Origin of the sequence: Paenibacillus sp. HGH0039 (assembly GCF_000411255.1) — a bacterium.
Classification (GTDB): Bacteria; Bacillota; Bacilli; order Paenibacillales; family NBRC-103111; genus Paenibacillus_F.
This window is the reverse complement of sequence record NZ_KE150413.1, coordinates 276,473-334,143: the sequence shown is the minus strand read 5'-3', so window position 1 is coordinate 334,143 and position 57,671 is coordinate 276,473. Positions and strand designations below refer to the sequence as shown.

Annotated in this window: 50 protein-coding genes, 1 tRNA gene and 3 riboswitches (1 of these 54 cut by a window edge); of the genes, 17 read left to right on the top strand and 34 right to left on the bottom strand. The window is 56.5% G+C overall.

What is annotated here, in order from left to right; all coding sequences use genetic code 11:
- The first annotated feature begins 77 nt into the window (after nt 1–77).
- From HMPREF1207_RS15790 to HMPREF1207_RS15770, 5 genes are all read left to right on the top strand, one after another.
- Nucleotides 78–1,184 carry an MGDG synthase family glycosyltransferase gene (locus tag HMPREF1207_RS15790; RefSeq protein WP_009674686.1) on the top strand — a complete coding sequence of 369 codons (1,107 nt, stop codon included), beginning with the start codon at nt 78–80 and terminating at the stop codon, nt 1,182–1,184.
- Between the two features lie 248 nt (nt 1,185–1,432).
- On the top strand, nt 1,433–2,416 hold the full coding sequence (locus HMPREF1207_RS15785; protein WP_009674689.1) for a M23 family metallopeptidase: 984 nt from the start codon (nt 1,433–1,435) through the stop codon (nt 2,414–2,416).
- 1 nt (nt 2,417) lies between these two features.
- Nucleotides 2,418–2,858 carry a bactofilin family protein gene (locus tag HMPREF1207_RS15780; protein WP_009674722.1) on the top strand — a complete coding sequence of 147 codons (441 nt, stop codon included), beginning with the start codon at nt 2,418–2,420 and terminating at the stop codon, nt 2,856–2,858.
- 84 nt (nt 2,859–2,942) lie between these two features.
- Entirely contained in the window at nt 2,943–3,821 is an 879-nt protein-coding gene (locus HMPREF1207_RS15775; protein WP_009674653.1) for a DUF2935 domain-containing protein, read from the top strand.
- 84 nt (nt 3,822–3,905) lie between these two features.
- Entirely contained in the window at nt 3,906–5,255 is a 1,350-nt protein-coding gene (locus HMPREF1207_RS15770; protein WP_009674657.1) for a hydroxysqualene dehydroxylase, read from the top strand.
- A 386-nt stretch (nt 5,256–5,641) separates the two neighbouring features.
- Here HMPREF1207_RS15770 and HMPREF1207_RS15765 read toward each other — a convergent pair whose 3' ends face one another.
- The 9 genes from HMPREF1207_RS15765 to HMPREF1207_RS15730 form a co-directional block, all read right to left on the bottom strand.
- Nucleotides 5,642–6,691, bottom strand: a complete 1,050-nt coding sequence (locus tag HMPREF1207_RS15765) for an ABC transporter substrate-binding protein (RefSeq protein ID WP_009674723.1) — start codon at nt 6,689–6,691, stop codon at nt 5,642–5,644.
- A 36-nt stretch (nt 6,692–6,727) separates the two neighbouring features.
- Complete coding sequence (locus tag HMPREF1207_RS15760) at nt 6,728–7,492, bottom strand: ABC transporter permease (protein WP_231392098.1); 765 nt, start codon at nt 7,490–7,492, stop codon at nt 6,728–6,730.
- Nucleotides 7,425–8,264, bottom strand: coding sequence for an ABC transporter ATP-binding protein (locus HMPREF1207_RS15755; RefSeq protein WP_009674680.1), 840 nt, complete (start codon nt 8,262–8,264; stop codon nt 7,425–7,427). Before HMPREF1207_RS15755 ends, HMPREF1207_RS15760 begins: the two co-directional genes overlap by 68 nt.
- A gap of 352 nt (nt 8,265–8,616) precedes the next feature.
- On the bottom strand, nt 8,617–10,971 hold the full coding sequence (locus HMPREF1207_RS15750; RefSeq protein WP_009674692.1) for a histidine kinase: 2,355 nt from the start codon (nt 10,969–10,971) through the stop codon (nt 8,617–8,619).
- A gap of 326 nt (nt 10,972–11,297) precedes the next feature.
- Nucleotides 11,298–11,915 carry a potassium-transporting ATPase subunit KdpC gene (gene kdpC, locus HMPREF1207_RS15745; protein WP_009674708.1) on the bottom strand — a complete coding sequence of 206 codons (618 nt, stop codon included), beginning with the start codon at nt 11,913–11,915 and terminating at the stop codon, nt 11,298–11,300.
- A gap of 135 nt (nt 11,916–12,050) precedes the next feature.
- The gene (kdpB, locus tag HMPREF1207_RS15740; RefSeq protein WP_009674665.1) at nt 12,051–14,096 is read right to left on the bottom strand and encodes a potassium-transporting ATPase subunit KdpB; all 2,046 of its coding nucleotides are present in this window, start codon (nt 14,094–14,096) and stop codon (nt 12,051–12,053) included.
- A gap of 20 nt (nt 14,097–14,116) precedes the next feature.
- Nucleotides 14,117–15,796, bottom strand: coding sequence for a potassium-transporting ATPase subunit KdpA (gene kdpA, locus HMPREF1207_RS15735; RefSeq protein WP_009674726.1), 1,680 nt, complete (start codon nt 15,794–15,796; stop codon nt 14,117–14,119).
- A gap of 60 nt (nt 15,797–15,856) precedes the next feature.
- Nucleotides 15,857–15,931, bottom strand: coding sequence for a K(+)-transporting ATPase subunit F (gene kdpF / locus HMPREF1207_RS30790; protein WP_009674691.1), 75 nt, complete (start codon nt 15,929–15,931; stop codon nt 15,857–15,859).
- A 190-nt stretch (nt 15,932–16,121) separates the two neighbouring features.
- Nucleotides 16,122–16,562, bottom strand: a complete 441-nt coding sequence (locus tag HMPREF1207_RS15730; RefSeq protein WP_009674676.1) for a hypothetical protein — start codon at nt 16,560–16,562, stop codon at nt 16,122–16,124.
- Nucleotides 16,563–16,679: 117 nt separating this feature from the next.
- Nucleotides 16,680–16,858, bottom strand: a riboswitch (cyclic di-AMP (ydaO/yuaA leader).
- A gap of 108 nt (nt 16,859–16,966) precedes the next feature.
- Nucleotides 16,967–17,160, bottom strand: a riboswitch (cyclic di-AMP (ydaO/yuaA leader).
- 262 nt (nt 17,161–17,422) lie between these two features.
- Here HMPREF1207_RS15730 and HMPREF1207_RS15725 point away from each other — a divergent pair.
- Together HMPREF1207_RS15725 and HMPREF1207_RS15720 are read left to right on the top strand one after the other, a co-directional pair.
- Complete coding sequence (locus HMPREF1207_RS15725) at nt 17,423–19,513, top strand: carbon starvation CstA family protein (RefSeq protein WP_009674706.1); 2,091 nt, start codon at nt 17,423–17,425, stop codon at nt 19,511–19,513.
- Nucleotides 19,506–19,709: a YbdD/YjiX family protein gene (locus HMPREF1207_RS15720; protein WP_009674709.1), complete on the top strand. Its 204-nt coding sequence runs from the start codon at nt 19,506–19,508 to the stop codon at nt 19,707–19,709. Before HMPREF1207_RS15725 ends, HMPREF1207_RS15720 begins: the two co-directional genes overlap by 8 nt.
- Nucleotides 19,710–19,824: 115 nt before the next feature.
- On the opposite strand, the gene HMPREF1207_RS15715 is transcribed toward HMPREF1207_RS15720, so the two are convergent.
- From HMPREF1207_RS15715 to HMPREF1207_RS15630, 17 genes are all read right to left on the bottom strand, one after another.
- The gene (locus HMPREF1207_RS15715; RefSeq protein WP_231392149.1) at nt 19,825–20,652 is read right to left on the bottom strand and encodes a YitT family protein; all 828 of its coding nucleotides are present in this window, start codon (nt 20,650–20,652) and stop codon (nt 19,825–19,827) included.
- A gap of 389 nt (nt 20,653–21,041) precedes the next feature.
- Entirely contained in the window at nt 21,042–21,431 is a 390-nt protein-coding gene (locus HMPREF1207_RS15710) for an MmcQ/YjbR family DNA-binding protein (protein WP_009674684.1), read from the bottom strand.
- A 222-nt stretch (nt 21,432–21,653) separates the two neighbouring features.
- The gene (ptsP, locus tag HMPREF1207_RS15705) at nt 21,654–23,372 is read right to left on the bottom strand and encodes a phosphoenolpyruvate--protein phosphotransferase (protein ID WP_009674714.1); all 1,719 of its coding nucleotides are present in this window, start codon (nt 23,370–23,372) and stop codon (nt 21,654–21,656) included.
- Nucleotides 23,365–23,637, bottom strand: a complete 273-nt coding sequence (locus HMPREF1207_RS15700; RefSeq protein ID WP_009674656.1) for a phosphocarrier protein HPr — start codon at nt 23,635–23,637, stop codon at nt 23,365–23,367. Before HMPREF1207_RS15700 ends, ptsP begins: the two co-directional genes overlap by 8 nt.
- Before the next feature lie 95 nt (nt 23,638–23,732).
- A complete protein-coding gene (gene ptsG, locus HMPREF1207_RS15695; RefSeq protein WP_009674712.1) occupies nt 23,733–25,793 on the bottom strand; it encodes a glucose-specific PTS transporter subunit IIBC in 2,061 nt (686 codons plus the stop codon).
- Between the two features lie 603 nt (nt 25,794–26,396).
- A complete protein-coding gene (locus HMPREF1207_RS15690) occupies nt 26,397–26,798 on the bottom strand; it encodes a 4Fe-4S dicluster domain-containing protein (RefSeq protein WP_009674669.1) in 402 nt (133 codons plus the stop codon).
- Nucleotides 26,795–28,492, bottom strand: coding sequence for an FAD-dependent oxidoreductase (locus tag HMPREF1207_RS15685; protein WP_009674660.1), 1,698 nt, complete (start codon nt 28,490–28,492; stop codon nt 26,795–26,797). Before HMPREF1207_RS15685 ends, HMPREF1207_RS15690 begins: the two co-directional genes overlap by 4 nt.
- Before the next feature lie 56 nt (nt 28,493–28,548).
- Nucleotides 28,549–29,565: an ABC transporter substrate-binding protein gene (locus HMPREF1207_RS15680; RefSeq protein WP_009674713.1), complete on the bottom strand. Its 1,017-nt coding sequence runs from the start codon at nt 29,563–29,565 to the stop codon at nt 28,549–28,551.
- A 78-nt stretch (nt 29,566–29,643) separates the two neighbouring features.
- On the bottom strand, nt 29,644–30,495 hold the full coding sequence (locus HMPREF1207_RS15675) for an ABC transporter permease (RefSeq protein WP_009674664.1): 852 nt from the start codon (nt 30,493–30,495) through the stop codon (nt 29,644–29,646).
- 15 nt (nt 30,496–30,510) lie between these two features.
- Complete coding sequence (locus HMPREF1207_RS15670; RefSeq protein ID WP_009674678.1) at nt 30,511–31,383, bottom strand: ABC transporter permease; 873 nt, start codon at nt 31,381–31,383, stop codon at nt 30,511–30,513.
- Between the two features lie 18 nt (nt 31,384–31,401).
- Nucleotides 31,402–32,178 (bottom strand): ABC transporter ATP-binding protein, encoded by a 777-nt coding sequence (locus HMPREF1207_RS15665; protein ID WP_009674667.1) that lies wholly within the window; start codon nt 32,176–32,178, stop codon nt 31,402–31,404.
- 304 nt (nt 32,179–32,482) lie between these two features.
- A complete protein-coding gene (gene glcT / locus HMPREF1207_RS15660; RefSeq protein WP_009674674.1) occupies nt 32,483–33,385 on the bottom strand; it encodes a glucose PTS transporter transcription antiterminator GlcT in 903 nt (300 codons plus the stop codon).
- An 88-nt stretch (nt 33,386–33,473) separates the two neighbouring features.
- On the bottom strand, nt 33,474–35,150 hold the full coding sequence (locus HMPREF1207_RS29860) for a polysaccharide deacetylase family protein (protein ID WP_016423803.1): 1,677 nt from the start codon (nt 35,148–35,150) through the stop codon (nt 33,474–33,476).
- Nucleotides 35,143–36,357 (bottom strand): MFS transporter, encoded by a 1,215-nt coding sequence (locus HMPREF1207_RS15645; RefSeq protein ID WP_009674704.1) that lies wholly within the window; start codon nt 36,355–36,357, stop codon nt 35,143–35,145. Before HMPREF1207_RS15645 ends, HMPREF1207_RS29860 begins: the two co-directional genes overlap by 8 nt.
- A gap of 5 nt (nt 36,358–36,362) precedes the next feature.
- On the bottom strand, nt 36,363–37,511 hold the full coding sequence (locus HMPREF1207_RS15640; protein WP_009674675.1) for an MGDG synthase family glycosyltransferase: 1,149 nt from the start codon (nt 37,509–37,511) through the stop codon (nt 36,363–36,365).
- A 64-nt stretch (nt 37,512–37,575) separates the two neighbouring features.
- A complete protein-coding gene (locus tag HMPREF1207_RS15635; RefSeq protein WP_009674679.1) occupies nt 37,576–38,745 on the bottom strand; it encodes an MGDG synthase family glycosyltransferase in 1,170 nt (389 codons plus the stop codon).
- A 293-nt stretch (nt 38,746–39,038) separates the two neighbouring features.
- Nucleotides 39,039–39,896, bottom strand: a complete 858-nt coding sequence (locus HMPREF1207_RS15630) for a glycosyltransferase family 2 protein (RefSeq protein WP_009674672.1) — start codon at nt 39,894–39,896, stop codon at nt 39,039–39,041.
- A gap of 338 nt (nt 39,897–40,234) precedes the next feature.
- Between HMPREF1207_RS15630 and HMPREF1207_RS15625 the strand changes: the two genes are divergently transcribed.
- Nucleotides 40,235–40,933: a response regulator transcription factor gene (locus tag HMPREF1207_RS15625; protein WP_009674697.1), complete on the top strand. Its 699-nt coding sequence runs from the start codon at nt 40,235–40,237 to the stop codon at nt 40,931–40,933.
- Between the two features lie 113 nt (nt 40,934–41,046).
- On the opposite strand, the gene HMPREF1207_RS15620 is transcribed toward HMPREF1207_RS15625, so the two are convergent.
- A complete protein-coding gene (locus tag HMPREF1207_RS15620) occupies nt 41,047–42,897 on the bottom strand; it encodes an ATP-binding protein (RefSeq protein WP_009674700.1) in 1,851 nt (616 codons plus the stop codon).
- A 234-nt stretch (nt 42,898–43,131) separates the two neighbouring features.
- On the opposite strand from HMPREF1207_RS15620, the gene HMPREF1207_RS15615 reads away from it, so the two are divergent.
- On the top strand, nt 43,132–43,371 hold the full coding sequence (locus HMPREF1207_RS15615; RefSeq protein ID WP_009674659.1) for a hypothetical protein: 240 nt from the start codon (nt 43,132–43,134) through the stop codon (nt 43,369–43,371).
- A gap of 357 nt (nt 43,372–43,728) precedes the next feature.
- The gene (locus HMPREF1207_RS15610; protein ID WP_009674716.1) at nt 43,729–44,388 is read left to right on the top strand and encodes a thiamine diphosphokinase; all 660 of its coding nucleotides are present in this window, start codon (nt 43,729–43,731) and stop codon (nt 44,386–44,388) included.
- A 323-nt stretch (nt 44,389–44,711) separates the two neighbouring features.
- Here HMPREF1207_RS15610 and HMPREF1207_RS15605 read toward each other — a convergent pair whose 3' ends face one another.
- Entirely contained in the window at nt 44,712–45,242 is a 531-nt protein-coding gene (locus HMPREF1207_RS15605) for a YfiT family bacillithiol transferase (protein WP_009674694.1), read from the bottom strand.
- Nucleotides 45,243–45,475: 233 nt separating this feature from the next.
- A riboswitch (purine riboswitch) is annotated at nt 45,476–45,576 on the top strand.
- Nucleotides 45,577–45,761: 185 nt separating this feature from the next.
- Between HMPREF1207_RS15605 and HMPREF1207_RS15600 the strand changes: the two genes are divergently transcribed.
- The 3 genes from HMPREF1207_RS15600 to HMPREF1207_RS15590 all read left to right on the top strand — a co-directional run bounded on the left by HMPREF1207_RS15600 (nt 45,762) and on the right by HMPREF1207_RS15590 (nt 49,622).
- Nucleotides 45,762–46,373, top strand: coding sequence for a xanthine phosphoribosyltransferase (locus tag HMPREF1207_RS15600; protein WP_009674690.1), 612 nt, complete (start codon nt 45,762–45,764; stop codon nt 46,371–46,373).
- Complete coding sequence (locus tag HMPREF1207_RS15595; RefSeq protein WP_009674725.1) at nt 46,357–47,691, top strand: nucleobase:cation symporter-2 family protein; 1,335 nt, start codon at nt 46,357–46,359, stop codon at nt 47,689–47,691. The genes HMPREF1207_RS15600 and HMPREF1207_RS15595 overlap by 17 nt, the downstream gene beginning before the upstream one ends.
- A gap of 347 nt (nt 47,692–48,038) precedes the next feature.
- Nucleotides 48,039–49,622 (top strand): S-layer homology domain-containing protein, encoded by a 1,584-nt coding sequence (locus HMPREF1207_RS15590; protein WP_016423802.1) that lies wholly within the window; start codon nt 48,039–48,041, stop codon nt 49,620–49,622.
- Between the two features lie 249 nt (nt 49,623–49,871).
- On the opposite strand, the gene HMPREF1207_RS15585 is transcribed toward HMPREF1207_RS15590, so the two are convergent.
- The 4 genes from HMPREF1207_RS15585 to HMPREF1207_RS15570 all read right to left on the bottom strand — a co-directional run bounded on the left by HMPREF1207_RS15585 (nt 49,872) and on the right by HMPREF1207_RS15570 (nt 52,472).
- A complete protein-coding gene (locus HMPREF1207_RS15585; protein WP_009674685.1) occupies nt 49,872–50,327 on the bottom strand; it encodes a MarR family winged helix-turn-helix transcriptional regulator in 456 nt (151 codons plus the stop codon).
- 22 nt (nt 50,328–50,349) lie between these two features.
- On the bottom strand, nt 50,350–50,829 hold the full coding sequence (locus HMPREF1207_RS15580; RefSeq protein ID WP_009674655.1) for a glutathione peroxidase: 480 nt from the start codon (nt 50,827–50,829) through the stop codon (nt 50,350–50,352).
- 252 nt (nt 50,830–51,081) lie between these two features.
- On the bottom strand, nt 51,082–51,819 hold the full coding sequence (pyrH, locus tag HMPREF1207_RS15575) for a UMP kinase (protein WP_009674687.1): 738 nt from the start codon (nt 51,817–51,819) through the stop codon (nt 51,082–51,084).
- Between the two features lie 209 nt (nt 51,820–52,028).
- Nucleotides 52,029–52,472 carry an Lrp/AsnC family transcriptional regulator gene (locus HMPREF1207_RS15570; protein ID WP_009674688.1) on the bottom strand — a complete coding sequence of 148 codons (444 nt, stop codon included), beginning with the start codon at nt 52,470–52,472 and terminating at the stop codon, nt 52,029–52,031.
- 153 nt (nt 52,473–52,625) lie between these two features.
- On the opposite strand from HMPREF1207_RS15570, the gene HMPREF1207_RS15565 reads away from it, so the two are divergent.
- The gene (locus tag HMPREF1207_RS15565) at nt 52,626–53,186 is read left to right on the top strand and encodes a cysteine hydrolase family protein (RefSeq protein ID WP_009674721.1); all 561 of its coding nucleotides are present in this window, start codon (nt 52,626–52,628) and stop codon (nt 53,184–53,186) included.
- Nucleotides 53,187–53,395: 209 nt separating this feature from the next.
- Nucleotides 53,396–53,863, top strand: coding sequence for a DUF2691 family protein (locus HMPREF1207_RS15560; RefSeq protein ID WP_009674699.1), 468 nt, complete (start codon nt 53,396–53,398; stop codon nt 53,861–53,863).
- 131 nt (nt 53,864–53,994) lie between these two features.
- On the opposite strand, the gene HMPREF1207_RS15555 is transcribed toward HMPREF1207_RS15560, so the two are convergent.
- Together HMPREF1207_RS15555 and HMPREF1207_RS15550 are read right to left on the bottom strand one after the other, a co-directional pair.
- The gene (locus tag HMPREF1207_RS15555; protein WP_009674662.1) at nt 53,995–55,191 is read right to left on the bottom strand and encodes an MFS transporter; all 1,197 of its coding nucleotides are present in this window, start codon (nt 55,189–55,191) and stop codon (nt 53,995–53,997) included.
- 145 nt (nt 55,192–55,336) lie between these two features.
- A tRNA-Thr gene (locus HMPREF1207_RS15550) sits at nt 55,337–55,408 on the bottom strand.
- Nucleotides 55,409–55,657: 249 nt separating this feature from the next.
- On the opposite strand from HMPREF1207_RS15550, the gene HMPREF1207_RS15545 reads away from it, so the two are divergent.
- Together HMPREF1207_RS15545 and HMPREF1207_RS15540 are read left to right on the top strand one after the other, a co-directional pair.
- Nucleotides 55,658–56,884 carry an SPL family radical SAM protein gene (locus tag HMPREF1207_RS15545; RefSeq protein WP_009674696.1) on the top strand — a complete coding sequence of 409 codons (1,227 nt, stop codon included), beginning with the start codon at nt 55,658–55,660 and terminating at the stop codon, nt 56,882–56,884.
- Nucleotides 56,885–57,026: 142 nt separating this feature from the next.
- On the top strand, nt 57,027–57,671 hold the 5' portion of the coding sequence (locus HMPREF1207_RS15540) for an NUDIX hydrolase (RefSeq protein ID WP_009674670.1). The gene runs 18 nt beyond the window's last position; 645 of the gene's 663 nt are visible here — the first part of the coding sequence; its start codon is at nt 57,027–57,029; its stop codon lies beyond the right edge, outside the window.

Sequence of the window (57,671 nt, the reverse complement as noted above, 5' to 3'; positions counted from 1 at the left end):
CCAGACCTCCATCCAGAATTCAGAGCCTGCACGCGCGCTTCCCGGCTATTTTGTCGATTAAGGAAAGGTGAGGTTTCTTGAGAAAAAAACGAATTCTGCTCCTTTCGGAGGGATTCGGATCCGGACATACCCAGGCGGCTCACGCATTAGCGTCCGCTCTGCGCAGGACGAATCCCGGGCTGATCATCCGCGTGCTGGAACTCGGTGCGTTTCTTCATCCGACGATAGCACCTTGGATCTTTACAGCTTATCGCAAAACAGTCGTTTCCCAGCCGAAGCTATACGGGAAGCTTTACCGCTCCCAATCGAAAAAGCCGCTGAACGGTTTTTTGCAGCATGCCTTGCACCGGATTTTCTACCGTAAGGCGGAAGCCGTGATCGAACAGCTGCGGCCGGACATTATTATCTGTACCCATCCTTTTCCGAACCTGATCGTGTCGCGCCTGAAAAAAAAGCTTGGGCTTAATATCCCGCTCTGCACGCTGTTGACGGACTATGATGCACACGGGTCGTGGATCAACGATGAAGTGGACAGGTATTTCGTCTCGGCCCCCGACGTCAAACGCAGACTTGTGGCGAAAGGCGTCTCTTCCCGCAGAATCAAAGTGACGGGCCTGCCCGTTCACCCCAGTATCAGCGAGCAGTACTCGGTCGATGAGATTTACCTGGAGTTCGGACTCCGGGATATGCCGACCGTGATGCTGATGGGCGGCGGCTGGGGGCTGCTCGACGAGAAGCTGCTGAAGCGCATCGTGCAGTGGCGCGACCGCGTTCAGCTGCTCTTCTGCCTCGGCACGAACGAGAAGGCGCGCCAGCAGCTTCAGTCGAGCGAGCTGTACCGGCATCCGAACATTCATCTGTTCGGATACACCCGGGAGATCGGCAAGCTCATGGAGGTGTCGGACCTCCTGATCACCAAGCCGGGCGGCATGACCTGCACGGAGGCCATGATCAAAGGCGTGCCGATGCTCTTCTATAATCCGATTCCGGGCCAGGAGGAAGAGAACTGCCAATACTTCACGGAGCACGGCTACGGGGAGGAATTGACTTCTTTGAGTGAGCTGGACGGCTATTTTACCCGCTTTATGGAAAATAGACGCGATAAAAATAAAAACACCCGTAAAGGCAGCAGTCGACGCCTGTCCAGCCTGTTCGCCAAAAGTGTCATGCAGATGCTGCGCTGACGTACTTCTGTCTTGGAATTCACACTATACTCACATCATATGGAAGAGCTATGACCACTCCTTCAAAAAGGAGAAGTCAGGCTCTTTTTTCGTTTATCTTCCTTTTTTTCAGGTTCTGTTTCTAGCGTAAGAACAGGCATTTCCGTCTCTTTGCCCGTTATTTGTCCGAATTTATGCGGCATGTACGCCAAAAGTCCTGAATACAATTCGTTAGGGGTTCGGTTTCGCGCGAAAGGAAGGTTCATCGCATGAAGACCAAAGAGGACAAGAAAGAACTGACGCTTATGTTCATTCCCGGCGCCGACAAGCGGGTCGTCCGTTTCAGGATCCCCCGCATCAGCCTGTATGCCGTTCCATCCGCCGCCGCCCTTGTCATCCTCGGCTTCTCCCTGACCATCTACGTCCAGAACACCAGCCACCGGAGCACAACGGAGCAGCTTACCGAAACGTTTACCGGTCAGGAAAAGCAGCTTACCGAACAGTTGATGCTGAAAGATACGGAGCTTGAAAAGCTGCAGATCGAACTGATCGATTTATCGAAGCAGGCCGAGCAGTTCAAAAGCAAGCTGGAGGAAATCCGCAAGTTGGAGAATAAGATAAGTCCGGGTACTGCGGCTTCTTCCGGAAAAGGCACCGCTCCCCCGCCTTCGCTCGCCCCCGATGTCGGCGGCACGGAAGCGCCGGCCGGTACCCGCGAAATGAATGAGCTGGCGGCGCAAACGCGGTCCAGCCTCTCCGGAATGATCGGCGATATCGACGGTCTGCTTGTCCAACTGACGGAGAGCGAGCGAAAGCTGCAGGAGGCACGCCGGCTGAAACGAATCACCCCCACCATCTGGCCGTCGGATTCCCGCACGGTCACCTCGGCTTTCGGGGTGAGACAGGATCCTTTCACCGGGAAGCCCAATGTGCACACCGGCCTCGACATCGACGGCGAGCTGAACGATCCCGTCTATGCCGCCGCCGACGGCACGGTCACTGCGGCCGGTTACGATTCCCAGCACGGGAATCATATCCGCATCGACCATACGAGAGGCATCGAAACCGAATACCTCCATCTGAACAAAATGGAGGTACAGGCGGGCAGCACCGTCCGCAAGGGCCAAATTATCGGACGCGTCGGAACGACCGGACGAAGCACGGGAACTCATCTGCATTACGAAGTCCACAAAAACGGCACGAAAATCAACCCCTCTCCTTACCTTATTTCCGATCGAAAGGATGATAACTGACATGGTATTCGATAAAAAACGGAATACGGACAACAAAACGACCGACACGATCATCGGAGAAAGCACGGTCTGCGAAGGAAAGATTCTTTCGGAAGCCAGTCTTCGTATCGAAGGACAGGTACTGGGAGACATCGAATGCGCAGGCGATATCGTCATCGGGGAAAATGCGGTCGTTCACTCGTCCATCCAGGCGAGAGATGTCACGATCGCGGGCAAAGTGAACGGTAATGTAGCGACCAAAGGCAAGCTGACCGTGATGAGCACCGGAGAGCTGATCGGAAACATCCAGGTCCGGGCTTTCATCATGCAGGAAGGCGGCGTTTTCCAGGGAACGAGCACAATGACGGCTTCCGGGCAGGACGACAAAGCGCCGAGCCCGATCTCCAGCGCCCCTTCGGCCAAGAACCGCAAAGATGAGCAGTCCCTCGCCAGCGCCAACTAATAGAAGAACTGCATCTCAAGCGCACCGTCGCGCGCGGACCCTGCGATTACCGATCAGGCATACCAAAGAACGGGAGGTTTTACGGTGGCCCCAACACCCAAGCTCAGCGTATGGACGGAGCACCGTTTCTGGCTAGGCATTCTTTATGATCATGCGACCTTCGTATGGCAGGCCCTCGCACCGAGCGAGCAGCCCCTTATTCAGACGGCAAACGGATTCCGTCAGGCTTTCGCCGCCCTTGTCAAACAAGTCGAGCTGACTCCGCAGGATCTGCCGGTATCTTCACCGGTAATGATCAAACTGGCCCAAGATATCCTTCCGGCCGCAAGCGGCTACTATCAGTTCGAAGGACATATCCAAAGCCTGCGGATAAGCAACAAAATCGTACTGGAGCTGACCCCCTCCTACTTTAACGGAACGTTAATCGAGAACGAGGAATATCTCCGGTTACTGTCGTTCTGGACCCGGGGCGTCGAGGCGGAAGAATTGACGCTGTACGGACTGCTGGATATGTGGCTGGAGGATCAGCTAGGCCATGCCGTTCTGCTCTGGGACCACCTGGACCCCGTAGAAATCGAATTGTCGGAGCAAGCCCGCCGATATTCCAATACCTTTCAGGCATATATGGTCAAAAATCGCGCCATGGGCGGCTATCTCCGCTTCACCCCTCCGGGTTTCCCGGCCCAGCGCCGATTTGCGGCGGATGTGGCGGTAGCCATTATCAATTTCTATGACTTTGTCGTGAAAGTCATCGACATGTATGTCGATGAAGAACTTCTCAGCCGCCTGACGCTGCGGTTCCTGGACCACCATCTGCCGGAAAGCTGCTATTTCCTTAATAAACTGGCCGTCTATGAACCTAATCTGAAGATTCCGGGCAACTGCTTTCTCTACAAGCCGTTAGCTCCCAACGAAAATATCCCGTATCCGGAGCTTACGCCTCCACAGCCCCGGGAGGATTAATCCGCGCTTCCCCGGGGTAAAGGGGTATAGGTGCGGGTTTGGCAGCGTCCCCCGCTTATTTAGAGAAAAGAGGCGGTGGAAATAGTGAACGATTCACAATTCGATACGCTTATTGTCGGCTCGGGCCTGGCGGGCCTCAGCTGCGCATTTGAGCTCGCCGAACAAGGACAACGCGTACATATTATAGAAGCGGCGCCTTTCGCCGGAGGCCGCACATCGAACTGGTCGGATGCCGGCATGGAAGTCGAATCGGGCTTTCATAAATTTATCGGATTTTATGAAGCGCTCCCGAATTTGCTGAAAAGAGCAAGGATTAAACCGAACAGCATGCTGACTTGGGAAAAAACGTTCGAAATCCGGCTCCCCGACGGGGAAACGGCCGGAGAATTCGGAATCGCCCCTTTGAAATCCCCCATTAAAACGATTGCGGGAGCTTTCACCAACAACGATATTATTTCTCCGGCCGACAAAGCTTCCCTGATGCCCTTTGTGGCAGAGGGCCTCAAGCTGCTGTCGGAGAACCGGATGGAGCTGGATACGTACAGCGTAGCCGAATTCGCCCGCAAGCACGGCGTCAAGGACGAGGCGCTGCGTCATGTGCTGGGGCCGCTTACGTCCGGCGTGTTGTTCCTCCCGCCGGAGGACTATTCTGCGCTCGTCTTCTTCGGGCTTTTTGCGCCGGGGGTGCCGAAGTTTTACAAGATGCAGATCGGCGGGTTTAACGGCGGTATGACCGACGTGATGATCAACCCTCTGCTCGCGGCGCTTGAAAAAAGAGGCTGCCGGATCAGCCTGAGCACTCCGGCCGAGGGACTCAGCCTTGAAGACGGCCGGGTCACGGGCGTCTCCCTGCAGGAAGGCGGGACCCTGAGCGCCGCTCACGTCGTCATCGCCACGGAAATCTCGGCGGCCAAGCGGCTGCTCCAGCCGCCGTTCGGAGGAGAGGCATGGTATCAGCCTCTCCGCGAACTGCCGACGATGCCCGACGTGACGATTCAGTTGGAGCTCAGCGAGCCGCTTCTTCCGCAGGACCGGGTAACCTTCGGTCCCGGCACGTGCATCGGCAGCTTCAGCGAACAGTCGCGCACGACGTTCCCGCACGTACCCGGCCGCGTCTCCATGATCCTCGCACCCCCGGACGAATTCATCGGCATGCCGGATGATCTCGTTTTCGAGCGGGTGTGCGCGGATGCGGACAAGCTCGGCCTCGACCTGCGCGCGAAGGCCAAGGATTACCGGGTGATCCGCAGACCGGATCACTTCTATTCCGTCCGGCCCGGAAGCGAGAAGCTCCGCCCCGAGCAGCGCACGCCTGTGCCGGGCCTCGCCCTTGCCGGCGACTATACGCGCCAGCCGATGTTCGCGACGATGGAAGGCGCGGTCCTGTCGGGCCGCAAGGCGGCCGAAGCCGTGCTGGGCCGGGAGCTGGGCTGAGTCGGCTTTAGCAACGCGGTGCCGTACGCTTCACGGTTCCGCACTTCGTGATGCTGCGCTTGGCTGAACTTCGCGACGCCGCACTTCATGTGCTGTGTTTGGCGGTGCTGCACTTCGCGGTGCTGTCATTAAGCTTTGCCAGGCCGAACTTTGCCGCAGTCATTTCCTGCACGTGCGTGATCGAACCCGGCTATCGTTGTCAGCTTTACTGCTCTGTGCAGAACTTGACTGGATCGTCTTATTCCGTGATGTACTGTATCTGTGCTGTGTTGAGCTTGGCCGAGCCAAGGGGCAGGCCCGGCGTCGCGGAGCGGACTTCGCCTTCTAACCAAAAAAGGACAGCCGATTAACCGGCTGTCCTTTTTCCAAACTCTTTTTCACAAGAATTATTTTTTCTCTTTTTTCACTTCATCCAGAAGCGACAGATCCAGGAACTTGCTCAGATCCAGTTCTTCTTTCTTCACGTTCTTGATGAAGCCGGCATCGATCGACACTTTTGCCATTTCTTCAATCGCTTCCTTGTTCACATCCGCCGTCAGATTGAGGCGGGAGAGCGCCGCTTTGATCAGCTCGTTATCCAGACCTTTGCCGCTCAGTTTTTTAAGCTGATTGTTGATCAGGTCGTATGACTTATCGGGACTGCTTTTGATGAAGTTAATGGCATCGATATTCGCCTGGATCGCGCCTTTGGCCATATCGCGGTGATCTTTCAAGAATTTATCGCTCGCGACCAGGATCGTCAGCGGGTAGTTGCCGTTGTTCGGCGGGATTTTGTCCCAATCCACGAGAATCTGACCGATGCCTTCCTTCTCCATCTGGGTTCCCCACGGTTCCGGGATAAGCGTAGCGTCGACTTCCTTCTGGCGCATCGCAACCAGCGTATCCGCCGGAGCGCGGGCGATAATTTCCACGCCGGATTTATCCGTCGTCACTTTCAGCCCTTCCTGCTGGAGAAGCAAGCGCAGCGAAATTTCGTTCGTGCTGCCGCGTGTCGGGATGGCGACGGTTTTGCCTACAAGATCTTTTACGCTTGAGATCCCCGCGTCTTTACGGACAGCCAGTACGGCGCCGCCGTTGTTGGAACCGGAAATCACTTTGAAGTTTTTGCTTTTCAGGTATTGGTTGGTGGATGGCCCGGGACCGACGAAGCCAAGGTCAATCTGATCCGTAGCCAGAGCGGTCGAAAAGTCCGAGCCGTTATCGAAAGCCGTGACTTCCACTTTGACGCCCTCGCCCCAATATTTCTCGAAATATTTATTTTCGAGCGCCACATAACCGGCGGCATGCGTAACGTTTTTGAAAATACCGACGCGGACTGTTTCCGGCTTCTTGCCGTCGCCGCTTCCGCCGGAGCTTTTGGAATCCCCGCCGCCGCATGCGGTGAGCACCGTACCGACCAGCAGAATGAGTGCAAGCAGCCAAGCTGTTTTTTTCATCGTAAACTCCCCTTTATCTGTTCGTCTGTTTCTTGCTTATTTACCGCTTGAGGCAAGACCGTAGCGGAGCAGGATTTTATCCTCGAGCTTTTTGAAGCAGAGATGGTCGGAAATCGTGCCGAGCACCGCAATGATAATGACGATGCAAAGCATAAGAGCCGTATCCGCAATATCGCGGCCCTGCTGAAGCAATTGGCCCAAACCGACGCCTTTGGCGATCAGTTCCCCGGCTACCAGCGCCCGCCAGGCGAACGCCCAGGCTACCCGCACCCCGTTGATGAGATGAGGGAAGGCCGCCGGCACCATGATCTGCCAGAACATCCGCAGCCCGTTGCCCGTGCCCATTGTCTGGGCCGCTTTCAGATAGATCGGCGGAATGTTCATAATGCCCGTGCGGCTCGACATAGCCATCGTCCAGGTGGCCCCGAGCGCCGTAATGAAAATAACGGAGGTGTCCGTCAATCCGAACCAGATGATCGCGAACGGCAGCCAGGCGATGCTCGGAACCGTCTGCAAGGCAACGACGACAAAACCGAGCGTATCGTCCAGAAACCGGAAGCGGGCAAAAAGAAAACCGAGCAGAGTCCCTACAACGAGGGAAATACAGAAGCCGGTCAGCAGCCGTCCGAGCGATCTCAGCGTCGCTTCCACAAGCTGCCCGTCCGTCAAACCGAGGCGGAAAGCATCCAGGGTCTGGAACAGAGACGGGAATTTCCATCCCCAGTCGAAGATTCTATATCCCGCCTCCCACGCTATCAGCAGAATCACGAGAAAAATCGTTCTTCTTAAGGCTGTACTCATCGCCCATCTCCTCCTTTACCACTTTCTCGAGCTCCTCGGCAAGAACGTCCATGATCGCACTCTCGACATGATGGATAACGGAGTCGGCATTATCGCGCGGGCGCGCGGCTTGTACGGCGAATTCCTTTTTGATGGTTCCCGGACGGGTCGACATCACGACGACGCGGTCGGACAGGATAACGGCTTCACGGATGTTATGGGTAATAAACAAGATCGTTTTGCCGGTTTTCATCCAGATTTCTTCGAGTTCTTTATGCAAAATGAGACGAGTCTGCTCATCGAGCGCCGCGAAGGGCTCGTCCATGAGAAGAATTTCCGGGTCCATGGCAAGCGCACGTGCAATAGCGGCACGCTGCTTCATGCCTCCGGACAGCTCGTGCGGATAACGGTCCGCAAATTTGCTGAGGTGGACCGTCTTGATCTGCTCCATCGCTTTCTCGTACCGTTCTTTCTTCGGAATGCCCTTCTGCTTAAGGCCGAAGGCGACATTGTCGAGCACGGTCAGCCACGGAAACAGCGCATGCTCCTGAAAAACGACGACGCGGTCGGAGCCCGGTCCGGTCACTTTCGTCCCGTTCACTTCAATCGTACCTTCATCATAGCCTTCCAACCCGGCCACCATGTTGAGCACCGTCGACTTGCCGCAGCCCGAGGGGCCGAGCAGAGATACGAACTCGCCTTTTCTGATGGTCAGCGAAACATCGTCAATAGCGGTAAATGATCCGCTGCTGCGCTGCTTGAAGGTTTTGCGAACATGCTTGATTTGTATCATCGCTTGATCTCTCCTTCAGGCTCGGACGAAAGCAGAAGCTTCGTATATTCCGTTCCTATTCTTATACCAACTTATTTTATCGGAATTATGTTATTTGTCAACCTTTAATTGCATAAAATTCTAATAAAAAAAAGCCCTTGTGAAGGGCTTTCGGGCTGATATAAAAGGTATAGGCCGGTTCGCGTGGTGCCCCGGAACTGTCCGTGTCAGTTCGGCGGGATTTCGATGGAGCAGCCGTGACGACGCCAGACAACCTGAGCGCCGGGCCTACAAAGTTGAACGCGGCTCCGGATGCGGGCCCCGGCAGATGCGCTTACCCGCGTGCTTGCCGCCCCCGCCATCGGGACTGCGCTCACCCGCGTGACTGGCGGCCTCGCCGTACTCGGGCGGACTCGGACTCCGCCACGACGAGCACGTCCATGCTGCGCGCTCCGCGCATGATCCGTTTCACGATGGACCCGTGAAACAGCCGCTCCCACAGCGACTCGCGCGCCTGGCCGATGATGAGCTGCGTAGCGCTCAGCTCCAAGGCCCGCGCGAGCAGCCCGTCCGCGGTGCGCCTCCGCCCCGCGGCGCCCAGCACTTCGAAGCGGCCGCCGAGCCGCTCCGTCAAGGTCTGCAGCGCGGCGATCCGCGCTTCCTCATCGCCGACGGCCGAGCCGCTGCGGATGTAAGCGACGTGCCAGCGCGCCTTCAGCCGGTAAGCGATGCGGAAGCCGCGGCGGATGATGCGCTCCGCGTGCTGGTTCAGCTTCACGCAGACGAAGATCACTTCCTCGCGCCGCCAGGGGCCGCGCAGGGAGCCGACGCGTTCCCACGCCTCCAGGCGTTCGTCCACGTCGTCGGCGATTTCGCGCAGCGCAAGTTCCCGCAGGGCAATCAGATTAACGGTTTTGAAAAAGTGGCCGAGCGCCTGGTCCACTTTGTCCATCCCGTAAATCTTGCCCTCCTTCATGCGCTGCCGCAGCGTTTGCGGCGTGACGTCGATGAGCTCCACCTCATCGGCCAGCCGCAGGATGCTGTCCGGGACCGTTTCCCGGACCCGCACGCCCGTCAGCTGCTCGACGGAATCGTTCAAGCTCTCGAGATGCTGGACGTTCACGGTTGAGATGACGGAAATGCCCGCATTGAGGATCTCCAGGATATCTTCGTATCTCTTCTTGTTGACACTCTGCGGCACATTCGTGTGAGCCAGCTCATCCACAAGAACCAGATCCGGCATCCGGCGGATCACCGCCTCGGTATCCATTTCCTGCAGTTCGGTTCCCCGGTAGGTACTGATTTTCCGTGGAATCAGCTCCAGATCGCCGACCTGATCCGCCGTTTCTTTACGGCCATGCAATTCGAGAAGTCCGATGACCACATCGATATTTTTACGCAGCAGATCGTTTCCTTCCCGCAGCATGCTGTAAGTTTTGCCCACGCCCGGCGCGGCCCCGATATAAACCTTGAAACGTCCGCGCCGCGCTTTACGGATTTGACGTTCCATCTCCTGGGGACTCGGGCGGCGGTAAAGCTCGACCGGCGGCCGGGCATCGCTCTTGCGTTTAACCGGAAGAATCCGCTCTCCGTCCCGCTCCGCCCGGTCGGCAACCACGAACAGATCGATTCCCTGCAGACGGCTTACCGCATCGTTAAGCACCGAGCCCTGCCAAAACTCCTGCCAGCGGCTGTGCTTGGAGTGGCCCAGCACGATCCGGGTCACTTTGCGGTCGATTCCGTAACGGATGAGCGCCTGGGCAAGTTTCCGCCTCCCCGGGAAAGGAAGTTCCTCGAAAGTACCGCCCACTTTCTCGACCAGTTTGATGATCGAACGGCGGAACGTAGCCGCATCCTTGGATAGAGCTTTCCCCGGGGCGGTAAAAGAGACGACGAACAAATCGCCGCTCAGCCGGTCCGCTATCTGCTGCCCCCGCCGGACATAAATCGACCCGTTCCAATGGTACTGGGCGGAAACCAAAATCCGCTCGTCGGCCCCCGAAGGTCCGGTCATCCCCATTTCTCCCCGGTGCTTCTCCAGAGATTCGTTGACTCCTTCCGCCACGAGCCGAAGGGCCAGCTCACGCAGCACGCCGATGTTCCCCCGTTCCAGCACCTTGCGCTCGTACCACTGGCAGCCCCTCATCCCGCCCTCCTCAAGCCGGTTGAGGATCGTTTCGGGCGTGGCATCGATAAGCCTCACTTCATCGGCCAGCTCCAGAGTATCCGCCGGCACCGTATGTTCCACTACGATGCCCGTCATTTTACGGGCAAGCTCGCGCACACCCTCCAATTCATACACGTTCACCGTTGCCAGCACGCTGATCCCTTTGCTTAGCAGAAACTTGATATCCTCCAGCCTCGTCGGGTAGAGAGCCCCCGGCCGGTTACGATGAGCAAGTCCATCGGTCAGCACCACTTCCGGATTGCGGGCAGCAAGGTCATCCAGCGGCAAATCCTGCTGCCTCACCCCGTCCTTCATCCATTCGATGCTTTCAACCCGTTCCAGCCCGCCGGCCTGTTCCATCGTCTCGGGACGTCCCTCCATGGAAACCGCGCACAGCACGACATCGATTCCTTGTTCTCGGAGTGTCTGCCCTTCCCGCAGCATGTGATACGTTTTCCCCGAACCGCTGACGGCCCCGATATAGATTTTCAGCCGGCCCCGGTGGATTTCCGAAATCGACAGCAAAATTTCTTCGGGGGTTTTTCTCCGGAAATTATCCATCCTCCGGCTCCTTTCCCGTTCCTTGTCCCTTATACCTCACATTGTTCTCCCACGGAATTCCCGTTGTCTTGTAAGCATCATGCAATCTTTTAGAGAGACAGCAACTTGATCCGGCTCCTCTGCCACAAAGAAGTATATATAATAGTAGAAACACAATTTTTCATAAGAGTAAATCCCGCTTTTCCGCATTCCGAAAACCCGCAAAACGCATGCCCTCCTTACCGGAACGAGCATGCGTTTATGAGTGGCTGCCGGCTTCTGGAATCTTGCCCGGTCAGGCGCTTTATAGTTACCGTATAAATGGCTCCCGTTTTAGCGATTACCGGTTATTTCCCGGCTAATTTTTTCACATCCAGGTTCAGTTCCAGCACATTCACACGAGGTTCGCCGAATATGCCCAGATCGCGGCCGTCCGTGTTCTTTTTCACCAGTTCCTGAAGCTGGGCTGTGGATACTCCCGTTACTTTGGCAATGCGGGGTATCTGGACTTGAGCCGATTCCGGCGTAATATGGGGATCAAGACCCGAAGCTGAGTTCGTGAGCAAGGAAATCGGCACCTGATTGACGGGTACGTCCGGATTTTCCTTTTTCCATGACTCGATGGATTCCTGCGTGCGTTTTACCAGTTCCGGGTTGGACGGGGCATAGTTGTTAGAGCCCGAAGCTTCCGCTTTATACTCAATGGAAGAAACGCGGCCGTGGAAATACTTCGGATCCGCAAACAATTGCCCGATCAGCTCCGAGCCGACGACTTCACCCTGTTCGTTCTGGATGACGCTGCCGTTGGCCTGTTTGGGGAAAATGACCTGCGCCAGCCCTGTCGATACGAGCGGATATATAATCCCGCACAGGACGATTAACAATATGCTGACACGGACGGCGATAGACAAGACGGACCCGTTCCACTCGCCGTTTTCTTTAGGTACCGAAGCGCCTGGATTCATCCTTTTTCAATCCTCTCTCTTATACCGGGGGAAGCCTGCGAGAGGCATTCCCGGCATGTGGTTGCTTGGTTTACAGGGCATTTTCATGCCGTTTACTTAAGCGTTTATGTGCTTCCGTTTTCACGAAACGGGTCCCTAGATCCAGACATGGACGACAAGGTCAATGATCTTGATTCCGATAAAAGGAACGACGACCCCGCCCAGCCCGTAAACAAAAAGATTGCGGCTGAGCAGCTTTGTCGAGCTCATTGGGCGGTATTTGACGCCCTTCATCGCAAGTGGAATGAGCAGCGGAATGATGACCGCGTTGAAGATGAGGGCGGACAGTACCGCCGACAGGGGCGACCCCAGCTTCATGATATTGAGGGCTTCCATCTGCGGGATCGCCAGCATGAACATCGCCGGAATGATCGCGAAATATTTGGCGATATCGTTGGCGATCGAGAAGGTCGTGAGCGCCCCGCGTGTCATCAGCAGCTGCTTGCCGATGCCGACCACTTCAATGATCTTGGACGGATCGGAGTCCAGATCGACCATGTTGGCCGCCTCTTTGGCGGCGATGGTTCCGCTGTTCATCGCCAGACCCACGTCGGCCTGGGCAAGCGCCGGAGCGTCGTTCGTGCCGTCGCCGGTCATCGCGACCAGCTTGCCCTCCGCCTGCTCTTTGCGGATCACGGCAATCTTATCCTCCGGCTTGCTCTCGGCGATAAAGCCGTCCACACCGGCTTCCTTGGCGATAGTAGCCGCCGTCAGCGGGTTGTCGCCGGTGCACATGATCGTTTTGATGCCCATTTGGCGCAAGGTATCGAACCGTTCCTTCATGCCGGGCTTCACGGTATCCTTCAAGTAAATGAGGCCGTACACTCTTCCATCCACGGCAACGGCAAGCGGGGTCCCGCCTTCCGTGGCGATCGCATCCCCGTTAGCCTTAAGATCGGCGGGAACCGTTCCGCCCTGCTCCTGCACCCAGCGGACGACGGCGTCTACGGCGCCTTTGCGCACTTTTCTGCCGTCTTTCAGGTCGATGCCGCTCATCCGGGTTTCCGCTTTAAAGTCGATGAACTCCCCGCCTTCCGCGAGAGAGGCCTCGTAAACCAGGTTCTGCTTCTTCATCAGCTCCAGCACGGAGCGTCCTTCCGGCGTTTCGTCTTTGATCGAGCTGACGGCCGCCCAGGCAGCCGCTTCACCCGCGGAGGCGCCGCCTACCGGGATAAATTCGCTGGCCATCCGGTTTCCGAACGTGATGGTCCCCGTTTTATCCAGAATGATCGTATTGATGTCACCGGCCGCTTCGACCGCTTTCCCCGACATCGCCAGAACGTTGAACTGGGTGACCCGGTCCATCCCCGCGATCCCGATTGCGGACAACAAGGCGCCGATCGTCGTCGGAATAAGACAGACGAGCAGGGCGATCAGTACGGCCGTATCCAGCTCGACATTCACGAACCCCGCAATGGGCTTCAGCGTAACGACCACGATCAGAAAAATAAGCGTCAGCGTGATCAGCAGCGTGTTCAGCGCGATTTCGTTCGGCGTCTTCTGGCGGGACGCTCCCTCGACGAGGGAAATCATCCGGTCGATGAAAGATTCGCCGGGATCGCTCGTAATCCGTACCCGGATCGCGTCGCTCACGACCCGTGTGCCGCCCGTAACCGAGCTGAAGTCTCCGCCCGCTTCTTTAATGACCGGCGCGGATTCCCCCGTGATCGCCGATTCATCGACAGAGGCCAGACCCTCAATCACTTCGCCGTCGCCGGGAATCATTTCTCCTTGGGCGACGGTAACGATATCGCCCTTGCGAAGCTCCGTGGACGGAACGACTTTAATGCCGCTGCCGACCACTTTGTTAGCCTGGATTTCCTGCTTGGACTTCTTAAGCGAGTCCGCCTGGGCTTTCCCCCTGCCTTCCGCCAGCGCCTCGGCAAAGTTGGCGAACAGCACCGTGAAGAGCAGAATCAGAAACACCGTCAGGTTGAATCCGATCCGGTCCTGCGTTCCGAAGTAGCCGGGAAGTACCGTCATCAGAAGGACAATGAAGGTTCCGATTTCTACCACGAACATAACGGGATTTTTCATCATCGTAACCGGATTTAATTTAAGAAAGCTTTGCGCGACCGCCTGTCTGACGATATCTCCGCTCAGCATCGATTTTCGTTTCGCTTGAGAAGCATTTGAACTCATCCGTTTTCACCCCATCGTTTTTAACGCAATGTCAAATATTCGGCCACCGGACCGAGCGCGATTACCGGCAGGAAGGTGAGCGCCCCAATGATGACGACCGTACCTACCACGATTCCGGTAAACAAGGCATTGTCCGTACGGAACGTACCGATTGTTTCCGGGACCCACTGTTTACGGCCCAGGGAGCCGGCCGCACCCAGAAGGGCGATGATCGACACGTAACGGCCCAGCAGCATCACAATTCCCGTGGAAATGTTCCAGAACGGCGTATTGTCTGCCAGCCCCTCAAAGCCGGAGCCGTTATTGGCCGCAGACGACGTGAACTCGTACAGCACCTGGGAGATTCCGTGGAATCCCGGATTGGTGACGGCTCCTTTGCCAAGCTCCGTCATGAAAGCGATCGCCGTCGGAGCCAGGATGATAAGCGGATGCGCCAGAATCGCAACGGCGATCAGTTTCATCTCGCGGGACTCGATTTTGCGTCCCAGAAACTCCGGGGTCCGGCCGACCATGAGGCCCGCCAGAAAGACCGCCAAAATCGCGTACATGAGCATATTGACCAGCCCGACTCCGTCCCCGCCGAATACGCAGTTCAGCATCATTTGAGCGAGCGGAACCATTCCGCCCAGCGGGGTGAGCGTGTCGTGCATATTGTTGACGGTTCCGGTCGTCGCCGCCGTCGTTACCGTAGTGAACAGCGCGGACTGGGCAATGCCGAACCGCACCTCTTTGCCTTCCATACTGCCGATGGACGAATCCGCGCCAAGGGCGTTCAAGGCAGGGTTACCGGCCTTTTCCGAGAAGAAAGCGACCGACAGAAAGACCAGGAACAAGGTCATCATCGCGGTGAAAATGACCCATCCCTGCTTCCGGTTCTTCGCAAACCGCCCGAAGGTATAGGTTAATGAGGCCGGAATGCACCACATGGACAGCATTTCGATCACGTTAGTCAGCGGAGACGGATTTTCAAACGGATGGGAAGAGTTCACCCCGAAGAAACCGCCGCCGTTCGTACCCAGATGCTTGATGGACACAAGCGACGCTACCGGACCGATGGCGATTTGCTGCTCCCCGCCTTCAAGCGTCTTCGCGGCCACGGTCGGATCCAGCGTCTGCGGCACCTTCAGGCCGACAAGCACCAGTGTGACCACGATAGCCAGCGGCAGCAGCAGGCGAGTGTGTCCTTTTACAAAATCCGTAAAAAAGTTGCCGATGGTATTGCCTTTGGACGTCAGTCCGCGGATAAACGCAATCGCTACAACGATGCCCGTTACGGCGGACGTGAACATCATCATCATGATGACCGCCATCTGCGAGAAATAAGACAAGCCCGTTTCCCCGCTGTAGTGCTGCAGGTTGGTGTTCGTCATAAAGCTGATGATCGTATTAAACGACAGCGTCGCTTCCATATTGTCGATCCCGTTCGGGTTCAAAGGAAGAGCACGCTGCAGACGGAGGATCAGATACCCGACCGCCACAAGCACAATGTTGGTCAGCACAAGGCTGCCCGCATACTTCTTCCACGTCATGCCGTTCTCGCTGCGGATACCCGCAAGCTTGTAAATGGGCCGTTCCAGCCAGCCGAACCATTTGTCCGTCCGGTTTCTCTCATTCGAAAAAACATGATAGATATAAGTTCCAAGCGGTTTCACCAGCAGGCAAAGCGCCGCGATTACGATTACGATTTGCACAATCTCCATGGATTCCTATCCTCCTCAACCAACTCCGCGCTAGTCGTTCACCGGCTGCCCGAAGGCGCCCTAAAATTTTTCGGGATGTATGAGCGCGTATATCAGATACAGGAAAAGCCCTGCCGTAAAAAGCGCGATGATCATCATGTACGGCCGCCTTCCGAGCCTTCCACGACATGGTCACACCAGGTCAGAAAACCATAAAAGATGAGATAAATGACTGCCAGCAGCAGAATCATATAAAGGTCCGTCATGTGTGTCGGCTCCTTTCTTTCCTATTTATAGGTTCGTTTTATAGGTTCATTCATGATCGTTCGGACAGTGAATTTAAACGTCAGCGCAAAACTTCCTCGGGCACTTGGCCCGGTGCTGCTCCAAGCAGGAAAGAGACCTGACGGGTATTCGTATGCACCACATGGTCGGCGCCGAGCGCTTTATAAATCAACCGCGGTGTGGCATTCGTTTTCACCACGAAAATCGTTCCGGTTGTCCAGCTGCGGACCATCTGAAGATACCGGCAGCAGAGCGGCAGGCTGTCTTCGAAAAGATAAACGTCACCGATCGGAAGCTCGGGAACTTCCCAGGCTTCGTGGCGCACGGTGTCCACTTCCACGATGTGCCGGACTCCCAGCTTCTTCATCCGCTGTCCTTCTGCGGGATTGTTCACAAGCGCCGCGAAGGGTCTGCGGTAAATATTCAGCAGTTTAATAAAGTTCTCGCCGGTGACATTCGGTGCGGAAACCAACGTATAGGTTTGGATCTTTCTCTCGTCCACTTTTTATCCCTCTTTCATGTTTTGGGCAGCAAAAAAAGAAGCCTGCGGAAGAGGAACTCTTCACGCGGCTTCTTGACGGTCACAGCCTAAAAAGACTATAGCCGAAGCGCGATAGCAGTCGCCTCTCTCGGTACGCTTACGAGGTTAGCTGTCGGATTCGGGCGTGAGAGTCGCCCTACCATGACGGCACGGATGCCGCTTCTGGATTCACCCCATGAGGACTGGCCGTCAGGCCTGCAAGTCCTCGTTGGTTCCCCCGTTTTCCGCTTCACACGGAAACTCAGCGATAAAAACGCATGTTCATTTGTTTGGCACATTTTTCATTTTCGGATGTTTTTGAACATAACAAAACCACAGCGAAACGAAGTCCCTGTGGTCGATGCCGATCACAAGCTTCTTCAACCCCTCCCGAACTCATGCGCTTACGAGGTTAGCTGTCGGATTCGGGCGGTGAGAGTCGCCCTACCTGATTGCCGGGTCCATGGGTTCCGGCGCTTCAGGATTCACCCCTGCAGACACGGCTCCGGCTCTCACACCGGATCAATGCTGCGATGGTTCCCCCGCTTCCCCGGATGGGGAAATTCAGCGAAAGCAAGAAACTGTTTTTTTCAATTGATGGAATGAATGTTACACCTCCGCACGTGCTTTGTAAAGATATGGGGAGATTGGTTTTAAACCGATTTAAGCCAAAGAAATCCCCTAATGCGCTTACATTTCTACTTTTTGTGCGCTAGCTTGTTAATACGTCGAAAATCTCACGTTTTTGAAAACGGTTTGGACATCCAGCCTCTTCCCACACCGGAAAAACCTGCTATACTACTTGTAAACGTTCCCATATTAACCAGTAAGGAGGCATGTTTATGAAAATCGGATGGAAATCAATCTTGCTCTGGGGGGTGATTTCCATTGTCGGCGCGTTCGCTTTCGGGCTTGTCGCACTTAATCGCGGGGAAACGATCAATGCCGCCTGGCTCGTTATCGCAGCCGTCAGCTGCTATGCGGTCGCCTACCGGTTCTACAGCCGTTTTCTCGCCCGCAAAGTGTTCGTGCTCGACGACAACCGGAAAACACCCGCAGAGCTGAACAACGACGGCAAGGACTATGTGCCGACGAACAAATGGGTGCTGTTCGGGCACCATTTCGCGGCCATCGCCGGCGCGGGTCCTCTCGTAGGCCCCGTACTTGCCGCCCAGATGGGCTATCTGCCCGGAACGCTGTGGATTATTCTCGGCGTTATTCTGGGAGGTGCCGTCCAGGATTTCGTGATTCTTTTCGCTTCAACACGCAGAAACGGTAAATCGCTGGGCGATATGATCAAGGACGAAATCGGCAAGGTGACGGGCACGATTGCCATGCTCGGCATTCTGGGCATTATGATCATTCTTCTCGCCGTGCTCGGGCTCGTCGTCGTCAAAGCGCTGATCGGCAGCCCGTGGGGCATGTTCACGATTGCCGCCACCATTCCGATTGCCCTCCTGATGGGCGTGTATATGCGCTACATACGGCCCGGCCGGGTCGGGGAAGCATCGCTCATTGGCGTCGTGCTGCTCGTTCTGTCGCTGATCGGAGGCAAATTCGTCGCCGAGAGCGCCGCTCTGGCCCCGCTTTTCTCCTTCAGCGGGGAAACCATCGCTCTGATGATGATCGCCTACGGCTTTTTCGCTTCGGTCATGCCGGTCTGGCTGCTTCTGGCGCCCCGCGACTATCTCAGCACGTTCCTGAAAGTCGGAACAATTATCGGCCTCGCGCTGGGTATTATTTTCGTTCTGCCGGATCTGTCCATGCCGGCCACGACCCGGTTCATCGACGGAACCGGTCCCGTCTTCGCCGGGAATTTGTTCCCGTTCCTGTTCATCACCATCGCCTGCGGCTCCGTTTCGGGCTTCCATGCGCTGATCTCCTCCGGGACGACGCCCAAAATGCTGGAGCGCGAATCCCACGCGCGTCCGATCGGCTACGGCGCGATGCTGGTCGAATCGTTCGTCGCCATCATGGCGCTGATCGCCGCCTGCATCATCACGCCCGGCACCTACTTCGCGATTAACTCGTCGGCGGCGGCCCTGGGCGGTACCGATGTGGCGACCGCGGCGTCAACCATCACGAGCTGGGGCTTCACCATCACGCCCGAGCAGTTGACTACGCTGTCCAAGGATATCGGCGAGAGCACCATCCTCTCGCGGACGGGCGGCGCGCCGACCTTCGCCATCGGCATGGCGCAAATCTTGTCCGGCGTGATCGGCGGCAAAACGATGATGGCGTTCTGGTACCACTTCGCCATCCTGTTCGAAGCGTTGTTCATCCTGACGACGATCGACGCCGGTACCCGCGTGGGACGCTTCCTCATCCAGGATCTGCTCGGCTATGCCAGCAAGTCGCTGGGGGACACCCGGTCCACGGTAGGCAATCTTATCGCTACGGCTCTCTGCGTGGCGGGCTGGGGCTATTTCCTCTACCAAGGCGTTGTGGACCCTCTGGGGGGCATCAACTCCTTGTGGGCGCTCTTCGGCATCGCCAACCAGATGCTGGCCGGCATCGCGCTTGTGCTGGGGACGACCATTTTGTTCAAAATGGGCAAAAAGGCGTACGCTTGGGTCACGCTCCTGCCCACAACGTGGCTGCTTATCGTGACCATGTCCGCAGGCTGGCAGAAGCTGTTCCACGAGAAAGCGAACATCGGCTTTCTTTCTCACGCCAAGCAGTTCCAGAGCGCGCTGGACAGCGGCAAAATCGTCGCTCCGGCCAAAACGGCCGCGCAGATGAAGCAGATCGTGATGAATGATTACATCGACGCGGCCTTGTGCGGATTTTTCATGATCGTGGTGCTGATCGTGTTTATCTCGGCCATCCGCGTCTGGCTGAAGGCGATTTCGAACAAACCGCTGGACCTTTATGAAGCCCCCTATATCCCGCGCAGCGGGCAGGGCAGATCCGAGGCGACGAAATATGTTTAAGCGCCTGAAACTCATCTGGAGCTACCGCAATCAGTTTATCCATCTGATGGTGGGCGTCCCCCACTACGAGACATATGTGGCTCATATGAAAAACGCCCACAAAGACCAGCCTGTCCTGAGCCGTGCGGAGTTTTTCCGGCAGGCCCAGGACAACCGATATGACGCCAAGGACGGGAAAATCTCCCGCTGCTGCTAGGTGCGGCAGCACGCTACGGCAGCACGCTACGGCAGCAAAAAAAAAAACCAGCAGCCTTTGGGCCGCTGGTTTTTTCCTTTTCCCTCGCGTCTGCAGGGGAAGTTGTTTGCAAGGATCAGTGGATATCCTTTTTCTTGAATTGTCCGCCCTTCACATCGTGAATATTGCCGACGGCAATAAAGGCGTTTTCGTCCCATTCTTCGACGATGGATTTCAGCTTCGCTTCTTCCAGACGCGTAATGACGGTGAAAATCACCTTCTTGTCGTCGCCGGTATAAGCGCCTTCCCCATGAAGGTAAGTCACGCCACGGCCCAGACGCTGAGTCAGCGCATCGCCGATTTCTTTATATTTTTCACTGATGATCCATACGGATTTCGACTGATCGAGACCTTCGATCGTCACATCAATCATTTTCATCGCAATGTAATACGCAATCAGGGAATACATCGCATGATCCCAACCGAACACAAACCCGGCGCTGCCGAGAATGAACAGGTTGATGAACAAGACGATTTCACCGACGGAAAACGGTGATTTTTTATTGATCAGAATAGCTACGATCTCCGTACCGTCAAGGGAACCGCCCGAACGGATAACGAGTCCGATCCCGACGCCGAGAATAACCCCGCCGAAAACGGCGGCCAACAGCGGATCGATTGTGACAGCCGGTACCGGATGAAGAAGGGAAGTTCCGACTGACATTGCGATAACACCGAACAACGTCGAAATGGCGAACGTTTTACCGATTTGTTTGTAGCCCAAAAACAGGAACGGAAGATTCAGAAGGGTTAAGAAAATACCGAGAGGGAGATGGAAGAAGTGGGACAGCATAATCGAAATACCGGTGATACCGCCGTCGATAATATTGTTGGGAACGAGGAACACTTCCAACCCGATCGAAAATAAAGCCGCACCTAACGAAATAAATACGATTCGTTGCAGAAGCTTTGCCGCAGTAGCCGTACGTTTACCTGGTTTTTCGCCTTGAAAAGTCGATTTTTCTACACTCAATGGCCGACACCCCTTTTTTTGTATGTATCTAAAGTCTGCCTTAATCCGAAAAAGGAGCCTGTTTGCAACAGACTCCAGAACAGCGGCCGGCAAACAAACATCGAATACATGTATTATACCATATTATTCGCCTAGGATCACTGAATTTACCGAAATACGGTCAAAAACGGCGATCGACATCCTTGACAAGCGTGCCGGGCCTCTCCTGATCCGCTTTAATTCTTCCGAAAAGCAGGGAATACCGGGCAGGGAATCATGCGTAACACCAGTTACAGGCCGCATCTAAGGTTCCGCAAGCTGAGTTTAGTTTTCCCGCCGTTCTAACTTTCATTCCACTCGGCACCGCCGTATTGCAGAATGTGCTGCTGCATTTTCTTGCTTAGACTCCCTCGTACGAGCTGGTAGGAAACGTCCACCATATCCATGATTTCCTGCGGGTCTACGCTTCCGTCCAGCCGGACGGTATTCCAGTGGCGTTTGTTCATGTGATAACCGGGCTTTACGGCCTCCGGGTACTGCATGCGCAGCAGCTCCGCTTCCTCCGGCGGACATTTTAACGTTACACTTCCCTCACCCGGAGCCGCTCCCGAAGGCAGCAGAGCGAACATTTTGCCTCCTACGCGCAGCACATCGGTCTCATTGTCGAAGGGACGGTCTGCGACAGCCCCCGGTTTGGATAAAGCGTATTCCATAACCTCATTTGTATTCATAGCAGAAATGCCCCTTTCACGATAAAAGTTTTGTTTAACACCGGATTCGCTTTCGTAAAGCGGAATTCCTTTTCGGCCAAAAAAAGAACACCCCTCGTCCGCCTCAGGCCTATGCCTTTCGACTTGTCAGGGGTGTTCTTGCCGTTGACTTTCATCCTATCCTTGCGGATGTTATTTCAAATGCAGGTGCCTTTATAGGTTAGCCGTCTGCCGATCTTGGCATTACGCTTTCGGCTGATGCCCGTTTACGAGCGCCACGACTTCCTCCGCCGTCGAAAGCTCGATCGCGCGGGCGGCGAGCTGCCGCATCTCCGACAGAGAGAGCTTCACAATCTGGCTGCGTGCAGGCAGAATGGAAGTGGCGCTCATGCTGAACTCGTCGAGACCGAGTCCGAGCAGAAGCGGAATCGCGGTCGTATCTCCCGCCATCTCGCCGCACATGCCGGCCCATTTGCCTTCGCGGTGAGCCGCGTCAATCACCATTTTAACCAAGCGCAGAATGGCCGGATTATAAGGCTGATACAGATAAGAGACACGCTCGTTCATCCGGTCGGCCGCCATCGTATATTGAATGAGGTCATTCGTCCCGATGCTGAAGAAATCCACTTCTTTGGCAAACTGGTCGGCCATGACAGCCGTCGACGGGATTTCCACCATGATACCGAGCTGAATCTCGTCGGATGCCGGTGTTCCCTCCTCCGCAAGTTTCGCTTTCTCTTCGAGTAGAAGAGCTTTCGCTTGACGGAACTCATCCAGCGTAGCGATCATCGGGAACATGATCCGAAGGGAGCCGTGCACGCTGGCACGCAGCAGGGCGCGCAGCTGGGTGCGGAAGATATCCTCGCGCTCCAGACACAAGCGGATTGCCCGGAAGCCGAGGAACGGGTTCATCTCCTTCGGAAGCTGCAGGTAAGGCAGCTCCTTGTCGCCGCCGATGTCGAGCGTACGGACCACAACCGGCTTGCCCTCCATTTTCTCGAGGACCGCCTTGTAGGCCTTGTACTGCTCTTCCTCCGTCGGCAGCTGATCGCGCCCCATGTACAGGAACTCGGTCCGGTACAGGCCGACAGCCTCGCCGCCGTTCTCCAGCACGCCTGCCACGTCGGCAGGTGTGCCGATGTTCGCCGCAAGTTCGACATGGTGACCGTCCGGAGTCACCGTCGGCTCATTGCGCAGCTTGGCCCATTCGACGCGCTGCTCCGCGTAGCGCTGCTGCTTCGCGCGGTATTCTTCGACCACCGCAGGCTCCGGATTGATCAGAACGTCGCCGTCCAATCCGTCCACAATCAGCAGGTCGCCGTCCTTGACAAGATCGAGCACGTTCTTCGTCCCGACGACGGCCGGGATTTCAAGCGAGCGCGCCATGATCGCGGAATGGGACGTGCGTCCGCCGATGTTGGTCGTAAAGCCTTTTACGTACGTGCGGTTAAGCTGGGCCGTATCCGACGGAGTCAAATCCTCCGCCACGACAACCGTCTCCTCCGAGATCGACGACGGGCTCACGAATTTGACGCCGAGCAGATGAGCGAGCACCCGCTTCGTCACATCCCGCATATCCGACGCACGTTCTTTCAGATAATCGCTATTCATGTTCTCGAACATTTCGACGAACGTCATCGCAACTTCGTTCATCGCAAATTCCGCGTTGACCTTCTCGTCGCGGATTTTCGCTTTCACCGGATCGACCAGCTCGGGATCACCGAGCACAAGCAAGTGAGATTCGAAAATCTCCGCTTTCTCTTCTCCCATCTCCCGGAGCGTCTGTTCCTTGATAGCCTCGAGCTCGGCGCTGGATTTCTCCAGAGCCTGCTCGAATTTGGCAACCTCGGCTTCCGTATCCTCCACGGTTTTGCGGACGACGGTCAAGTCGGGGTGTTCCAGACGGAACGCCCGGGCGATGGCAATTCCCGCCGAAGCGGCAATGCCACGTATATTAGCCATGAAGCTCGCCCAGCCCTTCTTTAGTCATAATTGCTTCCAAAGCCGCGATCGCTTCCGCTGCATCTTCGCCTTCTGCGGAGAACGTAATTACATCGTTTTCTTCCAGCCCCAGGGAAAGCACGCCTAGAATCGATTTCATAGTCACTTTCTTGCCTTTGCTTTCGGCGAATACGTCCGCTTTGAATTTATTGGATGTGTTGACAAGTGCTGTAGCCGGACGTGCGTGAATTCCTGTATCGCTGGTCACTTTAAATGTTTTTTGCATAGTTGGTCATCTCCACTCAATAATTTAGTTGCATACGTCTATCTTAACCGAAAAAGAGGGGGTTAGAAAAATACCGCCCTTCTCCCTCAGTCCTTTTACTTAATCGTAATAATGTTTTTGTCGCCCGATTTAACGTCGCCCTGTTTATTCAAACGAATTTCAGTGCCTTCCGGCAGATTCGTAAAAATAATCGGTGAGATGATGGAAGGAGCATGCTCTTTCACATAATCGAGATCGACTTTCATGATCGGCTGGCCGGCTTCCACGATATCCCCTTCGGAAACGAGCACTTCAAAGCCTTGTCCTTTCAGTTTTACCGTGTTAACGCCGATATGAACCAGCAGTTCTTTACCCGCATCGGACTGGATGCCGATGGCATGCTTACTCGGGAATACGTTGAAAATTTTGCCGTTTACCGGGGAAACGATCGTCCCGTTTTTCGGCAGGATAGCAAACCCGTCGCCCGTCATTTTCTGGGAAAAGACTTCGTCCGGAACGAGCGTGATATCCATCAGTTCGCCGTCAGCCGGAGCTACGATCGTTTCTTCTTTCATCAGCTCGCTGCCGCCCGTATCGGGAGATTCCACAACCGGCACGCTCGCCGTGGAAGGAATGCGGCCCGCCATAACGTCTTGAATCTGATTTTTCAAGGAATCGGAACGGGTTCCGAAAATGGCTTGTACATTGTTGCCGACTTCAAGAACGCCCGAAGCGCCCAGTTTTTTGAGACGCTCTTTATCCACGGCGCCTTTGTCTTTCACCTGAACACGCAGACGCGTGATACAAGCGTCAAGGTTCGAAATGTTCGGCGCGCCGCCCAGTGCCGCAAGAATGCTGGTCGGCAGGTCGCCCGTACCGCTGGCATTGCTTGCGCCGCTGACGGGAGCATCGTCCGTGTCGGCTTCCGTTTGAACTTCTTCGCGTCCAGGCGTTCTCAGATTGAACTTGGTAATCGCGAAGCGGAACACCACATAGTAGATGACCGCGAAGACAAGGCCGACCAGAATCGCGAGCCACCATGGCGTACGGTTTGGCAAGACACCGAGCAGCAGGAAGTCGATCGAGCCGCCGGAGAACGTAAAGCCGAGCTTAACCTGCAGCAGCGTCATAATCGCGAAGGAAAGACCTGCGAGCAGGGCATGGAAAACGTAGAGAAGCGGTGCTACGAACAAGAATGAGAACTCGATCGGCTCCGTAATCCCCGTAAGGAAAGCCGTCAAAGCGGCGGAGCCCATAATACCGGCAATCAGCTTTTTGTTCTCGGGACGCGCCGTGTGGTAAATGGCCAGACACGCGGCCGGCAGACCGAACATCATGAACGGGAAGTTCCCGCTCATAAACGTACCCGCCGTAAGCGGTACGCCGTCTTTCAGCTGAGCGAAGAAAATTTTCATATCCCCGCGCACCAGAACGCCCGATTTATCGATATATTCACCGAACTCGTACCAGAACGGCGCATTCCAGATGTGATGCAGACCGAACGGAATGAGAGAGCGGACACCAACCCCGAACAAGAAAGAAGCCAGAACCGGATTCGCGTCGAGCACGGAACGGGAGAAAGCGCTCAGTCCGTGCTGTACCGGAGGCCAGATAAAGATCAGGATAAGCCCGGTCAGCAGCGCGGCAAGGGAGGTAATGATCGGAACGAACCGCTTGCCCGCAAAAAAGCCGAGGTACGACGGAAGTTCGATTTTATGGTACCTCTTGTAGAGGAGTGCCGCTATGACACCCATGATAATCCCGCCGAAAACGCCCGTTTGCAGAGTCGGTATACCCAGCACGCTCGCGTAAGAAGGATCTTTCAGCGTCAGCGAGAAAGGGGTTACACCCGCCAGAACGCCCATCGTCACGTTCATAATCAAGTAACCGATCGTGGCTGCGATACCTGCAACGCCGTCTCCGCCCGCCAGACCGATCGCTACCCCGATCGCGAAAAGCAATGCCAGGTTGGCGAAAATAATGTCGCCTGCGCTCGACATGAGGTGAGCCGCAACCTGAAACCCGTTTCCGCTGAGGAAAGGCATAAGCTCAATCGTATCCGGGTTTTGCATGGCCGAACCGAACGCCAGCAGAAGACCCGCGGCAGGAAGAATGGAAACCGGAAGCATGAGCGCCTTACCTACTTGCTGGAGCGCGCCGAAAACGCCTTTTAACATGTGCTTCACTTCCTTTATCTGGTCATAGTGTCTATGGATTATTCAACCCCACAGGCAAGGCCGAAACAGCAAAAAAGGCATAAGCAATCAAGGAATGCCGGAAGTAGCTGCCGGATATGGGTTAATATAACCCAACTCGGAGCGTTTCCATTCATTCTCTTTCTTGCTCATGCCTGATCGTATCAGTCACACGCGCATATCGCCTGTTCAGTTGTATAATACCTAAGCTCCGTCATTATAGCATGACAAATCTCAACAGACAATACCATTTTTCGCACTTTCATCCCGTCAAAAAGGAGACCCCCCAAACGGGAAATCTCCGGTTATAAAACGGAAGTGGGTGCGTTCCGTGAAAGGAACGTCGCCCCTTCCAAAGGGGATATCGGTCTATAAGATACCTGCAAGATACTTGCAAAATATCTGAAAGGCAGCTGCATAAGTCGTCTGTGGAAGTTGACTGCCCGATAAACAAAAGCGGAGGGCCTTTCGGATCGGTCGGGTCCGTCGGTCGGGTCGGTCGGGTCCGTCGGATCTCTCGGATCGCTTGGATCACTCGGCCCGAGCGCCGCCTTAAAAGGCTCGGCGGATTCGGGCGGCATGAGTCTACCCGGCCGGTTTCCGAGGATAGTCCGGAGTGAGAATAAACGCCGTCTCCTCCGCATCCAGAGGGGGCTGCCGGGGAAGCACGCGGTCGATAAACGGAGTCGTATCCAGCTTGGCAAGCTTGACGCGCCCCGGTCCCCAGCCGATCTTCTCTCGCCAGCTGCCGAGTACGCCGGATTCCGCAAGCTCCCGCTCATCGACGCTTACCGCCTCGTCGCCGTATGGAGACACGTAAAGCGCGTCAACCGGGCAGTAAACCTCGCAGATAAAGCAGGTCTGACAGTCGTCCTGCCGGGCAATAACCGGTACCCGGTCCGGTCCTTCGTCGAACACGTTCGTGGGGCAGACCTTGACGCACATGCTGCAGCCTACGCAGCGGGTGGAACTGACCAGCTCGATCATGCCAGCGTCACCTCCTTCCGCACGGCATCTCCGCCGGATGGCTGAAGCGGTTCATGTCCCCGCTGCCCCGGAGGCCCGGAATGTGCCGCCGGGGCGACCGCCGTCAGGGGCGGGACTTCCCCGCCTCCCTCGAACTTGACCCGGATATCGTCCAGCCCCGACACAAGCAGACGGCGCTGGTAGGCCGGATCGGTATGCGGGTATTCCGCGAGCGTGTGCATGCCGCGGGTTTCCCGCCTCGCCAGTCCGGCGGTATGAATCCAGCGGGCCGCCGCCACCATGGCGGCCGCTTCCCTGGCACGGACGCGCTCCCTCGCATCGCCGCCGGGGATACCGCCCTGGACGAGGGGCCATAGTCCGTGCAGCCTTTGAAGAGACTCCCGGAGCACGGGCTCGCTCCGGAAGTAGTTGATCTCCAGCGGGAACACTTCCCGCTGGATGGCCCCGATAATCCCCGGGACATCCCTCAGTGCGGATGTCCCGGGCGCCCCTGCGAGCCCGGCGCCGCCTGCCGGGCGGAGATGGCGCTGCCCGGCCCGGCTGCCCAGAGCCAGCGCATACCCAGCGGCGGCTCTGCCGGACCAGGTCCCGGACGAGATCGCCCACGAGGCGTTGAAAGCGCCGCCTCCGGATTGAGCGCCCGTGACTCTCTCCCGGGTAGCCGCATCGCCGGCGGCATAGAGCCCGGCCACGGTCGTCGAGCAGTCTTCGCCGACGAGCCGGATGCCGCCCGTTCCCCGCACGGTTCCCTCGTACCGGAGGGTCAGCGGGAACGGCTGCGTGAACGGATCAATGCCGGCCCGGTCGAGCGGCAGGAAGAAGATCGCGTGCGAGCTGCGCAGGATTGCCCGCTTCTCCGGGGTGTCCGCCTTGTCCATGATGGCGTACACGGGCCCTTTGCTCAGCATCTTCGGCAGGAAGTCGTGCGGCCGGGGCCCCTCGGAATGCAGAGGCGTGCCGTCCTCGGCATAGAAGGTCGCCCAGTTCAGCAGACGGCCGCGCGTGTTCGTGCCGAAGGCCGCGCTCGGTGCGTACTGACGGCTGAACTCCATGCCGGAGAGCTCCACGCCGAGCTCGGCGGCCATCAGCAGGCCGTCGCCGGTCAGGACGTTGCAGCCGAGGCCCTTGCTCAGGAAGGCGCAGCCTCCCGTGGCGATCACGACGGCGCCCGCCCGCACTTCCCAATCCCGGTGATCGAGCCGGGATACGCCTCTGGCTCCGCCGACGCCATGCTCGTCGACGAGAAGCTCCAAGGCCGGAGACTGGTCCAAGATGCGGGCTCCCGCCTTGATGACGGCCCGGCGCATAAGCTTCATGTACTCCGGCCCCTGGAGGTGATCCCTCATGGGCACTCCGTTCTCGTCCCTGCGGAACGGGTAGCCCCAGGATTCCACCAGTTCCAGGCTTTCGTACACCTGATCGAGCACGCCGTGAATCCAGGACGGTTCGGACAGGAAGCCGCCTCCCTTCATCCGCTTCCTGACCGCTTCTTCCCTCAAAGCGGGATCGGGCGGAAGGTAGAGAAGATTGGTTCCTCCGGGCGCCGTCGCTCCGCTGGAACCGAGAAAGCCCTTGTCGGCCACGACTACCCTGGCACCGCGTGAAGCCGCGCTCCATGCCGCCCAGGCGCCTGCGGGTCCGCCGCCGATCACCAGGACATCGGCCGTTAATTGAAGCGGCTGTTTCTGACTCATGGTTCTCCCTCCCTGTTCTGCCGCTTATTTTGCTGCAACCGGTTTTGATGACCGGCTTATTTCACCAGCCAGTCATCGACGTTGAAATCCGTGTCCGCCAATTTATCCTGGACCAGAAAATCTTTGGTCGCCTTTAGAGCCTGAATGCCGCTGTCCGTGAACGACTCTCTCTGAATACGGGAAACGGCGCTCGTTTTTTTAACCAAATCCAGCGGAGTTCCGGTATTCTCGACGACAAACGCATAATAAGCGTCTTCCTGCGTTTTCAGATCGTCCAGTGCTTTAATCCTCAGGTCATTCCACACTTTTGCGATATCCGGCACTTTCTTCAAATAGCTCTCCGATACCACCGTTACCCCCGCGCCTACGAGAGCGGGATGATCCTTGGCCGCTTCGTCCAGAACGGGAAAGCCTTGCGGAATCATCTTGAGCCCGCGTACTTCCGTGGTGGCGATAGCGTCCACTTCTCCTCTGACCAGAGCGGCATCGGCGTCTTCATCCAGCAGATGGATCAGCTGTACGTCTTTAATGCCCTGCTCTTTGAGCAGACCTGCCAGATAGCGGTGCATGTAGGAGCCTTTTTTCACGGAGACTTTCTTGCCTTTCAGTTCGGCCAACGTTGCTGGACCGTTCTTCTTCCCGAGAATAAACGCATTGCTCCCGGAGGAATTCAAGGTGATGACTTTGGACGGGGCTCCTGCGGAACGGGCCAATATGGCCGGCGTATCCCCCAGCGAGCCGATATCGATCCGTCCGCTGATCAGCGATTCGCTCAAATCCGGGCCGTTGGGAAAACCGACAAACTGCACGTCCGTGATCCCCAATTTTTTCAGCTCCTCCTTCGCTCCGCCTTTGTAGAACCCCCAGCCTTCGGCGCCGCTCGGAAGGTTCAGCTTGTTCGCGCCGATATAGCCCACGCGCAGCACGGAAGGCGCCTTGCCTCCCGGGTCCGCTCCCCCGGACGGATCGGCTTCCGCCCGGCCGCAGGCCGAAGCCAGCAGGACCAGCGCTGCCAGAAGCAGAACAAAACCGATGAGATGCGTGTATTTTTTCGTGTATGCCGTATGTGTCATGCTTATCCCCCTCTGTATGTAGAAATCCTCTCCGTCATGCTTTTCGCCCCGCCCGGCTTTAAGCCCAAACGGCACTTATCAGCCTTCAAAACTGTCTCTCCACTGCAGCAGCTTCGCCTCCAGCAGCCGGACGAACGTATCCACAAGCTTGCCGACGACCGCAAACAGAATGACTCCGACGAAAATAATTTCCGTCGCCGAATTCTGCTTCGCGAAGTTGATCAGGAAGCCGATGCCCGATTGGGAGCCGATCAGCTCCGCTACGACGAGTCCCAGCCACGAAACGGCCAGCGAAAGCCGCAGCCCGAGCAGGATGTTGGGCAGGGAAGCGGGAATGATCAGCCGGAGCAGCTGTTTGTACGGACTGAACCGCAGCACTTTGGCTACGTCGAACAGTTTGTTATCCACACTCCGGATGCCGAGGTAAGTGTGGACATAGAGCGGGAAGAAAGCTCCGTTCGCGATAATGAGCGTTTTGGACGTCTCTCCGAATCCGAACCAGAGGATAATGAGCGGAGCCGCCGCCAGATGCGGCACGAGCCGGATCATCTGCAGCGTCGGATCAAGCAATTGCTCGGCTTTGCGGAAGTACCCGGTCAACAAGCCGAACAACAGCCCGAGACTGCCGCCGAGCAGGAAGCCCGTCATAGCCCTCCACAGCGAAATTCCCACATGTTCCGTCAGCTCGCCGCTCACGGCCAGTTCTTTGAGTGCGGAGCCGATCATCAGCGGAGTCGGCAGAAAAAACGTCGAAATCCAGCCGAGGTCGCCTGCCGCCTGCCACACTATGAGCACAAGCACCGGAAGAACGGCACCCAGGGCAAAATCGCCCGTCTTGGCTTTCAGCAGCGTTTGCCCGTATTTGCGCAAGCTTCCGGGCTGTTCATGTGTTCCGGTGAGCCGTCGAAGCGCTTCCCCGCCACCGTTCATAGTCTCTCCCTCCTTTTACTTGCCTCCGTAGCTGTCCTGCCATTGCAGAAGACGCCTTTCCAGCAGCCGGACCCCTGAATCCGCCGCCTTGCCGATCACGGCAAACAGGATAATGCCCACATACACCACGGCGGTCTTGTTGAACTGCCGGGCTTCCGACATCAGATAACCGAGCCCGGACGAAGCCCCCATCAATTCGGCGACGACCAGTCCGAGCCAAGCGATGCCGAGCGAAACTCTTATGCCGAGAAAAATGTTCGGGAGCGCCGACGGCACAATAAGGCGCACCAGTTGTTGATACGTGCTGAATCCCAGCACCCTCGTCACTTCAAACAACTTTTTATCCGCGCCGCGTATCCCCAGAAAGGTATTGATATATAGCGGGAAAAAAGCCCCTTTGGCAATCAGCAGTACTTTCGAGGGCTCGCCGAATCCGAACCAGAGAATGAATAAGGGCGCAATCGCCAGATGGGGAATCATCCGGATCATCTGCACGGAGGGATCGAGCACTTTCTCCGTTCTGCGGAAAAATCCGACCAGCATGCCCAGCAGAAGACCGAATCCTCCTCCGAGCGCAAAACCTGCGGCTGCCCGCAGCATGCTTATGCCCACATTCTCCGCAAGCGCGCCGGATTCCAGCAGACTGCGAAGCGACTTCGCGATGGTCCAGGGTGTCGGAAAAAGCAGCCGGGAGATATAGCCCGCGTCACCCAGCACCTGCCACAAGATGAGCGCGGCCGCAGGCACGATCGCTCCCAGCAAGAACGATTCCAGCCGCCGCCTCCGTTTGGAAGAGCCGGTGGGAGCAGGATCGGCCGGGACAGATTCAGGAGAAGCAGCCAATAAAGTCGAGCCTGTACCTTGCAGCAGATTTGAAGGCTTGCTCACGATACTGCACCTCCTTCGTCAGATTCCTGCGCTTTCAACGAGCTCGAGTTCATCCAGCTTCTCGAATTCGTTTAAAATTTTGTAGCGGATTTCCTGAAACGACGTGCTCGTTTTCTTCCTCGGAAAAGGCAGATCCACCGGAACGATATTCCGGATCGCCCCGGGGCGCGGTTTGAGAATCACAACGCGGTTCGCAAGGAAAATCGCTTCATCAATGTCGTGCGTGACGAACACCATAGTCGTCCGGTTGGCCTGCCAGATATCGAGCAGCACCTCCTGCATATGCGCTCTTGTAAAAGCGTCCAGCGCCCCGAAAGGTTCATCCAGCAGCAAAATTTTCGGATTTCGGAGCAGGGCCCGGGCAATGGAAACACGCTGGGCCATCCCGCCCGAAAGCTCCCTCGGATAAGACTTCTCGAACCCCTGAAGCTTAACCAGCTCGATCAGATTATCCACCTTGGCGCGTACCTCCGGGTCTTTGAGCGAAAGATCGGCCGCGATATTCTTCTCGACCGTCAGCCACGGGAACAGGCGCGGTTCCTGAAAAATGAACCCTTTATCAATGCCGGGCCCCGTCACTTCCTCGCCTCCAAGCCGGACGTTCCCGTTGTGATCGGTATCCAGACCCGCCACGATTTTCAGCAATGTGCTTTTTCCGCATCCGCTCGGGCCGATGACCGTTATAAACTCGCCCTCTTTTATATCCAGATTGATATCGTGCAAGGCATGGACAAGCCCCTTCTTCGTCTCAAAAGCCTTGTTCAGCCTTCCGACTTCGAGCAGCAGATTTCCCATCGTGCATCCCCCTTCGTTTTAGGACAAAAACAAAAAAAGCGCATGCCGTACGGACGATATCTCGCATCCGGATCGCAGGCGCTTCTAGTTGACTAGTCAGCAGGTTTCAATTGTGGTTTTTATTTCATACTATTCTTATAGGATTAGACAAATATTATCACTATAGCCCAGATCGGTCAAGACTGTTTTTCAAATAAAAATGACCGCAAAAAAAACAGGCCGCACGCAGCCGCGCCAACCCGTTTTAATAACTCCGGTCTTTTAGGGAAAACAATTTGGCCTTAAAATGCAGGCGCTTCGGGAATCAACTGTCTCCTGCAGGTTTTTCCTTCTCCAGGGAATCGTCTTTCTGCATCAGGCGGATCAGATGCATGGTCAGGTAAACGGCCTCCGCTTCGTAAACCGGCTGCCGCAGCCGGCGCTGCATGACTTTCATCAAAGTCCAGGCGATAGTGTAAATCTCCGGGTACTGCTGCTTAAGCAGTTCGCCGAGCTTGTCCGGCTCGTGAACCGATTCTTTGCGCTTCACCCGTTCGATGGCAAAACGGAGATGACGCAGAAGCCGGGAGTACGCGATGGTCCTGCGGTCGATCGTAATATGCATTTGCCGTTCGATCAGGCTAATGAGCTCGCCGATCAGGCGGGAGTATTCATTGACCTCCGATACCGGCCGGTTCGTGATCGCGCCATGAATATGAAGCGTTACGAAACCGACCTCCGCCGGCGGCAGATGCACGTTCATTTTATCGTTAATCGTACGGATGACATAGTCGGCTATAGCGTATTCCTGGGGATAGAGCTCACGGGTTTCGAGCAGAAACGGATTCTGCAGCACGATGCCCTGCTCCAGCCGTTTAATCGCAAACGCGATATGGTCCGTCAGGGCAATATGAATATGTTCGTTCAGCGGCGCCCCGGCATGCTCCGAGATATACAAAATCACCTCGTTCATGACCTCGATCAGCTTCTCGTCGATTTGGGGAATCAGCTGCTGGTATTGTTCTTTTTCTTTTTCATTGGTCAAAATGAACAGCTTCTCAACCGCTTCCGAAGGAATGAGATCTTTGGCCTTCCGGTTAAACCCGATGCCTTTGCCGATCACCACAACTTCTCGATAGACGGGATGCGCTGCAATGATCACATTGTTATTCAGCACCTTGACCACTTCTATGCTGCTGTTCTTCACTTCCGCACCTCTTCCGTGCACCCTGTTGATTCCTCCAGATTACTAGAAAAAGGCGCTTGCATCAAGTTGCCGGAACAAAAGCAGGCAGGCAATCCCCGGACTCCCGGAATTACCCGCCTTTTCCCGCCACTCCTTCCGGAAGTTCTTGAAGAACCGCACCGTAAGCTTCCTCCGGGTAATAGGCGCCGGAGGAAGGCTCTGCCGCGTTCAATCCGGGAGCATAACGTTTCTTCATCTGGCTGACCGACATCGCGATAATGCGCGGATTCAGCCGGGCCGTGTTCTCCTGCAGGCGTCCGAATCCTCCGGGGTGAAGCATCCCGAGCAGAACACGCAGGTACAGCGTCGAGGACCAGCGCCACAGGCGGTTATGCAGCGGCAGGACGGTAAATCCGAACTGCCTGGTGCCGCGGTGGATCATGGAGATGCCATACACGCCCTTAAGATCGGCAAGGGCCGGGTCCGTCAGCAGGCGGTGCGCCAGTCTGGGCATGGAATGACCCATGGCCCGGATCATCTGCACGGCCAGCTTCATCATGGAGGAGCTTTGCGATCCGGCCCGGCGCAGCCATTCGTTGTCGAGATGAAGCTCCGCCACTTTGTCGCCCGGGCGAATGATCTCCCCGTCCTCGAGAATCAGCTCCTGCCCGTGGTACGTCCGGATGCGGTAGTGGAGGAAGCGGTGCTCGGGATCTCCGGGCTGTACCCGGTACAGCCGGTGGAACAGCCGCTCCCACAGCATCCAAGCGCGCAGGGCCAGGCCCCGGTGCTTCTCCGGCGGCGGAGGCGGCTGGCTTTGCGGCGCTTCAAGGGTGGGCGCCGCTTCCATCACGGGCTGTGGGAGCTGCGCGCTCTCGGCCCGCGAGCTGTGCATGGCCGCCGCCTCATCGGCAGCCTGCGGGTCCTGCACGGTCGCAGCCGCTTCGCCTGCGGCTGAGCCATGCGCGGCAGCCGCCTCTCCGGCCGCCTGCGCGCTCGTCGCTGCATCGCCTGCAGCCTGCGATGCCTGAGCGCCCGGCGAGGACGCTGCCGGCAGAGCGGTCCGCTTCTCCGCGCCGCGGCGGACGAGCCGTTCCGGAAGCTTCCGGCCCGGGAGATGCTCGTCAATACGCGCAAAACAGATGCCCCGCCGGCGGGCATCCTCCAGCACATCCGCGAGTGCCTCGATCATATAACCCGGCGCGTCGGGGTTCGCGCCCAGTGTGTCGCCGCTGTCGTGCAGGAGAATGACGGCGCCGTCTTTCACTTTGCCGATCAGCTTCCGTTTGATCTTGTCGGTCCCCCCTCTGCTGCGCCAGTCAAAAGCGGCCATGGACCACAAGACGATACGGAATTTGCGGATCAGCAAAAAGTCGAACACGTTGAAAACGCCCCACGGGGGACGGTAATGAACCGGCCGTATCCCGGTAATGCGTTCGATCACGTCTGCCGAATGTTCCAAGGTGCGGCGCACCTTCCAGGGTGTCATGAGAGCATTGGAATGGTGCATATAGTTATGCAGCCCGACCAGATGCCCTTCCTCGTGCATACGCCGGATCAGATCCGGGTAATGCTCCGCCTTGGCGCCCAGCACGAAAAAAGTGGCTCTCGTGCCTTTCCGGGCAAGCAGATCCAGCAGCTGCGGCGTATACTGCGGATCGGGGCCGTCGTCAAAAGTCAATGCGGCGCACGGGCTCTCGGTTCTGCTTTTAAACACGCCGTATCCGAGGCGCCGGATCAGGAAGGTAGGCACAAGTGTGTAGACAAGGTAAAAAATAAAGACCATCCAGATCATTCCTTCAACCACGGTAGGTCACCCCCTTTACGGCGGCTTTGCCGTCTGTCTTAACTGAAGGCTGAAGCGGTACTAGTATGTACCACAGAGCGATGGCTCCCAGCAGGACCGCGCTTGCCGAAATCACGAAAACCTCGCTGTACCGGTCGGCCAGCCAGCCCCCGAGAACCGGCCCTATAAAAGCGCCAAGTCCTTCGACACTGGAAAGCGTCCCCCAGCCCATCTCCTGGTGCCCTTTGGGAACGTAGAGAGCCATCAGCGCATTCCAGGCCGGCAGCACGCAGGCGTAGGAAATGCCAAGCAGCGCAGCCGTCAGCAGCGCAAACTCCAGTTCTTTTATAAACGTCATGACATACAAGGCCGCCGCCAGAAACGCAAACCCGAGGATCAGAAATCCGCGGAGCCCGAAGCGGTCGGAGAGTTTTCCCATCGGCATTAAACAAATGACCGTGCACAGCCCGCCGGCCAGCAGAACCATGGAATATTGCGCATACTGCAGGCCCATGACTCCGGAGGCGAACCCCGGAAGAACAGGGACAAGCAGACCCGCCGCAAGAGTCTGCAGCATCATCGGAGGCAGGAGCGGTTTCGCTGCACCGAGCTGTTTTTTGAGTACGCCCGCCTGAACTTTCCACGTGACGGTTTTCCTCCGCGTTCCTTCCGCCCTGCCCCCCATTCCCATAGAAAGCAGACAGCCCAGCCCCCACAGTCCGAGCAGGATAAAATACGTGACCGACAGACTGTAATCCAGCACAAAATTGATAACGACGGGGCCGGCACCGAGTCCGGTGAGCCAGACGGTATACAGGACCCCCATTTGAAAAGCGCGCTGTTCGGCCGTTATACGGCTCAGACAAACGAGCCAGATCGGGGAAATTCCGACCCCGAACAAAGCCGCCGACAGGAGAAAAATAAACACGTTGTGCGGTCCCTGCAGCAGAATAAGCCCGATCAGAGAGAAGAACATCCCTCCGCCGACGATAACCCGGGCGGGAAACCGGTCGAGAAGAAGCCCAGCCAGCCCTTTTACAATCATATCGACTACATAGTGAATGGAAATCGCCAGTCCGACAACCGTCACGGGATAATGAAGAACATTCGCCGCATATACGGGCAAATAAGACAGCAGGTAAGCGCCCCGGACGAATTCCACGACAAATAGAATGAATGCGTACCCGATTAATCGGGCGGAAAGCCGGCGCTGTTTGTTCTCATCCATCGTTCTCACCTCGCTTGTTCGCTGCTGCGGGCAGGATGATGCCCGATCTCTTCTAGAATATGCGAGACAATCGTCTGGCCCGCATTTTTTTTGTGCAGATTGCGGGCGGACGTGCGGGCCGACTCCGGCGGCCATTCTCCGCGCATAACCCGTCCGACCTGCCGGACAAGCTCATCCGGGTTAAAAGCGGCCAGCGCCGCGCCCTTTTTCACGAAATAATCGGCGTTTTCTTTCTCCTGGCCCAAAAACGGGCGGTAAACGATAACGGGAACATCCAGCGCAAGCGCCTCGGACAAAGTAACTCCGCCCGCTTTCGTAATCATGCAGGCGGAAGCCGCCATCAGCCGGTGGATGTCCTCCACAAAACCGTGCACGCACACGCGCTCCTGTCCGGCGAAAGCCGTTTCAAAATACCGCTTCAGGCGCTCATTGCGGCCGCATACGAGAACGATTCTCACGTCCGGAACGTCCCGGAGGAGTTTGGCGCAGAGCCCGCGCAGACCCCTCAGCACGCCGTACGCACCGGCCATCATAAGCACAAAGGGAGCCGCCTGTTCGGCCTCTCCGCTTGTTAACGCGGCGTTCCCGTCTCCTGCGGTCTGAAAGGAAGGCCGCAGAGGGATGCCGCTGACTTTGATGTTATCCGCCGGTACGCCCTTCGCGACCAGCAGCGTTTTCAGTTCCTCCGAAGGAACGAAATAATGCTGTACATCCGGGTGAATCCATCGGGAATGAAGATCGTAGTCCGTCACGATCGAGAAAGTCGGAATCGTCTCCCCGCAGTGCGGTCCCGTATCCGGCATCCCCTTGAGGGGGAAAGTGTTCACCACCGCCGCCGGCTGATGCTCGCGGATCATTTGGCGGAGCTTGCGGTCTCCCAGGGAGTGAAGCCATCTGGAAAGCAGGGCGTCCGCCCGCATATCTTGCGTCAGGTAGTAGCTGAGGCCGTACAGGCCGATGGAAGATGTTTTCAGATACACGAAGCGGGTGAAGGAATTGAACCAGGGATGCGCCTGAGCGAACAAGTCCACAAGCTCTACGTTGCTGACGCCTTGAGTTTCAAAGCTCTGCCGCAGGGCCCGGGATACTTGCAGATGGCCGTCTCCGTAACTGGCATAGAGGATAAGTATTTTCGCATCGGGGTTCATGGGCATAACCACGCTTCCTGTTATGGAATAGGGTTATTATACGAAGTTTGCATAAACATTATTGTCGCTTTTACCAAATTTCTTGTAAAGCCGCCGCATAGCGCCGTTCGCTGCGGGTTTCCAACACGATTCGCACCGCTTCGGCCGATGCGTTGGACCGGCGCGTTCTGCCCAGGTTCTCCCGCATGGTATACAGCAGCGACGGACTTCTCAGCAGAATACCCAACTGTCCGATCAAATCGTTCATGTTCTTCGCTTTTACGGCGATTCCCGCCTGCAGAAGGAAACGGGCATTGTCCTCTTCTTGTCCCGGAAGGGACTTGTAGATCACGATCGGCAGCTTCATGGCCATCGCTTCCGAGATGGTAAGGCCCCCCGGCTTCGTAACGAGTATATCCGCCGCGGCCATCCATTCGTGTACGTTGTTCACGTAACCGGTAGCGAGAATCCGATGGCGGGAATGAGCCGCCAGCTCCGTAATCTGCGCGCGGAGCTTCTCGTTGTTCCCGCACACGACGACCAACTGCGTCCGGACCGGCAGCGCCTCGAAGGCTTCGAGCCTGTTCGCCAGCTCGCCGCCCATCATCCCGCAGCCTCCTCCCATGAACAGGATCGTCGGCAGCTCGGGGTCGAGTCCGAGCAGGCGGCGTGTCTGGGCGCTCTCGTAGGTGCCCTGGAACTCCGGCCGGATCGGAATGCCCGTTACTTCGATGCGCCCCGCGGGCACACCCGCCTGGATCAGGCCGTCCCGGACGGTGTCGGAACCGACCAGGTACTTGTCGGTCTCCGGGTAAACCCAGTAACTGTGGTCCGTATGGTCCGTAATGACCGTGGCCGTAGGCACATCGTACAGCCCGTAAGCCCGTACGGCGGACATCGCTCCCGCAGCCGGAGGGAAGGTGGACACGACCACCGTCGGCTCCACTTCACGGAGCAGCTTCATCATGCGGCCTAAGCCGAACCGGTTGAACTGTTTCAAAATGTACGAGAAAAAGTTGGCTTCTCTCGTTTTATTGTATACATATCCGTATGCCGACGGGAACGTCTGGAGTCCTTTCAAAAACATGTACCGCCCGATGGAGTTCATGAAGGGATGCGTCCACTCCATAAAATCGAGCAGGACCGTCTCCGCTCCCGGATACCTCTGAGCGATCTCGCGGCGGATCGCTTCCGCCGCCTGTTTATGCCCGTCTCCATAGCTTCCCGAGAGAATCAATACTTTATGTCCGTTCTTTTTCATGGTCCGCAACCCTTTCCGTTAACCTTGTTCTTGTCACTATTCTACTCGGTCGGGAGGGGGAATCAGAACCGACTCACGACGGTTTTTATACCTGGTCTTAGGTCCAGGTAGCCCAGGCAGCCCAATTCCCCTACCGTCTCTTCGGACATCCGGCAAGGCCGGACAACAAAAAGCCTTCCGGGCAGCAGCGGCTGCAGAAGGCTTCTGTTCTAAGAGGTTGCGCCTGGTTGAGTAAGCTTCTGTGCCGTCCATCCCTAGTCCGTACCGTACGGGGATAACACGGATGCTTCCAGTTAAACAGACTCGGTTTGTTCCGATAGACGCGAGATCACCGGCTCTCCGTCCCATATAATCGTGGATGGGGCTTCTCTTTGACGCATGTGCGGTTTGTCCAGCAGGGTGAAAAAGTTTTCCGAAGGCAGTTCACCCAGACCGTGCTTGGCACACAGCCTGCCGAGGTATGGGTTCCCTTCCTGCCGATTTCCCGAAACGTTATCCCCTTTCAGCGAAAAAGCGTAGAGTACGCTCGCGACGGGAACTCTGACGATTTTATAAGAAGCGGCGGCTCGGAGGAAAAAGTCCCAGTCCCAATAATGATGCACATCGGGGTCGTACTCGCCCAGGGTGTCGTGGATGGCCCTCCGGTACAGGGTGCCCGACGGCACATACGTCGAAAATTTCCTCATCTCCGCGAGATCGAACTCGTAAGCGAACAACCGGCGGCTGACCGGAATACGCGTGCGGCCTTCCACCCGGTAATCAAACAGCTCCACATCGGAATAGGCAAAGTCCGCTCCGGTCTCTTCTAGAGCGGCAAGCATGCGTCTGATATGCCCCGGGGTCAGGAGATCGTCGTCGTCGCAAAGCAGAATCAGCTCGCCCCGGGCAATCCGGAGCGCTTCATTGCGGGCATGCACATGCTTTAAATTAACCGGCTGGTTAATGACCGTAACAGCCAACTCCGGGTAAGCTTCCTTCACAAAATCCACGGACACGCCGGCATCGTTCACAACCAGTACTTCCAGGTTCGGATAGTTCTGTGCCGCCAGCGTCTCCAGCAGCTCGCCCAATACGTAAGGACGGTTATATGTAGGGACAATAGCCGATATAAGCGGCTCTTTGGGTATTTGCGGTGATTGCGATTCTCTCACTTGGGAATCCGTTCCTTTCCGTTGCAGCAGGAGTCATCAAATCGTTGCCTCTTTACTATACATGATGAAGCCCGTCCGCGTCTGTATGTTCATAAGCCTGTTGATAAGTATGCCGTTCTATGTCATTATGAATAAAGATTTTAGAAAATAGGACTTAGTGCCTATATATACTACCTACTCATTTGCGAAACCAAGGATTTTTTCTTTCATTTCAGGCAAAAAAAGGATAGAATGTAGGGTATAAACCTTTTTTGTTAGGAAAAAAGTAACGGCTTGTCAAGTCACACTTGGAGTTTTTTTCCTTTTTTAAGCACGGGCAGCAGCTAGGAGGTTTCTTCATGCAGGCAAGTAAAATTCTTGTTGTCGACGATGATCACCATATTTTGGAGATCGTTTCCCTGTATTTACGGCGCGAAGGCTTCGAAGTCATTACCGCCGATCACGGGGATCATGTGCTTCAACTGGTCACGGAACAACGTCCCGACCTTATTCTTTTGGACATTCTGCTTCCCGGCATGGACGGTATAGAACTGTGCCGCCAACTGCGGAAAACAAGCGACATCCCGGTTATTTTCCTGTCGGCGAAGAGCGAAGACATCGACATCATTCTCGGTCTGAGCATAGGAGGAGACGACTACGTCACGAAGCCGTTCAGCCCCGCACAGCTTGTCGCACGCGTGAAAGCGCTGCTTCGGAGATGCTCTTCATCCCGCAATCCCGCGGAGCAGCACGTGCTGAAATTTCCCGATCTGGAGATTGATCTGCACAGTCATATCGTGAAAGTTCAGGAGCGGCCTATCGCCCTGTCCGCCAAAGAATTCGATCTGCTCAGCCTGCTGGCGCAAAATCCGAACCGCGTCTACCGGATCGAGCAGCTTTTCGAACAGGTATGGAGCCTGGAGAGCTTCGGCGATCCCCGGACTCTCATCGTTCACATCAGCAACCTCCGCAAAAAAATCGAACCGAACCCGTCGGACCCCCGGTATATCATTACCGTGCGCGGAGTCGGTTACAAATTCAACGGAAGTCCCGTCTGATCGGACGCCGGTATGTTAACGGAGGGCACGGCACGACGGAAAGGTGCTCTCGGCTGTACGCCAAAGCGGTACGGCCTAGCACCGCGGCACGAAAAAACGGCGTAACCGAACGGTTACGCCGTTTTGATATGGACAGGCAGTATGATATCAATGGTCGTCCCGAGACCCAAACGGCTGGAAACCCGCAGGATGCCCGCATGGTTCTCGATGATTTTATTACTGACCATGAGGCCCAATCCCGTCCCGTTCTCTTTCGTCGTAAAGAACGGTTCGCCGATCCTCGTAAGGTGGCCGGGCTCGATTCCTTTTCCCTGATCGGCGAAACGGATACCCACCTTGTTCTTGGGCAGCGCGGACACCGTAATGTGCAGCAGCCCGCCCTCCGGCATCGCTTCGATCGCATTTTTCACCATATTAATGAAGACCTGCTTAAGCTGGTTCGGATCGCAGTCTATCTTCGGAATCGCGCCTTCTTCCTCAAGAATGGCGCTCACCCCCGCCTCTTTGCGCTGGTTATCGAAAAGCTGGAGCGTTTCCCTGAGCAGAGGCAGCACTTCGTGCCGGTCAAAACGGCTGTTTACAGGCTTGGACAGCAGCAGAAAATCGTCGATGATCTCGTTCATCCGGTTGACTTCGGAGCTCATCATGCCCAGATAAGGCGCATCCGGCGCCTGTTTCCGCGAAAGCTGCAGAAAGCCGGAGATAATCGTCAGCGGATTGCGGAGTTCGTGAGCCATTCCCGCGGCCATCTGACCGACGAGCGAAAGTTTCTCCGAGCGTTTGAGCTGGAGCATGATGTCCGCAAACTGGCGGAAGAGCAGCACGATCAACAGCAGGATAAAGACGGAGACGCCCAGATACGTCATGGGCGAGAACCGGATCATGATGTTCAGCCGGTTCTGGAAAATATCGATCAGGCCGGTCAGGCAGATGACCCCGATTCCGACCAGAAGCAGCTTAGCCCCCCGGTTTCCCTTCATTGCGCAGACCGCCGCCCGGACGATCACAAGCGGCATGCTTAGAACCAGCAGCAGCTGGTACCAATCGACGATTTCCACGACGGAGACGACGCGGCATGCATGCAAAAGCAGGACCCCCGCGCTGTATGCGAGATGCAGCTGCCAGGCTCTTCTTATGTATGCGCCCCTGCCGGAGCCGAGCAAATGCTCCACAAACATCAGGATGCCGATTACGCCTCCGAACAGGGCGATCAGCTCCGCATAAGTCAGTATGGCCGGGTGGTCGAAAACGAGATAGACGACCGACGAACGGCAGATGCTGTAAATGCCGAAACAGAAGGAAAATAAGCTGAAATCGAGAAAAACTTTGTGGCTCCGCAAACCGAGAGAAACACAAAAAGCCACGATTCCCGCCAGTATATAGCTAACCCCCAGCACGGCCCGGAAAAATTCCTGCCGGACCATCCGCTTGATAAAACCGCTTTCGGAGCCGTACATGGCCCCGTCCTCTATCCCGATATTCCGCGACTCCGACTGGAGATGAACATACAGCATCCCTTGCGAATTTTCCGGCAGCGGAACAATTCTTCTGGGCGTTCCGTAATAGCGGTATTTCCGCCCTTCCTGCCAATCCCCGAAACGGTAGGCGAGCCCTTGTTCCGTATACACTTCGACGTTGTCGAAGGCGCGGATAAGCAGGCTCGGATCAGTCGCTGTATGAGAAGGGAGCGGAACCCGCAGCCACAAATGGCTTCGGCCCATCCGGTCCTGCGGATTCAGCAGTCGACCGGCCGTTTTCCAATCTCCGCTGCTGTGCGGCGGCCCTTCCGTTCGTCCGGCCCCCTCTTCCTCCGCCCAGCAGTACTCCCAGTTGTCCAACAGGACGGGCGGGGCATTCACGCGCATAGGCGGAGAAGTTTCGGCCCGGACGTCTTTCACCCCGATGAATAAGAAAAGAGCCGTAAATACGAGCCCTAATGCAATAGCTTGAATGAACTTAGTCATGTTCTACCCTCTTGCCAACCTCAATTGCCGAATTTTCAACAATTCTTGGTTTTTCTGTAAGTAGATGTGGTTCTTTACCTACTTTTCGATTCGGAAGGACGGTTTCCTGTCCCTCTATCAAATTTTTATGATTTTCAACAATTATCGACATATTATGCGAAAAAGATTAGCGTTCTCCCGAATTTTTTTGTCGAAATAAGGACCATATTATATGAAGAGAAAGGAGTGTGAGTCATGTCCAAAGACAAAACCATGGACCCTATGAGCCACGAAACGGTTGAAACGGACGGCATTTATGCGGATGAAGCCGGCCGGGAAGTCACGTTGAAACGGGGCGACAAGTTCCCCGCCGATCTTGTACTGGGCGAAACGACCTGGGAGATGAAAGGCTTCTCCCTGAACGAAGCGGAAATCGATCACCAGCAGAAAGAAAATACGCCGCCGCGCCAACATGTCAAAACCGGCGACCGGTAATTGCCGAACAGCGGGCCTCCGGGCCCGTTTTTTTGTACGCCTCTACCCAATACGGGCCCAAGCAAAATAGGTCGCAAGCTGCCGCGTCCGTATTGTGTTGCCCTACAGAATTAAGCTGGACCGAAAGATTCGGCTGCCGCTCCGTTTGAACCTAGGGCTGTAGGCTGCCGCAGGCCGTCCCCTTCCGCCATGCTCTGCCGGTACGCACGCGCCAGTGTACACGTCTCTGCGGAATTTTGCCGCCGCGCCGTTGTTTCCATCACGTGCTTCACATGCTTCACGTTCGTTCCCGGTTATCGGCCGCTGTGGTATAATAAAACTTCCATTTCAAAGAACGGAAGGAGCCGTTGTGCCGTTATGACGCTTACGCAGCAGCGGATTTTCATTGTCACCGGGGGAGCTTTCGGCCCTTGGGCGGACGAGCATCTGAATACGCTGAATCCCGGGACGGATCTTCTCGTCGGAGCCGACCGCGGCGCTCTCCATCTGGTCCGCAGCGGTTACCGCCCCCGGCTGTCGCTCGGGGATTTCGATTCCGTCACACCGGAGGAACTCGCCGAAATCCGCCGCGGCAGCGAGGAATTAGTGGCCTGCGACCCCGTGGACAAAAACTGGACGGATACGGAGCTGGCTTATACCTGGGCGCTTGACCGCAATCCGTCGGAAATCATTCTTCTCGGCGCGCTGGGCACCCGTCTCGATCATACCCTGGCGAATATCCACCTGCTCCGCAAAGGGGCGGAGGCCGGAATCCGCTCCCGCATCATCGATGATCACAACGATATCGAGCTGGTACGGGACCGCATCGCGATTACAGCCGGGCCTTACGCACAGGTTTCTCTTCTCCCCTTAACGACGGAAGTAACCGGCATTACGCTGACCGGCTTTCAGTATCCGCTGGAAAATGCGACTCTCCAGATCGGACAGTCGCTCGGAATCAGCAATGTGCTTCAAGCGGGGCAGGGGTCGATCTCCATCCGCTCGGGGCTTCTCCTCGTAATCAGAAGCAGGGATTAAAGTCCCGACCGGACCGTCTCTGAACTCGCAGTCCCGCGATTGGAATCATATGTAATCTATTTGAAGGCAATCCGCTCTCAAATACTTATAGGACAAGCTTTCGGACAGCATCCCAATTGGAACATTTTAGTACGTACCGGCTTAAAAATCAAACAAGCCCCGGAAGCGGCAGGGATTTTCCCGCCGCTTCCGGGGCTTGTTTATGCAGGCTGCGCCCGGGTTTATACACTTTATTTGAAGAATGTGTCGTTTTCTTGAATGTGCAGGGGTCTGCAATTATTTCCTATTAAAAGGGAGCCGGCCTGTGCTTACCTGCCGAGCCGTCAGTGCCAGTTCATCCGCTCTCTGAGCGAGGTGATATGAGCGGTGTGATGCTTGCCGTGCCAGACATACAAACCGAGACCGCGCGCCAGTGTAGTCGGCCCGTTCGCCGGATGCAGGAACGTCCGGGCCCAGCCCGCTTCATCCAGAGTCCGGAGCCACCGCACCCAGCGGTCGTGCAGCGCGTCCAGCAGCACCAGCGAAATCTCCGGCGGAGCCGTCTTCCCGTCTTCGAGTTCCGCCCACAGCTGCTCTTCATAGGGCTTAATGACAGGCTCATTCTCCGTCGCGCCCAGCTTGAAGCGGACATAGCTGTTCATATGGCTGTCCGCCACATGGTGGATAACCTGGCGAACGGTCCAGCCGCCGGGGCGGTACGGCGCATCGAGCTGCTCCTCGGTCAATCCGGAAACGGCCCTGCGCAGCTGAGAGGGGGCGGCCGCAAGTTCTTCGAGCCAGTCCTGAATTTGTTCCGGGGAAATCTCTCCCTCATAAGTATAAGTTCCGATCGGATAACGCAAATCTTCTCCCATATCGTTAACGCCTCCTCCGCTTTTGGGCCATTATAGCACAGGCCTCTGCCGCCGCTGAACCACTCTTCCCTTTTCCCTGGACATTACAAGGGTCAATTCCCTCCTCGTCTGCCATGAACTGGCATATAAACGAACAAAGAAATCCCGTTTCCATCAAAAAGTTCGGCTTTTCGACATTTTCTTCTTTTCAACCCTCCGCTCTCTGGAGTATAATGAAGCCATCATTCAACAAGCCAACCGAAAATCAGCCAGCTCGTATAAAGGCAGGAATAGGCCTGCCAGTCTCTACCCGGTCACCGTAAATGACCGGACTACGGGTGATGACAAATTCCGGATCCACGGACGGTTTTTATCCGCAGGAAGGCCCTTGCGCCCTCTCTGGGAGACTACCCGCTTCCGCGGCATTTGCGGTTATTTGCTTTTCACTCGATGAACACGGCCCTGTGGGGTACGGTGCAGATTCGGGTTTTTTTGCGTTTTTCGTTTCAACTCATTATTTCATTTATGGGGGATGCCAGCATGGAGCTTTTAAAAAGAAAAATCGAAGATGAAGGAACGGTTCTGTCCGGACAAGTTCTGAAAGTGGACGCTTTCCTGAATCACCAGATCGACCCGGTTCTGATGTTTGAAATCGGCAAAGAATTCAGCCGTCTCTTCGCCGGCGAAGGCGTAACCAAGGTTCTGACGCTGGAATCCTCCGGCATTGCCCCGTCCGTGATGGCGGCGCTCGAAATGAAGGTGCCCGTCGTGTTCGCCCGCAAGCAGAAATCGCTCACGCTGACCGACAACCTGTATGTGGAGCGCGTCTATTCCTTCACCAAACAGCAAACGAACGAAGTCACTGTCTCCAAAAAGTTCCTATCCGCCGATGACCGCGTTCTCATTATCGACGACTTCCTCGCCAACGGCGAAGCCGCTCTCGGTCTGGCCAATATCGTCAAAGCGGCCGGCGCCGAAGTAGCGGGTATCGGCATCGTGATCGAAAAGTCGTTCCAGCCGGGCGCGGACAAGCTCAAGGCCGCCGGCTACCGCGTCGAGTCGCTTGCTCGTGTAGCTTCGCTGGATAACGGGAAAGTAACCTTTCTGAACAGCAGCGTCTCCGAGGAGGATACTCATGTTCAACTGGTTTAAGACCGGCTCTCTGGGACTCCAGCATGTTCTCGCCATGTATGCGGGCGCCGTGATCGTACCGATCATCGTGGCAGGCCAGCTTCATCTCCCGCCCGAGCAGCTCTCCTACCTGATCTCGATCGACCTGCTCACCTGCGGGATCGCGACTCTCCTCCAGGTGTGGGGCAACCGCCTCTTCGGCATTAAGCTGCCCGTGATGCTCGGCTGCGCGTTCCAGGCCGTCGCTCCGATGATCGCCATAGGCGGCCAGCACGGCATGACGGCGATCTACGGCTCCATCATCGCGTCGGGCCTGATCATCTTCGTGTTCGGCGGCCTGCTCGGCAAGCTCGCCCGCTTCTTCCCGCCGGTCGTCACCGGGTCCGTCGTCACGATCATCGGCCTGACGCTCATTCCCGTCGCCATTCAAGACATGGGCGGCGGTCAGAACAGAGCCGATTTCGGCAGCCTGCAAAATCTGGCCCTGTCTTTCGGAGTTCTGCTCTTCATCCTGATCATGAACCGCTTCTTCGGCGGCTTCATCCGGGCCGTTTCCATTCTGCTCGGCCTGATCTTCGGCACGATTGCCGCCGCCTTCATGGGCAAAGTCAGCTTCCAGGGCGTGCTTGACGCTTCATGGTTCCACATGGTCCAGCCGTTTTATTTCGGCGTCCCGACCTTCCATCTCACGTCCATTCTGACCATGACGCTCGTGGCCATCGTTTCCGTCATGGAATCGACCGGCGTGTTCATGGCGCTCAGCAAAATTTGCGACAAAGACCTGACGGACCGGGACCTCGCAAGAGGCTACCGCGCGGAAGGGCTCGCAAGCATTATTGGCGGCCTGTTCAACTCCTTCCCTTACACGACTTACTCGCAAAACGTCGGGCTTGTCCAGCTGACGAAAGTCAAAAAGAGAAGCGTGATCGCTGCCGCGGGCGTGATTCTGATCCTGCTCGGCTCCGTGCCTAAAATCGCGGCGCTCACCATGCTTATCCCGACCGCCGTACTCGGCGGGGCAACGATTGCCATGTTCGGCATGGTCGTGTCCTCCGGTATCAAACTGCTTAGCTCGGTAGACCTGAACCAGCATGAAAATCTGCTGATCGTCGCCTGCTCCGTAGGCATGGGTCTCGGCGTAACGGTAGCCCCGACGCTGTTCAGCCACCTTCCCGAGAGCGTGCAGATTCTGACCGGTAACGGCATCGTAGCCGGAAGCTTCACGGCGATTGTGCTGAACCTGGTTTTTTCCATCGGCAAATCCCGTTCCAAAGCTCAGGCAGCCCACAGCACTCCGGATCAGGAAAAGCATGAATTCAGCCTGAAGGCGTCCAACTGATTGGAATAAATTCAACCCGATCCGGGAGTTCCGTGAACCCCAAGCGTGATCGGTTTAGAAACCGCTTCGCTCCACAGAGCCGAAGCGGTTTTTTGGCGTTTAATCCGACGTCCGCCCCTCTGCTGCGGCTTTAGCGCCCGGTCCCGGCTGCGTCCCTCTGCTGCGGTTTTTGGCGTCCGGTCCGGGCTCCGCCCCTCATCGACGGAGATTGAGTCCAGCCAGCCTCGCCCTTTTCTAATAATTGCGGGTGCTTCAGCCGATATAAACGATAAGTGAAACGGACCGCCGTGTCCGACGCTTACACGTATTTGTACGCACCCATCACTCGATATGAAGAGGAACCCGATATGAAAACGAAACTTTTATCTTTGAAAATCATTCTGGCTATTCTACTCATTCTGCCGCTGTTTCCGGCAGGGCCTGCGCGCGCGGGCTTGACCTCCACTCCGTTCCCGGACGTGGACAGTGCCAAATACAGCTGGGCCGTTCAGTCCATCACGTTCATGGCCCAAAGCGGGATTCTGCAGGGCTATCCGGACGGAACCTTCAAGCCGGGACGTTACGTAAACAAAGAGGAATGGGCGGTTATGGTCTACCGGCTGTTCGACAAATACCGGCCGAGCCTCAGATCGGACGCATTGAATTACAGCCGGCCGTCGTACGTCGATGTCCCTTCTTCCCACTGGGCTTACCGGGAAATCAGCGATACGTTCGTCGCGGTAGGAGATATGACCGTAACCGCACGCAACGGCAAATCTCTGTTCAATCCCGAATATGCGTTTACGCGCTGGGATTTGGCCATGATGCTGTACGGACTTTACGGGATAGACGGGGGACCGGAATCCACCAACGTATGCGGCGACATGAACCGGTTTAAGGATATTACGACCCGGCTGTTTAATACCGAGAACGAGCTGGAATCTTTCCGGAGTAAGGACAACCGCTACAATTCGGAGCTCCCTCCGGGCGGGATTTACCCGATTCTTTTCCTGAAGGAAGCGGACGGGACGTGCGGCGCCAATTACGACGACTACAGCGCACTCGCCGCCGGAGCGCTGATTGAGATGAACAAAACGGGCATCCTGACGGCCGACGCGGCCGGAAAGTTCTATCCTTCGGCCAAACTGACGCGAGCCGAGGCGGTGACGGTGCTTCACCGGATTCTCGACCATCTGAAGACGCGGGGAGTGCTCGGCAATTATTCCAGCATCAACCCGACCGGTATTCTCCGTCCGGTTCCGATGCCGGCCCCTAAGCCCGGCGAAGCGGCGGAAGGTCCGGGATCGTTCGACCGCGATCTCCAGCGGGACGGCGAGTTCAACACGATCGTTTACCCGAACGGGAAAAAATATATGCGGCTCGAGCTGACATCCAAAGACGCTGCCGATCTGTACCTGTATATGAACGGAGACATTGCGTTCCTTCGTCAGGAAGAGCTGCCCCGGTACGTCCAGGTAGACCGCGTCAGCCAGATCGGGATCAAGTCCCAGAGCCGCAATCCGGAGAAACGGTCACCGCTAGCCGCCTACCCGGCTACGCTTAAAGTGACGTTCCACGACGAGATTCCCTCGACGGGAACCGGAACGGGCACGGGCAAGCCGGGCAAAGACAACGGCGGACAAACCGGCGGCGTAACGGCACCGCCCGGAGCGGCGGCCGTGCAGGACTTGAAGAGCCAGGGCGAGATCAATCAGACTTTTGCCCCGAATGGCTCGAAGTACCTGAATGTTAACCTGATCTCTCAGGATAAAGTCGATCTTTATGTGCAGCTCGGGACAGGCACCGCTTTCCTTAAGCAAGAGGAACTGCCGGCCAAGATCAATGTGCAGGGCATGTCTTCCGTTACGGTCAGAACCCAGAGCCGCAATCCGGAGAAACGCACCAGCCAGCAGACGTACAACGCTTACCTGTATGTGACTTTTTCCAACTGACAGCAGGTCCCTTAGGAGCGTTTGCCGGAACGAAAAGGCTCCCTCCTCCCCGGCAAGAGGCAGAGGCAGTTCTAAGGAAATTAAAAAGCCGTAAAATCCAAAAAAACGCAAGGTTCTCTTCTCGAGAACCTTGCGTTTTTCATAGGTGGATTCGGGTTTACGGCTGCCTCCAGAACCTACGTCCGTCAATCCGTTTGGCGAACGGATCGATAAGACCGCGGACTCCTGCCGGCGTTCAGCGTCATCCGCCTACTCCCCGCTGTTGCGGTTAGCGTGGTTCACCGCCGCCAGCAGCTGTTTCACCTGCTCCAGCAGCTCGCCGGCCTGTTCTTCCGTTCCGCCCGCGCGGGTCATAAGCTGTGCCGGTATGCACGTGCTGGGCTGCTCCAGCGCGTGTCCTTTGTCCGTCAGCGTGATGACGACACTCCGCTCGTCGCGGCTGGAGCGGGTACGCTTCAGGAGGCCGGAAGCTTCCATTCTTTTGAGCATCGGAGTCAGGGTGCCGGAATCGAGGAAGAGCCGTTCGCCGAGCTCTTTTACGGTCGATTCGTCTTTTTCCCACAGCACAAGCATCACCAGATACTGAGGGTACGTCAAGCCCAGCTCTTCGAGCATGGGATGGTACATCCGCGTAATTTCACGCGAACAGGCATATAGCGCAAAGCAAAGCTGATTCTCAAGCCTAGGCTTAGATGGTGAATTCATAGGGCCTCAATCCTTATTCTGCTTATTCCGCCAGCAGCTTCTCGATATCTCCTGAAATTTTGGACGGTGCGGTCGTCGGCGCATACCGGCTGACCACGTCGCCCGAACGGTTAACGAGAAACTTGGAGAAATTCCATTTGACCTCTTTGGACAAAATCCCTGCCGTATGGCGGGTTAAATAGTGGAACAGCGGATGCGCGCCGCTTCCTTTGACATCGATTTTAGAGTACATCGGAAACGTAACGCCGTAATTGACCTGGCAGAACTGCTCGATCTCCTCATCGGTCCCCGGTTCCTGCTCCATAAACTGGTTGCTGGGAAAACCGAGTACGACAAGACCTTGGTCCTTGTAGGCGTCATACAGCTCCTGCAGTCCTTGATACTGCGGGGTAAAGCCGCACTTGCTCGCCGTGTTGACGATGAGCAGCACTTTTCCCTTATAGTCTTCAAGCGATTGTTCTTCTCCGTTAATCCGTTGAGCCGTAAACTCATACACACCCATCTTCATAACCTCCCGGGTTCATTCGACTGCTCCATCTATTAGATTGTGCAAAATTAAAACATCTAAAATTAATATACGTCTGCGGGTAGAAAAAGTCAAATCCCCTTGGGAATGGATGTGCCTAGAGCGTGTGCCGGCTTTCCTTTCCTCGCGGGGTGCTGTTTCATTCAGGGACAGGAGACCGGGGCCCGGACCTGTGCCGTTCATACAAGTCCGGCGTGCCACTGCTGACGTGTTCCGGCGACGCGTCTGCTATACGCTGAAAGTCAGCTTCGCGGCTTCATGGATCGTGGTGCCCGAGTGAATGCCGCTCACGATCTTTTTCATGGAACCCGGCTTATCGAAGTTAAACACGTGAATGGGCATCCCATAATCCCTTGCGAGGATAAAAGCGGACTGGTCCATTACCCGCAAATCATTCTGAAGCACATCGTTGTAATGCAGCGATTCGTACATGCGGGCATCCCCGTATACGTTCGGGTCCTTGTCGTAAACGCCGTCCACCCCCTGCTTCGCCACCAGAATGGCATCGCAGTTAACTTCGATGGCCCTCTGGACCGAGGGATAGTCCGTCGTAACGAAAGGCTGGCCGTTGCCGCCCGCGAAGATGACGATGTAACCTTTTTCCAGATGGTGAATCGCTCTCAAACGTATATAAGGCTCCGCCACCGACGTAACGGGAATCGCGGTCATCACGCGCACTTCGGCATTCGTTCTCGCTTTCAGTACGCCGCGCAGCATAAGGCTGTTAATGACCGTAGCCAGCGTGCCGATGTTATCGGCCTCCGCCCGCTCGATGCCCCAGTTCTCTCCCATATTGCCGCGGAAAATATTCCCTCCGCCGATCACCAGCGACACTTCCACGCCGAGCTCCAGCACCGACAAAATTTCACGGGCGATATGCTCCAGCCTCTCCGGGTCGAATCCGAAATCGCCGCTGCCGGCTACCGCTCCTCCGCTCAGCTTGATCAATACGCGTCTGTACTTCATCCCTTCACCTCCGGAAAAATAAAAAACACCAAAGCCTGAACGGCCTCAGTGTTCCAAATAGGAAATAGAAAACGATGCTTGCTTCTGAACATTCCGGTTCCACCGCTTCATATCCCCACACCTTTCCCAATGTCTCAACAAACTATTATAAACGTATGAGCAAAGATTGCAAACATGAACACGGCCCGCCGGATTTCTTCATGAACGATTTACAAAACCGACTCCTTCACAGGCAGAATCGGCGCCTGAGCGAGCGGCGAGGATAAGACCACGAGCGTGGACGGCTTGCCGAACTCCATAGACGCGTCGATAAAAGTCTCCAGTTCGCGGACGGAGCTTGTCACCAGCTTGGTCAAATAACTGTACGGTCCCGCAATGCGGTGGCATTCGGCAACTTCCGGAACCTGACGGACAAATTCCACATACCGGCGGCAGTGCTCCGTTTCCATCAGGATATAAGCGATGACCGCTTTACCTACGGCTTCCGGGGACACGACGGCGCGATACCCCGTCAAAACTCCCTTATCCTCCAAACGCCGAACCCGTTCGGCGGCCGCCGGCGACGTAAGACCCACCTGCTTGCCGAGCTCCGTCATGCTCATTCTCCCGTTCTCCTGAAGCAGCGCGAGTATGCTGCGGTCTGTCTGATCCAACTCTTTCTCCCCCAGTTCTTTCTTTTTTAAAATGCGGCCGTTCAAAAGCTTTCAAAGTCAAGGCGAACGAACACTTTTCCTTTCAGTATAACCTGTAATCCGAGCGCACCGACAAGTAAAATGAATAGCAACTGCGAAAGGAGCTGTCAACCGATGCAACTAAACGATAAAGCGGTTCTGCTAGTTATTGATGTCCAGAAGGCGTTTGACGATCCGCGCTGGGGCAGGCGAAACAACCCCGAAGCGGAGAGCAACATCGCCCTGCTGCTGGAAGCCTGGAGAGAGACCGGACGGCCGGTTATCCATGTGCAGCATATCGGGGTGACGCCGCAGTCCTTGTTCCGAGCCGGCAGCGCTGCGGTAGAGCCTAAGCCCGAGGCGCTGCCTCTGCCTTACGAAGCCGTTATCCGCAAGTCGGTGAACAGCGCCTTCATCGGAACGGACCTGGAGGCGCGTCTCCGCGTGCTCGGCTGCACCGAGGTGGTCGTCACCGGCCTCACGACCAATCACTGCGTGGAAACGACCACCCGCATGTCCGGGAACCTCGGGTTCCGTACGATTCTCGCAGCCGACGCTGCGGCGACCTTCGATCGTACGGGCCCGGACGGACGCGTTCATGCGGCCGAGGACATCCACGCGATGACGCTGGCGAACCTGCACGGCGAGTTCGCCGAGATCGCGGACACACGCACCTTGCTGGAAGCGGTGAAGTGAGCGGGCTGCAGCGGACGGACAGCGAAGCCTGTTCTTCTTTTAGGTGACAAAAAGTCAGCGGCGTGTATGATTAAAGCAGCAAATGTTTTGCGGGGCTGATGATTTGCATTTTCAACCATTTACACGGTGAGATAGAAACACGCGATTCCCGAGTAAATACCGGCTTCTTACAGCCGACTGCATCTCTTTATTCCAAAGAAGGTGAACGTATGAAAAGAGGGATCAGCTTTCTGCTCCCCGATCCTTACGGGACTCCGCTTGCCGACTTGCTGTCTCCCGTTGAGCTTACCGCGTACAATTGGCTGGTTGATGGCGTAGAGTCCTATGTCCTGGAAGAAGACGGACTGGGGCCTCCCCTCTTCCAAAACCCCGACGAAATGACGGACGGCGGCCGTTTCAAGGAACGGATCGGCACCGGCAGGCATTACCTGATTTTCGTGGACATTAAAGCTTTCCCCGCAGGATCGACGGTGCAGGAGGTTACGAATTACGAACAGTTTAAAGCTTGTTCCTGCGAGCTTGCCCTGATTATCGTGGATTCGGTTTATGCCGCTCTCTACTGTAAAGATCAGGAGCTTCTGGCAAGGCTCGAGACAAACGCGGTGGAGCGGGGCTATGAAAATGTCGTCTCTATAACGGACGACAACGATTTCCGGACCAGATTGGCGGTGTTTTAATTGGCAGGGCTGCTATTCGTCGAAGCGGCGGTGTGCCGGATATTTCTTGGCCGACGGCCGCCTCCCTGCACACAAAAAGAGGTTCCGGATAACCCGGAACCTCTTTTTCTTTTATATGGAGAGCACATGCACTATGCCGTATGGACGGTCTTGGCCGTTTTGCCGCCCATTGCCTGAAGCGCCTGGAGGCTGATAAATCCGCACAGCCCGATGAGCCCGTATATTATCCACGGCCAAACCGTGCCGCCATACTCGCCGATGAGCCACGTGCCCAGGTAGTTGCCGATCGTCCCGCCGACCGCGTAAGAGAGCCCGAAAGCCCCGTAGAAAGCACCCGTATCCTCGTTCATGCTGTACTCCGCAATTGCGATGTCCACCCCCGGCAGCACAAGCGTTTCGCCCGAGGTAAACAGCAGCACGCAAAGCAGAACCCAGAGTACCGAGGGAACCCACGGAACCGCGAGAAGGCCGAGCCCGATAATAAGCATCCCGTATTTGACGATCACGGCAGCGGAATTTCTCTGAAAAACGCCCCGCAGCAGAAACATAAACAGAACCGCATACAATCCGTTGAAAAACACGACGCTGCTGACCAGGCGCCCGTTTTCGCTCAGCCGGTAAACTTCGAGCGGCAGCGAGACGGATAACTGTGTGAACATGATCCAGAACATCACCATCGCGCCGGAAAACGCGAGAAACGGTCGGTTTCGCAGCACTTTTTTGTAGCTGTCGAGCATTTTGGCCGAATGCCGGCCTTTCGGAAAGCTTTTGGCTTGGGTCAGAAGCAGCACCGAAACCAGGAGAAACAAAACGCTTCCGAAAAGCATCGGGTACGACGTATGAAAACTGACAAAAATGCCTCCCGTTACGGCTCCCAGAACCGCACCCGCGTTCAGCGCCTGATTGAAGTAGGTGAACGCGCGTCTTCTCAGAACATGCGGCAGGTTGCCGAACAGCGATTTGATGGACGGCTCGTACATGGCCGGGCCAATGCCGATAAAACACGCAGCGAGCACAAGTCCGCCGAAGCTGTCCAGCGCGTAAATCCCCAGATACCCCAGCGCAGCCAGAAACGTCCCGGCTACCAGCATCGTACTGTAGCCGATCCGGTCCCCGATCATGCCGGAAAAGAGCGGGACCGCCTGGTTGATCAGCAGAGCGACCGTCAGGACGGTTCCGGACTGCCAGGCGGGGAACTGCAGCGTATGGGTCAAGTAGACGGCCAGAAACGTAAATACGGAAAACCGGCCCATATTAATGAAGACGGTGGCCGCTATGATTTTCCGGGCGAAACCGGGCAGGGTCATGTTGTTCTTGTCTTCTGGCATCGTGATCATGTCTCCTTCCGGCTGATCGTAGAAATCCGGCTGACTGAGGCCGTGCGGCCAATGAAACCGGGCAAGTATCCGGACAATATAAAAACGCGACCCCTCGAAAGCGAGAAACCGCGTTATTCCAATGGTTGTATAAAGATGCTGGTGAAGGGAATTGAACCCCCGGCCTACGCATTACGAGTGCGTTGCTCTACCCCTGAGCTACACCAGCATATTCCGAAGCGAATCGTACCGGGCAAAACCGACATGTATAAGAATATACCCGGCCGCAAAAATTGTCAAGACTCTTTCCGACCTCTTTCGGCTGACAAAAACAAGATCCGACAAAGCTTGTCCCGCTCCGGTAAAACAAGGAAAAAACAGCCCTGTTCCTCCCCGTATGAAGACCAGTTCAGGTATGCTATACTAAATACAAACATATGTTCTGTATTGCTATTCTAAAACGGGAAGGTAACCTGCTATGAACCCTGTCCGCTATGAAAAGATTACGGCCAAACAAGTGCTGAATCCGGTGAAAACTCCGGCGATGCCTTTCGAACATTCCATCAATCCGTACCGTGGCTGCCAGCACGGGTGCAGCTTCTGTTACGCACGGGCGATGCACGCCTTCCTCGGGCTGAACGGCGATGATACCTTTCAGACGAATATCCTGATGAAAGAGAACGCGCCCGAGGCGCTGCGGGAGCAGCTCCGCAAAGCCGCGCGCTCCCGCAAAGGCCTGGCCGGGATCGGCCGCGTCGCCATCGGAACGGCGACCGATCCGTACCAGCAGGCGGAAGGACGCGCCAAGCTGACGCGCGGCTGCCTCGAGGCGCTCACGGAGTACCCCGTGCCGCTGACGATTACGACCCGATCTCCGCTGATTCTGCGGGATCTGGATCTGCTCCGGAAGCTGCCCGTATACGCCGTGAACATCAGCCTGAACACGCTGAACCGGACGACCTGGCGCAACTTCGAGCCGGGCGCCCCTTCCCCGGCGAAGCGGCTGGAGACGGTGCGCGCATTGACCGATGCCGGGATACCGACCGGCATCTTCATGGCCCCCATGCTCCCTTACATTACGGACGGCCGGGATGAGCTCGAAGAGCTTATTGCGGCCGCGGCGGAGCATGGCGCGCAGTTTGTGATGGCGTCGTACCTGCGCCTGAGCGCCTCGGACGTCAAGGTGTGGTTTTTCGAGACGATCCGGCGGCACTACCCTCAGCTCGTCGGCAAGTACGCCGGTCTGTATGCGGCCTCCGCATACGCGCCTCGCGAGTACCGCGATCCCGTCCGCCGGTACGTCGACGAACTGCTGGAGCGGCACGGGCTGCGCGACATGGACGAGGAGGAAGAGGCGCCTCGTCCGGGGAAGCGGGCTGCCGCCGGCGCCGCAGCCTCCGGCCGTTCAAGCGGGAAGCCGCTTGAAATCGCCTGGGAGCCTCCCGCGGACAGTCCCGGCGGAGCCTGCGGCGGCTGCGCTGAAGCGGGCGCGGGTGCTGCAGGGGACGGCGGATTCACCGGCCCTGCCGGAGACAGCGCAGGCCGCAGGGAATTCGCCGACGGCTCAGGCACGGCGCGGCGGGGCGCCGGAACACCCGGCGCAGCCCAGGCAGGCGCGACCGCGACCGGCACGGCAGCCGAGGCGGAGACGCTCTTGCCGCTTGCGCCCGACTCGCCTCCGGCGCAGCTCGTCTTCTCCTTTTGAACGGCGCGCTCACAAGGAGCGCCTCCTTTGCCGGCACTTGAAGAGCCCGGGTTGCTCCGGGCTCTTTTTTCGTTTACGCTTCAAGATAAGACACCGGGTGGAGCCGCATTCCGGATCAACACAATAGAAAGAGGGAAATTCCATGACTCCCGAAATGTTCGATATTTACGACGAAGACGCCAACCGGATCGGGACCGCTTCACGCGAGGAGGTCCATACGGCGGGATACTGGCATCAGACCTTTCACTGCTGGCTCGTCCGGCCCGAGGGAAACCGCCGCATGGTGCTGTTTCAGCTCCGCTCGTCTTCTAAGGATACGTTCCCGGACCGGTTCGATATTACGGCGGCGGGCCATTTGACCTCAGGTGAAACGATCCAGGGAGCGTCCCGCGAGCTTCAGGAAGAGCTGGGCCTCTGCGTTCCGTTCGAGAGGCTTTCCCTTCTGTTTACCGTGCGCACCGATGAACGGGGAACCGTGCGCGGCAGAACATTTATCGACCGCGAAATCAGCCATGTATTCGGCTATGCAAGCGATTGGCCCCTGGATGCGTACACGCTTCAGGAGGAAGAAGTCTCCGGGCTGTACGAGGCCGAGCTCCACGAACTGGCCGCTCTTTTCGAAGGCACGATCGACTTCCTGGAAGTCCGCGGCGTTCTGGCGCAGCATGAGAACGGGCGCACGGACAGCAGCTCGTCCCGCTCCGCTTTAACCCCCGAATCGGTCCGTACCGTCGCCAAGAAAGACTTCGTCCCCCATCCGGACGACTACTACCTGCGCGTGTTTGAG

Coding starts and splice junctions, on each gene's coding strand:
- HMPREF1207_RS15785 (WP_009674689.1), top strand. CDS start 1,433: ATGAAGACCAAAGAGGACAAGAAAGAACTGACGCTTATGTTCATTCCC.
- HMPREF1207_RS15780 (WP_009674722.1), top strand. CDS start 2,418: ATGGTATTCGATAAAAAACGGAATACGGACAACAAAACGACCGACACG.
- HMPREF1207_RS15765 (WP_009674723.1), bottom strand. CDS start 6,691: ATGAAAAAAACAGCTTGGCTGCTTGCACTCATTCTGCTGGTCGGTACG.
- HMPREF1207_RS15760 (WP_231392098.1), bottom strand. CDS start 7,492: ATGAGTACAGCCTTAAGAAGAACGATTTTTCTCGTGATTCTGCTGATA.
- HMPREF1207_RS15755 (WP_009674680.1), bottom strand. CDS start 8,264: ATGATACAAATCAAGCATGTTCGCAAAACCTTCAAGCAGCGCAGCAGC.
- HMPREF1207_RS15750 (WP_009674692.1), bottom strand. CDS start 10,971: ATGGATAATTTCCGGAGAAAAACCCCCGAAGAAATTTTGCTGTCGATT.
- kdpC (WP_009674708.1), bottom strand. CDS start 11,915: ATGAATCCAGGCGCTTCGGTACCTAAAGAAAACGGCGAGTGGAACGGG.
- kdpB (WP_009674665.1), bottom strand. CDS start 14,096: ATGAGTTCAAATGCTTCTCAAGCGAAACGAAAATCGATGCTGAGCGGA.
- kdpA (WP_009674726.1), bottom strand. CDS start 15,796: ATGGAGATTGTGCAAATCGTAATCGTAATCGCGGCGCTTTGCCTGCTG.
- HMPREF1207_RS15725 (WP_009674706.1), top strand. CDS start 17,423: ATGAAAATCGGATGGAAATCAATCTTGCTCTGGGGGGTGATTTCCATT.
- HMPREF1207_RS15720 (WP_009674709.1), top strand. CDS start 19,506: ATGTTTAAGCGCCTGAAACTCATCTGGAGCTACCGCAATCAGTTTATC.
- HMPREF1207_RS15710 (WP_009674684.1), bottom strand. CDS start 21,431: ATGAATACAAATGAGGTTATGGAATACGCTTTATCCAAACCGGGGGCT.
- ptsP (WP_009674714.1), bottom strand. CDS start 23,372: ATGGCTAATATACGTGGCATTGCCGCTTCGGCGGGAATTGCCATCGCC.
- HMPREF1207_RS15700 (WP_009674656.1), bottom strand. CDS start 23,637: ATGCAAAAAACATTTAAAGTGACCAGCGATACAGGAATTCACGCACGT.
- ptsG (WP_009674712.1), bottom strand. CDS start 25,793: ATGTTAAAAGGCGTTTTCGGCGCGCTCCAGCAAGTAGGTAAGGCGCTC.
- HMPREF1207_RS15690 (WP_009674669.1), bottom strand. CDS start 26,798: ATGATCGAGCTGGTCAGTTCCACCCGCTGCGTAGGCTGCAGCATGTGC.
- HMPREF1207_RS15685 (WP_009674660.1), bottom strand. CDS start 28,492: ATGAGTCAGAAACAGCCGCTTCAATTAACGGCCGATGTCCTGGTGATC.
- HMPREF1207_RS15680 (WP_009674713.1), bottom strand. CDS start 29,565: ATGACACATACGGCATACACGAAAAAATACACGCATCTCATCGGTTTT.
- HMPREF1207_RS15675 (WP_009674664.1), bottom strand. CDS start 30,495: ATGAACGGTGGCGGGGAAGCGCTTCGACGGCTCACCGGAACACATGAA.
- HMPREF1207_RS15665 (WP_009674667.1), bottom strand. CDS start 32,178: ATGGGAAATCTGCTGCTCGAAGTCGGAAGGCTGAACAAGGCTTTTGAG.
- HMPREF1207_RS15645 (WP_009674704.1), bottom strand. CDS start 36,357: ATGGATGAGAACAAACAGCGCCGGCTTTCCGCCCGATTAATCGGGTAC.
- HMPREF1207_RS15640 (WP_009674675.1), bottom strand. CDS start 37,511: ATGCCCATGAACCCCGATGCGAAAATACTTATCCTCTATGCCAGTTAC.
- HMPREF1207_RS15635 (WP_009674679.1), bottom strand. CDS start 38,745: ATGAAAAAGAACGGACATAAAGTATTGATTCTCTCGGGAAGCTATGGA.
- HMPREF1207_RS15625 (WP_009674697.1), top strand. CDS start 40,235: ATGCAGGCAAGTAAAATTCTTGTTGTCGACGATGATCACCATATTTTG.
- HMPREF1207_RS15620 (WP_009674700.1), bottom strand. CDS start 42,897: ATGACTAAGTTCATTCAAGCTATTGCATTAGGGCTCGTATTTACGGCT.
- HMPREF1207_RS15615 (WP_009674659.1), top strand. CDS start 43,132: ATGTCCAAAGACAAAACCATGGACCCTATGAGCCACGAAACGGTTGAA.
- HMPREF1207_RS15610 (WP_009674716.1), top strand. CDS start 43,729: ATGACGCTTACGCAGCAGCGGATTTTCATTGTCACCGGGGGAGCTTTC.
- HMPREF1207_RS15605 (WP_009674694.1), bottom strand. CDS start 45,242: ATGGGAGAAGATTTGCGTTATCCGATCGGAACTTATACTTATGAGGGA.
- HMPREF1207_RS15600 (WP_009674690.1), top strand. CDS start 45,762: ATGGAGCTTTTAAAAAGAAAAATCGAAGATGAAGGAACGGTTCTGTCC.
- HMPREF1207_RS15595 (WP_009674725.1), top strand. CDS start 46,357: ATGTTCAACTGGTTTAAGACCGGCTCTCTGGGACTCCAGCATGTTCTC.
- HMPREF1207_RS15590 (WP_016423802.1), top strand. CDS start 48,039: ATGAAAACGAAACTTTTATCTTTGAAAATCATTCTGGCTATTCTACTC.
- HMPREF1207_RS15585 (WP_009674685.1), bottom strand. CDS start 50,327: ATGAATTCACCATCTAAGCCTAGGCTTGAGAATCAGCTTTGCTTTGCG.
- HMPREF1207_RS15580 (WP_009674655.1), bottom strand. CDS start 50,829: ATGGGTGTGTATGAGTTTACGGCTCAACGGATTAACGGAGAAGAACAA.
- pyrH (WP_009674687.1), bottom strand. CDS start 51,819: ATGAAGTACAGACGCGTATTGATCAAGCTGAGCGGAGGAGCGGTAGCC.
- HMPREF1207_RS15565 (WP_009674721.1), top strand. CDS start 52,626: ATGCAACTAAACGATAAAGCGGTTCTGCTAGTTATTGATGTCCAGAAG.
- HMPREF1207_RS15560 (WP_009674699.1), top strand. CDS start 53,396: ATGAAAAGAGGGATCAGCTTTCTGCTCCCCGATCCTTACGGGACTCCG.
- HMPREF1207_RS15555 (WP_009674662.1), bottom strand. CDS start 55,191: ATGCCAGAAGACAAGAACAACATGACCCTGCCCGGTTTCGCCCGGAAA.
- HMPREF1207_RS15545 (WP_009674696.1), top strand. CDS start 55,658: ATGAACCCTGTCCGCTATGAAAAGATTACGGCCAAACAAGTGCTGAAT.